The 57,671-nt window shown below is 42.0% G+C and carries 43 protein-coding genes, 1 rRNA gene and 2 pseudogenes (1 of these 46 running past the window's edge); 22 read left to right on the top strand and 24 right to left on the bottom strand.

From position 1 onward, the window contains the following. Positions 1–102, bottom strand: partial view of a 2-hydroxyacid dehydrogenase gene (locus ACW689_RS00230; protein WP_476287410.1) — the start only. Its footprint begins 819 nt before the window's first position; only the first 102 of its 921 coding nucleotides appear in the window; its start codon is at positions 100–102; its stop codon lies beyond the left edge, outside the window. A 178-nt stretch (positions 103–280) separates the two neighbouring features. On the opposite strand from ACW689_RS00230, the gene olsF reads away from it, so the two are divergent. From olsF to ppiC, 4 genes are all read left to right on the top strand, one after another. Beyond that, positions 281–1,987, top strand: coding sequence for a bifunctional ornithine lipid synthase OlsF (gene olsF / locus ACW689_RS00225; RefSeq protein ID WP_476287408.1), 1,707 nt, complete (start codon positions 281–283; stop codon positions 1,985–1,987). Between the two features lie 92 nt (positions 1,988–2,079). Next, a complete protein-coding gene (locus tag ACW689_RS00220) occupies positions 2,080–2,562 on the top strand; it encodes a TlpA family protein disulfide reductase (protein WP_476287406.1) in 483 nt (160 codons plus the stop codon). 110 nt (positions 2,563–2,672) lie between these two features. Next, entirely contained in the window at positions 2,673–4,748 is a 2,076-nt protein-coding gene (locus ACW689_RS00215; RefSeq protein ID WP_476287404.1) for a TonB-dependent receptor plug domain-containing protein, read from the top strand. 93 nt (positions 4,749–4,841) lie between these two features. After that, positions 4,842–5,120 carry a peptidylprolyl isomerase PpiC gene (gene ppiC, locus ACW689_RS00210; RefSeq protein WP_476287402.1) on the top strand — a complete coding sequence of 93 codons (279 nt, stop codon included), beginning with the start codon at positions 4,842–4,844 and terminating at the stop codon, positions 5,118–5,120. 42 nt (positions 5,121–5,162) lie between these two features. Here ppiC and ACW689_RS00205 read toward each other — a convergent pair whose 3' ends face one another. After that, positions 5,163–5,690 carry a hypothetical protein gene (locus ACW689_RS00205; RefSeq protein WP_476287400.1) on the bottom strand — a complete coding sequence of 176 codons (528 nt, stop codon included), beginning with the start codon at positions 5,688–5,690 and terminating at the stop codon, positions 5,163–5,165. 12 nt (positions 5,691–5,702) lie between these two features. Beyond that, positions 5,703–6,896 carry a S1 family peptidase gene (locus ACW689_RS00200; RefSeq protein ID WP_476287398.1) on the bottom strand — a complete coding sequence of 398 codons (1,194 nt, stop codon included), beginning with the start codon at positions 6,894–6,896 and terminating at the stop codon, positions 5,703–5,705. 267 nt (positions 6,897–7,163) lie between these two features. Between ACW689_RS00200 and ACW689_RS00195 the strand changes: the two genes are divergently transcribed. From ACW689_RS00195 to ACW689_RS00185, 3 genes are all read left to right on the top strand, one after another. Then, on the top strand, positions 7,164–7,427 hold the full coding sequence (locus ACW689_RS00195; RefSeq protein WP_476287396.1) for a GrxA family glutaredoxin: 264 nt from the start codon (positions 7,164–7,166) through the stop codon (positions 7,425–7,427). Positions 7,428–7,614: 187 nt separating this feature from the next. Further along, the gene (locus tag ACW689_RS00190) at positions 7,615–9,420 is read left to right on the top strand and encodes a DEAD/DEAH box helicase (RefSeq protein ID WP_476287394.1); all 1,806 of its coding nucleotides are present in this window, start codon (positions 7,615–7,617) and stop codon (positions 9,418–9,420) included. A gap of 124 nt (positions 9,421–9,544) precedes the next feature. Next, positions 9,545–10,747, top strand: coding sequence for an iron-containing alcohol dehydrogenase (locus tag ACW689_RS00185; RefSeq protein WP_476287393.1), 1,203 nt, complete (start codon positions 9,545–9,547; stop codon positions 10,745–10,747). On the opposite strand, the gene ACW689_RS00180 is transcribed toward ACW689_RS00185, so the two are convergent. After that, positions 10,737–12,761: a HAMP domain-containing methyl-accepting chemotaxis protein gene (locus ACW689_RS00180; RefSeq protein WP_476287391.1), complete on the bottom strand. Its 2,025-nt coding sequence runs from the start codon at positions 12,759–12,761 to the stop codon at positions 10,737–10,739. The two genes, ACW689_RS00185 and ACW689_RS00180, sit on opposite strands and share 11 nt — an antisense overlap. Before the next feature lie 702 nt (positions 12,762–13,463). Between ACW689_RS00180 and ACW689_RS00175 the strand changes: the two genes are divergently transcribed. Then, entirely contained in the window at positions 13,464–15,080 is a 1,617-nt protein-coding gene (locus ACW689_RS00175; RefSeq protein ID WP_476287389.1) for a diacylglycerol kinase family protein, read from the top strand. Positions 15,081–15,092: 12 nt separating this feature from the next. Here ACW689_RS00175 and ACW689_RS00170 read toward each other — a convergent pair whose 3' ends face one another. The 3 genes from ACW689_RS00170 to ACW689_RS00160 all read right to left on the bottom strand — a co-directional run bounded on the left by ACW689_RS00170 (position 15,093) and on the right by ACW689_RS00160 (position 18,833). Next, on the bottom strand, positions 15,093–17,399 hold the full coding sequence (locus ACW689_RS00170; RefSeq protein ID WP_476287387.1) for a TonB-dependent receptor plug domain-containing protein: 2,307 nt from the start codon (positions 17,397–17,399) through the stop codon (positions 15,093–15,095). An 83-nt stretch (positions 17,400–17,482) separates the two neighbouring features. Then, positions 17,483–18,175 (bottom strand): aspartate/glutamate racemase family protein, encoded by a 693-nt coding sequence (locus tag ACW689_RS00165; RefSeq protein ID WP_476287385.1) that lies wholly within the window; start codon positions 18,173–18,175, stop codon positions 17,483–17,485. A gap of 1 nt (position 18,176) precedes the next feature. Further along, on the bottom strand, positions 18,177–18,833 hold the full coding sequence (locus ACW689_RS00160) for a glutathione S-transferase family protein (RefSeq protein ID WP_476287382.1): 657 nt from the start codon (positions 18,831–18,833) through the stop codon (positions 18,177–18,179). Positions 18,834–18,945: 112 nt separating this feature from the next. On the opposite strand from ACW689_RS00160, the gene ACW689_RS00155 reads away from it, so the two are divergent. Next, complete coding sequence (locus ACW689_RS00155) at positions 18,946–19,809, top strand: LysR family transcriptional regulator (RefSeq protein WP_476287380.1); 864 nt, start codon at positions 18,946–18,948, stop codon at positions 19,807–19,809. A gap of 19 nt (positions 19,810–19,828) precedes the next feature. On the opposite strand, the gene ACW689_RS00150 is transcribed toward ACW689_RS00155, so the two are convergent. From ACW689_RS00150 to ACW689_RS00140, 3 genes are read right to left on the bottom strand one after another with little or no spacing between them, the layout of a single operon-like run. Beyond that, positions 19,829–20,521, bottom strand: coding sequence for a response regulator (locus ACW689_RS00150; RefSeq protein ID WP_476287378.1), 693 nt, complete (start codon positions 20,519–20,521; stop codon positions 19,829–19,831). 13 nt (positions 20,522–20,534) lie between these two features. Continuing rightward, positions 20,535–22,067, bottom strand: a complete 1,533-nt coding sequence (locus tag ACW689_RS00145) for an ATP-binding protein (protein WP_476287376.1) — start codon at positions 22,065–22,067, stop codon at positions 20,535–20,537. 9 nt (positions 22,068–22,076) lie between these two features. Then, positions 22,077–23,594 (bottom strand): cytochrome-c peroxidase, encoded by a 1,518-nt coding sequence (locus tag ACW689_RS00140; protein ID WP_476287374.1) that lies wholly within the window; start codon positions 23,592–23,594, stop codon positions 22,077–22,079. A 369-nt stretch (positions 23,595–23,963) separates the two neighbouring features. Between ACW689_RS00140 and ACW689_RS00135 the strand changes: the two genes are divergently transcribed. Then, on the top strand, positions 23,964–24,848 hold the full coding sequence (locus ACW689_RS00135; RefSeq protein ID WP_476287372.1) for a LysR substrate-binding domain-containing protein: 885 nt from the start codon (positions 23,964–23,966) through the stop codon (positions 24,846–24,848). A 9-nt stretch (positions 24,849–24,857) separates the two neighbouring features. Here ACW689_RS00135 and ACW689_RS00130 read toward each other — a convergent pair whose 3' ends face one another. Continuing rightward, positions 24,858–25,697 carry an SDR family NAD(P)-dependent oxidoreductase gene (locus tag ACW689_RS00130; RefSeq protein ID WP_476287370.1) on the bottom strand — a complete coding sequence of 280 codons (840 nt, stop codon included), beginning with the start codon at positions 25,695–25,697 and terminating at the stop codon, positions 24,858–24,860. 82 nt (positions 25,698–25,779) lie between these two features. Here ACW689_RS00130 and ACW689_RS00125 point away from each other — a divergent pair, with 82 nt between their 5' ends. Beyond that, positions 25,780–26,223 (top strand): hypothetical protein, encoded by a 444-nt coding sequence (locus ACW689_RS00125; protein ID WP_476287368.1) that lies wholly within the window; start codon positions 25,780–25,782, stop codon positions 26,221–26,223. A gap of 57 nt (positions 26,224–26,280) precedes the next feature. Here ACW689_RS00125 and ACW689_RS00120 read toward each other — a convergent pair. From ACW689_RS00120 to ACW689_RS00095, 6 genes and pseudogenes are all read right to left on the bottom strand, one after another. Then, a pseudogene (locus tag ACW689_RS00120) lies at positions 26,281–26,783 on the bottom strand (peptidase C39 family protein). Between the two features lie 118 nt (positions 26,784–26,901). Continuing rightward, on the bottom strand, positions 26,902–27,327 hold the full coding sequence (locus ACW689_RS00115; RefSeq protein WP_476287366.1) for an N-acetyltransferase family protein: 426 nt from the start codon (positions 27,325–27,327) through the stop codon (positions 26,902–26,904). Next, a pseudogene (locus ACW689_RS00110) lies at positions 27,314–28,749 on the bottom strand (RimK family protein). Before ACW689_RS00110 ends, ACW689_RS00115 begins: the two are co-directional and overlap by 14 nt. Before the next feature lie 201 nt (positions 28,750–28,950). Further along, positions 28,951–29,361: a GNAT family N-acetyltransferase gene (locus ACW689_RS00105; protein ID WP_476287364.1), complete on the bottom strand. Its 411-nt coding sequence runs from the start codon at positions 29,359–29,361 to the stop codon at positions 28,951–28,953. Positions 29,362–29,460: 99 nt separating this feature from the next. Further along, positions 29,461–30,699, bottom strand: a complete 1,239-nt coding sequence (locus ACW689_RS00100) for a hybrid sensor histidine kinase/response regulator (RefSeq protein WP_476287362.1) — start codon at positions 30,697–30,699, stop codon at positions 29,461–29,463. After that, the gene (locus ACW689_RS00095; RefSeq protein ID WP_476287360.1) at positions 30,689–33,091 is read right to left on the bottom strand and encodes a response regulator; all 2,403 of its coding nucleotides are present in this window, start codon (positions 33,089–33,091) and stop codon (positions 30,689–30,691) included. The genes ACW689_RS00100 and ACW689_RS00095 overlap by 11 nt, the downstream gene beginning before the upstream one ends. A gap of 232 nt (positions 33,092–33,323) precedes the next feature. Here ACW689_RS00095 and ACW689_RS00090 point away from each other — a divergent pair, with 232 nt between their 5' ends. Beyond that, the gene (locus tag ACW689_RS00090) at positions 33,324–34,019 is read left to right on the top strand and encodes a hypothetical protein (RefSeq protein ID WP_476287358.1); all 696 of its coding nucleotides are present in this window, start codon (positions 33,324–33,326) and stop codon (positions 34,017–34,019) included. 97 nt (positions 34,020–34,116) lie between these two features. Here the strand turns inward: ACW689_RS00090 and ACW689_RS00085 are convergent, their stop codons facing one another. Together ACW689_RS00085 and ACW689_RS00080 are read right to left on the bottom strand one after the other, a co-directional pair. After that, positions 34,117–34,830: an SIR2 family NAD-dependent protein deacylase gene (locus ACW689_RS00085; protein ID WP_476287356.1), complete on the bottom strand. Its 714-nt coding sequence runs from the start codon at positions 34,828–34,830 to the stop codon at positions 34,117–34,119. Then, complete coding sequence (locus tag ACW689_RS00080) at positions 34,830–35,738, bottom strand: DMT family transporter (RefSeq protein ID WP_476287354.1); 909 nt, start codon at positions 35,736–35,738, stop codon at positions 34,830–34,832. Before ACW689_RS00080 ends, ACW689_RS00085 begins: the two co-directional genes overlap by 1 nt. A gap of 478 nt (positions 35,739–36,216) precedes the next feature. Here ACW689_RS00080 and ACW689_RS00075 point away from each other — a divergent pair, with 478 nt between their 5' ends. After that, positions 36,217–36,810, top strand: a complete 594-nt coding sequence (locus tag ACW689_RS00075) for an outer membrane beta-barrel protein (protein WP_476287352.1) — start codon at positions 36,217–36,219, stop codon at positions 36,808–36,810. An 81-nt stretch (positions 36,811–36,891) separates the two neighbouring features. Here the strand turns inward: ACW689_RS00075 and ACW689_RS00070 are convergent, their stop codons facing one another. The 3 genes from ACW689_RS00070 to ACW689_RS00060 all read right to left on the bottom strand — a co-directional run bounded on the left by ACW689_RS00070 (position 36,892) and on the right by ACW689_RS00060 (position 45,518). Beyond that, a complete protein-coding gene (locus tag ACW689_RS00070; protein WP_476287350.1) occupies positions 36,892–39,732 on the bottom strand; it encodes a TonB-dependent receptor domain-containing protein in 2,841 nt (946 codons plus the stop codon). A 400-nt stretch (positions 39,733–40,132) separates the two neighbouring features. Continuing rightward, positions 40,133–42,994, bottom strand: a complete 2,862-nt coding sequence (locus ACW689_RS00065) for a TonB-dependent receptor domain-containing protein (RefSeq protein ID WP_476287348.1) — start codon at positions 42,992–42,994, stop codon at positions 40,133–40,135. Positions 42,995–43,193: 199 nt separating this feature from the next. After that, positions 43,194–45,518 carry a DNA polymerase II gene (locus ACW689_RS00060; protein ID WP_476287346.1) on the bottom strand — a complete coding sequence of 775 codons (2,325 nt, stop codon included), beginning with the start codon at positions 45,516–45,518 and terminating at the stop codon, positions 43,194–43,196. 71 nt (positions 45,519–45,589) lie between these two features. On the opposite strand from ACW689_RS00060, the gene dinG reads away from it, so the two are divergent. The 9 genes from dinG to ACW689_RS00015 all read left to right on the top strand — a co-directional run bounded on the left by dinG (position 45,590) and on the right by ACW689_RS00015 (position 55,777). After that, a complete protein-coding gene (gene dinG, locus ACW689_RS00055; protein WP_476287344.1) occupies positions 45,590–47,662 on the top strand; it encodes an ATP-dependent DNA helicase DinG in 2,073 nt (690 codons plus the stop codon). Continuing rightward, positions 47,663–48,442: a TSUP family transporter gene (locus ACW689_RS00050; protein WP_476287342.1), complete on the top strand. Its 780-nt coding sequence runs from the start codon at positions 47,663–47,665 to the stop codon at positions 48,440–48,442. Further along, a complete protein-coding gene (locus tag ACW689_RS00045; protein ID WP_476287340.1) occupies positions 48,439–49,038 on the top strand; it encodes a primosomal replication protein in 600 nt (199 codons plus the stop codon). The genes ACW689_RS00050 and ACW689_RS00045 overlap by 4 nt, the downstream gene beginning before the upstream one ends. Beyond that, positions 49,038–49,940 (top strand): histone deacetylase family protein, encoded by a 903-nt coding sequence (locus ACW689_RS00040; protein WP_476287339.1) that lies wholly within the window; start codon positions 49,038–49,040, stop codon positions 49,938–49,940. The genes ACW689_RS00045 and ACW689_RS00040 overlap by 1 nt, the downstream gene beginning before the upstream one ends. A gap of 33 nt (positions 49,941–49,973) precedes the next feature. After that, positions 49,974–50,246, top strand: coding sequence for a late competence development ComFB family protein (locus ACW689_RS00035; RefSeq protein ID WP_476287337.1), 273 nt, complete (start codon positions 49,974–49,976; stop codon positions 50,244–50,246). Beyond that, the gene (locus ACW689_RS00030; protein ID WP_476287335.1) at positions 50,243–50,416 is read left to right on the top strand and encodes a YbaM family protein; all 174 of its coding nucleotides are present in this window, start codon (positions 50,243–50,245) and stop codon (positions 50,414–50,416) included. Before ACW689_RS00035 ends, ACW689_RS00030 begins: the two co-directional genes overlap by 4 nt. Before the next feature lie 74 nt (positions 50,417–50,490). Further along, the gene (locus ACW689_RS00025; RefSeq protein WP_476287333.1) at positions 50,491–51,276 is read left to right on the top strand and encodes an NPP1 family protein; all 786 of its coding nucleotides are present in this window, start codon (positions 50,491–50,493) and stop codon (positions 51,274–51,276) included. A 261-nt stretch (positions 51,277–51,537) separates the two neighbouring features. Beyond that, a complete protein-coding gene (locus ACW689_RS00020) occupies positions 51,538–54,660 on the top strand; it encodes an efflux RND transporter permease subunit (protein ID WP_476287331.1) in 3,123 nt (1,040 codons plus the stop codon). Positions 54,661–54,670: 10 nt separating this feature from the next. Then, positions 54,671–55,777 carry an efflux RND transporter periplasmic adaptor subunit gene (locus ACW689_RS00015; RefSeq protein WP_476287329.1) on the top strand — a complete coding sequence of 369 codons (1,107 nt, stop codon included), beginning with the start codon at positions 54,671–54,673 and terminating at the stop codon, positions 55,775–55,777. A 725-nt stretch (positions 55,778–56,502) separates the two neighbouring features. On the opposite strand, the gene ACW689_RS00010 is transcribed toward ACW689_RS00015, so the two are convergent. After that, positions 56,503–56,631 carry a hypothetical protein gene (locus ACW689_RS00010; RefSeq protein ID WP_476287327.1) on the bottom strand — a complete coding sequence of 43 codons (129 nt, stop codon included), beginning with the start codon at positions 56,629–56,631 and terminating at the stop codon, positions 56,503–56,505. Positions 56,632–57,370: 739 nt separating this feature from the next. Further along, positions 57,371–57,485 (bottom strand): 5S ribosomal RNA (rrf, locus tag ACW689_RS00005). Between the last annotated feature and the right edge of the window lie 186 nt (positions 57,486–57,671).

Genomic DNA, 57,671 nt, shown 5'->3' with positions numbered 1-57,671 from the left:
ACAATTTGGCCACTCGTATACTTCTTCGTCGCCCAAGCGACTTTTTAGTTCTGAGAGTAACTTCGTATTATCTCTTCCGGTAACACAAACGAGAAAGGACATGGTGATGTCTCCATAACTATTTAATATTACTATATTAAACTAATCAGAAAACAAAATCCTATATAAAACTCCGAGACTTCTAATTACAGAGAATGTCATACAAATGACCACCAACTGCAACATTCTTGTCACGGGATATTTTTAGTCTAATGTTAATCATATCCAATAGGACAGTTTTATGATCAGTGTCGATAAAGTGATCGAAGCGAACTTACCTCAATTAGAAAATTCTCCAAAGGTCAAAGGGTTAGTTAAAAAAGGTTTAGGCTACTTATTGCATGAACAAGAGTTTGTCGCATTCGCCGATGCCTACCCTCACTTGCAGGGCATTGAATTTGTAGAGCAAGTTTTAGATGAACTAGACTTCGACGCGCGTTACAAACCAAAACAAATTGAACATATACCAAGTGAAGGGAGTGTTGTCATTGTTGCCAATCATCCGATTGGTTCCTTAGATGCGCTTGCTCTTATTCGGGTGATCAACAAAGTTCGCCCCGACCTCAAAGTGGTTGCTAATCGCATGCTGATGTCTTTAACACCCATGCACTCTTTATTGCTTCCAGTAGATAATTTGTCTGGCACTAGCCGCAAGCAAGAGCTTGCCAATATCCAAACGCACTTAAAAAATGAAGGTGCACTGCTTATTTTTCCCGCAGGAGAAGTGTCGCGATTAAGTCCTACTGGCATCAAAGATTGCAAATGGAATTCAGGCTTTTTGCGCATGGCTAAAAAGGCCAATAGTCCTATTTTGCCTATTTATATTAAAGCCAAAAATAGTCCATTGTTTTATGGCACATCTATGATCTACAAACCACTAGCCAGCCTGTTGTTGGTCAAAGAAATGTTTAAACAAAGACAAAAGTCACTTGAGTTTGAGATTGGTGCCAGCATTCCACCTGAGTCTTACTTAATCGAAAACTTAAAAGATAAAGAAATTGTCGGCTTGATCCGTAAGCAACTCTATAGATTAAGCACGAAAAAAACGCTGCCTCTAAAAACACAAACGCCTATCGCCGTGCCTGAATGTAAAAAAGAGCTAAAAAGAGCGCTGGAGGAGTGTGAATTATTAGGGGAGACCCAAGATGGCATGCAAATTTATTTATATCAGTATCAAGGCAGTTCAGTTATTTTTAGAGAACTAGGTCGGTTGCGTGAAATTGCTTTTCGCGCGGTCGGTGAAGGCAGTGGTAAACGTCGCGACATTGACAAATACGACATGCATTATCATCACCTCGTACTTTGGGACCCGCGTCAGCTAGAGTTGGTTGGCGCATATCGTATGGCCAGTGCCAAACGAGTTATTGAAGACTATGGACAACAAGGACTTTATACCGATAGCCTGTTTAACTATAGCGACAAAATGCAGCCCTATTTCGAACAAGGACTGGAGTTAGGTAGAAGCTTTGTTCAACCGAAGTACTGGGGTAGAAAGAGCTTAGATTATCTTTGGTATGGCATTGGTGCTTTCGTTAAACGCTATCCTGAACACCGATATTTATTTGGCGCGGTAAGTCTATCTAACAGCTTACCTGATGAAGCAAAGGCCATGTTGGTCTACCATTATCAACACTACTTTTCTCGTTTGCCTGAACATGCCGAGCCAAAGAACGAGTTTAAGCTAACAAATCAACAACTTGAACAATATAAAGCACTGTTTCATGGTAACGACATAAAAGAAGATTTTGCCGAGCTAAAACATGTACTGGCCAACCTTGGTGCACAAGTACCCACTCTATTTAAACAATATACAGAAATTTGTGAAGATGATGGCGCTAACTTCCTATGTTTTAGCATCGATCCAGACTTTAATAATTGTATCGATGGCTTAGTGTTAGTTGATCTCACCAAAATTAAGCCGCAAAAAGCTAAGCGTTATTTGGGCTAACTTACTTTTTAGATGTGTGCGTCGCACACATCTTTCTCTCACAGACTGTTCATTGTAAACTCACCACAACCTCGTTCAATTACGTAAGGCAGATGATAAAAGCGTTTATACAAGTCGCCATCGTCGTCGTTGTATTTTTGCTCGTAAGCAACTACCAGCAAAGAGAGATGCTAGATACCACTGGAAACCATCCAGCCCCCTACTTTTCGCTGCAGCAATTAAACAGTGGTGAGCGTATAAGCTTATCTTCATTTAGAGGACAAAAAGTCATTGTCTATTTTTTTGCACCGTGGTGTACAGTTTGTCGTTACAGCATGCCCAACCTCAATAAGCTGTACGAACAAGAACAAATAAATGCCGTCGCCATCGCACTAGATTATGAAGGTGAGGCACAAATACAAAATTTTGTAGCAGATCTGAACTTATCTATGCCCATTTTACTCGGTAATCATAACATTGGCGCAAACTACCGTGTGAGTGCCTACCCTAGCTATTATATTATTGACGAAAATAGCAATATTATTGCGCGTGATATGGGTTACTCCAGCGAAATTGGTTTGCGTCTGCGAATGTAATTATTTGTAGGTTTTACCGCACACTTTATTACCCAAACCTAAAACACTTCTACAAGTAAGCAAAGTAAACTTCTTGCTGTCATCAATGAACTCATTGCAGGAAACAAACAATGCTCTCTCGTACTCAAAAACGTGCTTTTTCGCTATCGCCCATTATGATGTGTATTGCATTAGCGGCACACGCTGAAGATAAGCCAAAAAATATGGAACATATCGAAGTTCACTACAAGCGTAGCAGTATCACCAGCTCAATTACCGAAGACACTGAAAAGCTCATTGAAATGCCTGGTGCAATGGGCGACCCTTTACGTGCCGTTTATGCCCTACCCGGTGTTGTAGCCGCAGGAGGTTCAATGAGCGAACCGGCCGTGCGAGGGTCTTCACCTAGTGATAATATTTTTGAAGTTGACTTTATGCCTGCTGGCTATATTTTCCATGACTTTGGCAGTTCAATATTTAACCGCCATATCATACAAGACTTTCAACTTTACTCGGCTGGTTACGGTGCCGCCTACAGCAACGCCACGGGAGCTGTGTTCGATGTCACTCTACGTAATCCTAAATATCAGCCAATTGCTACAACATTAGACTTTACGATGTTTAATGCAGGGGTGTTTGTTGAAGGGCAAGCAACCGAAAACACCGCTTTCTATTTTTCGGCGCGCAAAAGCACCCTACCGTTATTTTTCTCTGAAGGTGAAGAGTTAGAAGATGATGATGGTGAGAAGAACGGCATCGTCGTCAATGACGCACCTGATGACCATGACTACCAAGGTAAATGGTTGTGGGACATAGACAACAATAATACGCTCACCTTTAACTTTACCGGCGCTGAAGATTCAGCCGCGGCAGGATTTAATGAACGTGCTGAACTTGCGAAAAAGACACCTGAGTTTCAAGGTGATGCTCGATTTATTCGCGAATTTAACAGCCAAAGTATACTGTGGGACCACTACAGCAAAGACTACCACTTGAGAGTCGGCGTGGGTGCACTGGATCACTCTGGGCGACTTGAATATGGCAAAAAAGCAACCTTGACTTCTGGTTACTTTGAACAAGAAGAAGAAAAGCAATACAGCTATAAAGCACAACTGAATTATCGCATTAACCAAACGCATCGACTCATTACCGATTTTGCTTATTTTGATAATGAAACCACCTTCAAATACGACACCTTCCAGTACTTGTGTACTGAACTTGATCCTGACTGTGATTTGAAAAAAGGTGAACGCATTAATGGTAAGCAACAAATTGCCATTGATTCAGGCTTTGTCGGCTTAACGCATGTTTGGCAAATCACTGACAAATTACAATCAGAGTTCGGTGTACAACTACAGCATAATGACTATACCGACGAAAATTTTACGTCACCGCGTTTAGCCTTCAATTATTATCTGAGCGACGACAGTACGATTACCGCTAAATATGGTCAGTACAATCGTATGCAGGACGTAGACTACATAATTCCTAAAGTGGGTAACCCAAAGTTAAAGTCTCAAACCTCCGATCACTTTACACTTGGATTTGAACAACAACTTGAAAATGAGTGGTCATGGTCAATTGAGGGTTACTATAAAACTATGGATGACCTACCATTAGCGATCGACTCTAATGCAGCAGACGCGCACCTGCTATACAGCAACCAAGTTGAAGGTAAAGCTTACGGGGTTGATTTATTACTCAGCAAAAATAAAACCGACAACTGGTATGGTTGGGTTGCGCTAAGTTATGCCAAAAGTGAACGAACAGACAATAGAGCTAATGTAACTCGTGACTATTATGCCGATACGCCTTTGGTTTTTAATGCCGTATTCCACTATGAGATTAATGAACGGTGGGAAGGTGGCTTTAACTTTACAGCACGCAGTGGTCAAGCATATACACCTATCGTTGGCGTTAAGGAAAATCCTGACTATGTGAATCACTTTTTACCTGTGTACGGCGACCCATTCTCAAAACGTCATGACATGTATCATAGACTCGATATTCGCTTTGAGCGTAAAACTCAGCTATTTGGGTTGGATGGTAAGTTAATACTTGAACTTATGAACGCGTATGGACAAAAAAATGTTAGCTACATTGATTTGGACTACAAAAAGGTTAAATCCGTTGATGATTTATACATTAAAGAAGAAGAGGACGATTTTGAAATGCGCCCATCTATCGGCTTTAGTGTGACCTTTTAAGCATAAAATTTATTAGCAACTTCCCCTAAGGGCTTGTGTTTTGTAACCAAGCCCTTCATGATCCCGCCATTCAAATCAATTTCAGGAGCCATCATGCCTAAAGCGTGTGCATACCATATATTGGTTAAAACCGAAAAAGAGTGTTTAGACATCAAAGCAAAATTAGCAAAAGGCGGTGACTTTAATAAACTCGCCAAGCAACATTCTATTTGTCCATCTAAAAAGCGAGGTGGGGATTTAGGCGAGTTTAACAAAGGCGATATGGTTAAGGCATTTGATGATGTGGTATTTAAAAAACCTTTGTTTGAAGTACATGGTCCAGTAAAAACCAAGTTCGGCTATCATTTAATTAAAACGGTTTACAGAACGTAAGTTGGGGCACTAAGACCCCATTTTACTTTCTATATAACAAGGTTAATCAAAATAGAAGTTATATTCGTCTAATAAAGCTTTAATTTTATCGTCATTATTAAACTGACTGATCACCTCAGGGATCGTAGACTTAACCCACTCGACTATGTCTTTGTCTAGCTTTCTATTATGCTGCGCTAACCAGATATTATCTGAGTCTGTCACATTTTTAATGAATCGATATTCCGTAAGAAGCGTTCCATTAACAAGTATTCTATAAGATAGCTTTAAGTCTTTATTACTCACTACAGGCAAGATGCCTAACGTGCTCGCTGACAAAATAATAGAGGTTGCTTCCGCCGCCGCACCGCCTGAAGTTGTGTCTTGTTCTAAATAAGCAACCACTTTTATCGGACTACCAGGCAGCTCATCTGAAATATCAGCAAACATAGCGTGTGTTTTAAGTTCGTCTGTCAGAAAATCATCTACGATGTTGATGAACTGTGCCGGTGGTAATACCAGAGAAGCTTTCGCTTGCAGACTAGTCAGCATTAGAAACGCCATAATTGACAAAATAAGTACTTTTTTCACAATTAAGTTCCTTTATTGGTAACATGCAATTGATGTTGTTGATTCTAAAGCAAGCTTTGTGGCTGCAATATCGTTTCTTTTTCCTTGCTTAAACGGAATGTTGTGCTTTGTCAGAAATTTTTTAATCATTTCTGGTTTTGTCGCAAAATTCACATTTTGCGGTATCACGCCTTTTTCAATTAAGCTTTTAGTATTGAGTGAACTCGTTGTTACTCCCAAAAGTTCATTATGGTCTGACACCAGAGGGCCACCACTCGAACCTGGTTGCACAGGCGCACTAAACTGATAAGTAGACTTAGAGCCTGTTAGCCCTTTGACCGATGTGATATTGCCAAATGTCATATTTGGTGAAGATTCTAGTAACCCTTCTAATGGATAGCTAACTGACGTGAGCTTCTCACCTAACTCTAATGCATTCTTTGTTGGTAACTGCAAATAGCTCGAGCTTTCCTTTCCTGATTTAATCACTGCTAAGTCTAATAAGGTGCTGCTTGCATCCGCTTTAACCGCCTTATATTCTCCACCAACTTTTATCTTGGTAACTAAGCAGCTTCTCAAAACATGGGCAGCCGTAAGCAAATCCCCCTCATTGTTGATATAAAAACCTGTCCCTGTACTAATCGGTTTTTCACCAATGAGCTTGTTTAAATCAAAGTTAATTAAAGACGCAAAGGGCATGTTCGGCACTTCGCTCGCATGTTTATTAGCAAAGCGTGATAGAACCGCAAGCATTGATTTATATGCTGAATTATAAAAACCAGCGTCACTATTTAGATAGTTATACCCACTCGTCTCTACAATTTCACCTTTGAACAAAGACTTTCCATCTGATGAAAACACCTCGTAATTCAAAGTTACTTTTAGGTCACCGGCTTCAAAATCCCAATTTGGATCAAGTTTAAATATGTACTGAGCGTCTTGTTCACTTGCAAACCAATTAAATTCACTAAAGTAGTTTTTGAAAATAGACTGAGTCGCTTCCGTCAGTGCCTTACCTGGCTTATGAATACGACCAACCGCAAAAAACTCACTCTTGAGCTTACCTGTAGGGACATATACCGCAACCTTAGTTTGCAAAGGCAAAACAACGTCTTTATTTACCTTGTACTTTTTATTTGAAACCATGTTAGGCTTTACTCGAGTTGTGCTGTTACACCCCGCAAGTAAACTAACACAAACTGTAATTAGTATTAATAATCTGAGCATTGCTATGCCTTTCAAAATTTTAAAAAGCAGTACGATACGCGTTTACTCATAAAATATAAAGTTGAACGAATAAACTACTGTAAAAGTTTGTGACTAAAAAAAACTCGCCACAACATTCTCTTAGGAGGTATTTTAGCTGTGTAGTATGAAACACTTAAATATCGTTTTAGGCAATCCAAATTTCCGATTGAGACAATCGTTTTTAATCACTTTTTTTTAAGCTTATTTCTTCTACACTATACACAGTTCAATTTAAGAGGTGTTTTTATGTTTACAGTTATATTCGGTCGTGAGGGTTGCCCCTACTGTGTTCGTGCTAAAGAAGTCGCTGAGCGTTTAACTAACCAGCGTGATGATTTTAACTACCGTTACGTTGACATTATTAAGGAAGGTGTTAGTAAGGCCGATCTAGAAAAGTCGGCTGGAAAACCTTGTCCAACTGTACCGCAAGTGTTCATTGATCAAAACCATATTGGTGGCTTTACCGAATTTGAAGCTTACGCAAAAGAAAATTTAGAGTTGTATAGTTAGCAAACTCGTGACGCTTAAAATACGTGCAATGATAGCAACTGAGTAAATATGTTGTTAAATACCCATTTTAGGGCTGGTTAAAAAACACACAACTTCAACCACATATAAATTAGTTCTAATTAGTACAAGCATTTGATCCGCTTTTCCTATACAATGCGCGCCTCTTTAAATTCGTTGAGGCGCATTAATGTCAGAACCAGTCACGTTTGAATCTTTAGATCTTTCTCCTGCAATTTTAAAAGCAGTCGAAGAGCAAGGATACAAGACACCATCTGAGATCCAAGCTCAATGTATACCGTTATTGCTAGAAAGAAAGGACGTACTGGGACTAGCGCAGACGGGTACAGGTAAAACAGCAGCATTTGCTTTACCATTATTGAACAATATTGACCCGGCTACTAAGCAGCCACAAATTTTGGTGTTAACACCAACTCGTGAACTTGCCATCCAGGTGGCAGAAGCATTTGAACAATATGCTAAATACACCAAAGGTGTAGAAGTACTTGCCCTTTATGGCGGACAAAGCTATGGCATCCAGTTAAGCGCATTGCGCCGTGGAGCACAGATCATTGTTGCGACACCGGGCCGTTTAATTGACCATATCAATCGTAAAACTATTGATTTGTCTAACCTAAGCGCACTTGTGCTAGATGAAGCAGATGAAATGCTACGTATGGGCTTTATCGATGATGTTGAAAGCATCATGGAAAAAACCCCTGAAGATAAACAAACATGTTTATTCTCAGCAACTATGCCTAAGCAGATCCAGTCTATTTGTGCGAAGTACTTAGACAATGCTGAACAAGTGCATATTTCAGCACGCAACTCGACTGTTTCAACAGTTGAACAAGTGTTCTGGCGTGCGAATGTTCACAAAAACAAAGCAATTGTTCGCTTTTTAGAAGCCGAAGATTACGATGGCGCTATCGTATTCGTTCGTACTCGTAACGATACTGTACAACTTGCTGAGCTACTAGAGCATGAAGGTTTTTCTGCGGCTCCGCTTAATGGTGATATGAACCAGCAAGCACGTGAGCGCACAGTAGAGCGTTTGAAAAACGGCTTACTAGACATCGTTATTGCAACTGACGTTGCTGCACGTGGTCTAGACGTTGATCGTTTAAGCTTAGTTATCAACTACGACATTCCACAAGACTGTGAAGCGTATGTTCACCGTATCGGCCGTACAGGTCGTGCTGGTCGTTCAGGTAAAGCTATCTTGTTCGTAAAGCACAATGAGCGCTATTTACTGCGCAACATCATGCGTCATACTAAATCTGAAATTGCAGAAGTAGAGTTACCGTCTGCAAAAACAGTTGAAGCAAAGCGTATTAGCGCATTACAGGCTAAATTAGCAACATCGCTTGAACACAAAGATATTGCGTTCTTTAATGAAGTTGCCAAAGACTTAGCACAAAAGCTTGAGCTAACGACTGAGGATTTAGCGGGTGCATTGCTTTGTTTAGCTCAGCAACAGTCTCCGTTAAAGGTTGAAGAGATCAAGTTCCAACGTGAACGTCGTGAACGTGATGACCGCCGTGACGGCCGTGGTCGTTCAGAGCGTGGCGAACGTCGCGGCAAAGAGCGCTCAGAACGTGGTCCTCGCAACAGTTCACAAGGCCCAATGGATACTTATCGTATCGAAGTGGGTCGTGATCACGGTGTTCAAGTTAAAAACATCGTAGGTGCGATTGCTAACGAAGCTGATATCTCAAGCAAGTTCATTGGTGACATCCGTTTGTTCAATGAACACAGTACGGTTCAGCTACCACAGAATATGCCTGCTGAAGTATTATCACACTTCCAGAACGTATTTATCTGTAAGCGTCCTATGAAGCTAACTAAGAGTGCACACCCAGCTGATCAAGCGGGCAACTCCGAAGGACGTGGTGAAAGAAAGCGCAGCTTTAAAGACCCACGTAATGAAGGTAAGCGTCCACCTCGCCGTGATGGTGAGCGTAAAGAAAGACGCCCTGTTAGCTTTACAGCCTAATAGCTAGTCTCAACAAAGCCGCTTTTTAGCGGCTTTGTTATTTTTTACCTTCTCTCTTTTACAACTAGGTGATAAATCGCCTCTATGCTACAGTTTTTGTTACGTGCAAAAAACGAGCATAAACATGACCCTACTTTATCGCTGCTATCACTTTATTTTAAAATGTATTGTTGTACTGGTTGATGTGCCTAAACCAACACTATACCGTGGTGAGCAAGCACTCAATCAAGCTATTCAAGCTTTAAAACTGCCTAACAACAGTAAAGTACTCGTAGTAACGGATAAAACCATACATGGCTTGGCTGACTTTCCCTCGCTATTAGAGCATATGACTCAATCACATATACAGCCTGTTATTTATGATCAAGTTCACGCCAACCCAAGCATAGAAAACGTTGAAATGGGTTTTGATGCTTACACACAAAATCAGTGCCAAGCGCTCATTGCTATTGGAGGCGGATCAGTAATGGATTGTGCCAAACTGATTGGTGCTAAAGTTGTCAGGCCTAATAAAGCGGTATCATCGTTTAAGGGATTATTTAAAGTATTAAGGCGCTTGCCACCCAATATTGCCATACCAACAACCGCAGGCACAGGTGCAGAAACAACCGTCGCAGCAGTGGTCAATGACCCAAAAGCACAACTTAAGTACGCTGCAACTGATTTTGCGCTTGTCCCGCAGCATGCTGTACTGCTACCAGCCCTTACGGTGACTTTACCACCACACTTAACCGCCACAACAGCAATTGACGCGCTAACACACGCGATTGAAGCCTTGCTCAGTATTAATTGCATGAAATTTAGTAAAGAACGCGCACTCAATGCCTGTGATTTGATATTTACATATCTGCCCAAGGCGTATAAAGGTGGCAACGATTTAGAAGCCAGAGAGCAGCTATTACTCGCTTCATTCTATGCTGGACAAGCGTTTACTCGCACTTCAGTCGGTTACATTCATGCTATCTCACATCAGCTCAGTGCCAGTTATGGCACTGCACATGGCCTTTCTAATGCGGTATTGCTTATGCCCGTATTGCGTTGGTATGGTGATAGGATCAACAAAACCTTAGCGCTCATCGCACAAGAGTGCCGTTTAACTTCGCTAGACTATCCTATTGAGAGGCAAGCACAAGATTTGTTGGAGCATATCGAACAGCTGCTAAATAGTATGAATATACAAACCAAGTTTAATGAATTAAAACCGGAAGATATAGACAGCTTAGCGCAGTCTGCGCTCAAAGAAGCGCATCCTGACTACCCAGTACCCCACTTTATGAAGCTAAGCGAGTGTAGGCAAATACTTTCATCCGTTGCCGCTATAGCTTGAAGCGTTTAACCAATTCAGTGAGCGAGTTTGCAAATCGACTAAGCGACTCGCTTGCTTGCGCCATGTGTTGCATTTCATTGGCGTTGTCTTGGGCGGTTTGTTGCGCCTGAGACATCACACTTTCAATCTGTTGACAATGCTCAACCTGTTCATGTGCTGCACCACTCGCTCGCGTGCTCAAACTACTCACCTGTACCAACACTTGTTCTATTTGCGCGATAGCTTCTGAGAGTGATTCACTTCTTTGCGCGCAAGTGTGCGTGCCGCTTTGCCCTTCCAAAATCGCGCTATTGGCCAGTTTAGTATCTTGCTGTAAAGCATCGATCATGGCACTTATCTCATTGGTAGATGCTTGCGTTCGCGCAGCGAGCGTTCTAACTTCATCAGCAACCACAGCAAACCCTCTCCCTTGCTCTCCAGCTCTCGCGGCTTCAATCGCAGCATTGAGCGCCAACAAATTGGTTTGCTCTGCAATAGATAAAATGGTGTCCAATATCGTTTCTATGCTTTCACTATGTCCTGTGAGCTTATCCATAATCGCCACCGCATCTGCCATTTTACTATTAAGCGACAACATGCTTTGCCTATTACTGTTGGCGATTTGGTTGGCGTTCAACCCTTGCAGCTCTGCTTCTTTGATGCTTTCAAGTGTGGTCGCAGACTCTTCACTCACTTGCTGAGCACTAATTGCTATTTCCGATGCTAGCCCCGCCGCGCTGTCAATACGCTGTAATTGGCGCTGAGCATTTTGCGCAAGCAACTGGCTACGTTGCTGAGTAGAATCGGACATATTTTCTAACTCATGCACCTTGTGATTAATGTCTTCCAGTAAAACCTTTAGACTATCCCTTACTTGGTTAATATTATCAATCAGCATGCCAAACTCATCGTTGCTACGCTTTTTCATATCACGGGAAAAATCACCCTTTGCTAAATACCCAAGCATTTTGTTTACCGCCGCCAAAGGACCTAGCATCGCTCGACTGGTTGATATCGCGATAAAGACTGCCAAACTAATGAAGAACAGTGCAAGAATAAGCGTGGTTCGCTTCGCTTGTAAAATTTTTTGCTCTGCAATATCTTGATAATAGCTAAATTGCTCATCTGACGCTTGTTGCAACTCTCGCAGCGCATTCTGCACTTGTTCAGTGGCTTTCTCTGCACGTTGATAAGCTGATTTAGATGCATCCATTGAACTCAGCTTCAACTGTGCACTTTGATATAAGGTGCCTGGTTGATCTAGCAACTTGCTCATTTTCTCTACTTGAGTTGTGAATTCACTCAATAACTCACTGGCATCCAAGCCCTGTGACTGGCGTTTTAAAAATTGAAAGTTGTCTTGAATGTTGGCGAGTAAAAAACGTACATCTTCATGCTGTGCTTTGAGCTCTTGTGCATTTAACTGATTTACCACTTTGACATTGTCACTGAGAGTATACATCATATCGTCAATACGCACGCCAGTGCCGGCCACTTCTGCAAGCTGTCGCTGATTGGTCGTCTCGATCAACTCCAAATTAAGCATCGCGTCACTGGCTAAAACCCTTATTTTCTCAAACTGTTCAACCGATTGCTTCGTTTTTTCCACCTGTTCCGTCACGCTTAACTTGGCAGCCAAAAGCGTTCGAGCATGTTGCTCAATGTCTTTACTAACAGCAATGATGTTGTCTAAGGGCCCTATAAATTGTTGTTTGCTTGTTGTAAGCGTTGTCAGTTCTGCTAATTGTTTTTGATAAGCTTGCTGCTGTGTATTAAACCGTTGTTCGATTTTACGTAATTGCGCGGGATCATTTTCACTGAATACTTTAGAGATTAATTTGCTCAACGCACTTTGCTTTAACTGCAACCCATTGGCAGTTTTCAAGATAGGCACTGCCACACTTTTTACTTCTGTGTTAGCAAGGTTAATTTGTGTCAGGGATGTATAAGCCAATCCACTAGCCAGTAAGAGCAATATTCCTAGGCTAGAAAACCCCAAAATAATTTTTTGTTTGATAGACAGCTTTTTGAACATTCAACTTTCAGTGCGATCTGCACACTCCCAATAGCAAATTCATAAGGTTAATATTTCACACAAGTCCAATAATTAGAATAAAAACTTTAAAAGTAATTTAAATATCAAATAACTGAACAATGAAAAACTGCAAAACCACCTTAAACATGGCACAACAGCGCAGACTCAACAACTTTCTGTGCTAACTTTTAGCTAAAGGACTTTGTAGGCGCCTCATAAATCATGCGAGAACAAACCCTATTTGACGCCGAACAGCTTTTGCACAACTGTAAAACAGCTTTTTTATCAACGTATTGGGCCTCAATGCTCGACTCCTCTTTTGGCTCGTCAGTGCATTTTTATTGCACTGAACAAAATGCCCTAACTCTCTTTATCAGTATTCTGGCCCAGCACACGAAGAATCTCACACAGCACCCAAAATGCGCGCTCACGCAGCTAGATTTAAGCAACCTAATGATCCTGATAGTGCGCGAATCACTATCCTCGCCATTGAATACATAGACTTGAGCGACTTCCATACTTGAATTTTGGGGTCCATATGTGTCAGTCCATCAGTGGGTTTGGCAAGATATTTTGGTTTGAGTCACAGTAATGGTGCTTATAGATACAAAAATAGGCAAGCCCATCGAATTTTGTTAACGTATTAAAGAGAAAAGATATATACATCAATAAAGGCAAAAAAACTAAAGAGGCGGTAAGCCAATGAAAATGACTAAATATTACTTTTTTGCACTCACATGTAGCTTTGCACTGGTTTGGCTCAGCATCAGCACCTGGTACTTAATTCCTTCTATCTGGCTCAGCATATCCCTGTTGTGCGTTTTTATTGCGTATGCTTCAAATTCTCCGAGTTTATTTCGAAAATCCACCACAGGTGCCATTCCACTTTGGATCAAGTTATTGCTCCTCCCGTATTTACTCGGAGCGCAAGTCTATAACGCAATAGTTCGCCACAACGATAAAGTGCCCGCGATTCAGCAGATCACACCCAACTTATTTCTTGCTTGTCGGCTTTTTCCATCCGATGTTGAGGCACTTGAAGCACAAGGGGTAACTGCAATTTTGGATGTAACGGCTGAGTTTGATGGATTAAATTGGTCGGCGGAACAAGAGCACCTACATTATTTAAATATTCCCGTTTTAGACCACTACTCCCCAAACGAAACACAGCTTCAACATGCAATTAATTGGATCAAAGTTCAGCACCAGTTAAATAATAAAGTCGTCATACACTGTGCACTCGGTCGGGGTCGCTCATTTTTCATGTTGTGCGCATACCTTTTGGCCAGTGAACCCTGTAAGAGTGAGCGAGAAATTATAGAAAAGGTACAGTCCATTCGTACCACTGCACGGTTGAACAAAAAGCAACTAAAACGCCTCCTCTCTTTAAGCAAATACATCAAAGAACATCGCCCACAAACATTAAGCCTAATTATTAACCCCGTTTCTGGTGGCGGAAAATGGGCTTACTACGGTAATCATGTGCTCGGAATACTTACGCAGCACTATGCACTCAACTGCTACTTTACCGAAGAAAATACTAATGCATGTGATTTAGTCCAATCCATCGCCCCAGATAGCCCACACACCTTTGTTGCTTGCGGAGGAGATGGGACTGTTGCTCAGGTCGCTGCTGCTATTAAAAATACCCAACATACGCTCGCCATTTTGCCGATGGGGACAGCGAACGCTATGGCACACGTATTATTTGGCCTTACCAGCAAAGTTGACCCTTTCAACTGCGCATGCAATGCATTGATCGAACATAACGCAGCTCCCATGGACACACTTGAATGCAATGGTAAAACAGCATTACTTGTTGTTGCTTTGGGCATTGAAGAGAAAATGATCAGTCACGCAGATCGCAATCTAAAGAATCAACACGGACAATTAGCTTATATTCAAGGGTTTATGGAAGCACTGCTAGATAGCAACCCATTAGACATACAAATGTGTGTAGATAATCAAGAAGTACAACACATCTCTAGTTCGAGTTTAGCGATTGCTAACGCTGCACCTGTGACGACAATATTAGCACAAGGAGGAGGGGCACCTAATTGGCAAGATGGGCTATTCGATATTACCATGCTGAAATATCACAATGATACCAGTAAAAAACTGCTCAGCCTCGCTGAGCTACTGAGCTCTACTTTATCGCACCAACCTGAGCAATTTAACATCAACCACGTACAAGGTAAGTCTGTTGAAATAATCGCTTCTGAACCGTTTCACTACTGTATTGATGGTGAAATAGACCAAGCAAACAAGCTCAATATTGAAATTAGATCACAAAGCTTGTCTGTGATTGTGCCAAATTAACCCACCTCCCTTTTAAAAAGAGGCCGTTATTCCCAATTCCCAATTTCGGCCTACCTGAGGTAATATCGAATTATAAAACCCTTTTGAGCGTAACAAATTGCCATCAGAGTCAGTAAAACTACTACCAGAATTTGCAGGGCCAACTCCGGGATGATAAATCTGATTATCAAACAAGTTTTTTACTTTGAAATGAACTCGTAATTTTTCCGATTGCCACACAACACTCAAATTTGTGGTGAGAGAATCACCTAATTTAATACCTTCATCTCTTAATGGATTACGTAAATAGAAATGTTTTGACGATACATAGTTCAACCTTGTATTGATGCTCCATTGCTCACTAAGTGGTAAATTCACCCCTAAATTCAGCTTATGAGGTGAGATATCTCCCAGCGGCACGCGGTAGTCGTCACACAAACTTTCATCCTGTTCACATGCGGCGCTGCCCTTACCTATCCAGCGCGCACTTTGGTGGTCATAATAAATATAACTAGTGACGTCCGTGTAGCTATAATTGAGGTAACTGCTAATTTGTGGCGCATCAAACCAATGATTATCCATCTCATGCTTTAGGCGCCACTCTAGGCCTTTGACGTCTCGCTCTCCGGCGTTATCAGCTTCTTCTTTAATTACGTTTTTATATTTACTGTAATAAACAGATAAATCACTGAACCAAGCACCACTTTGATACATCCAAATAAGCGACAAGTCTTGCACCTCTTCAGGCAACAAGTCAGGGTTTGCATTACGCCCATTCCAACCGCCATATAGCTGTATTGGAGGTGGTTCCTGAAATGCAGTCGCATATATGGCTTTAAGCGTATTGCTTTCATTGTAATCATAGGTAGCCGCAAACCTTGGCTTAACAAAAGTGCCGTAGATAGAATTATTGTCCCAACGTATTGCACCACTGACAGACCAGCTTTCTTTTTTTAATGTTCCTCGAATATAAGCCCCTCGGTCCGTCGTATCTATCAGATTGGAATCTGGCATATCACCTAGTTGCCCCAATATCACAGGCATATTTTCATCTGTTGAATAGTAAACACCTTTACCCAGACCATATGGGCCAAGCTTATCATCCCTCTCCAAAGAACAAAATGCAGATGCCCAATAGCCACAAATTTCATAAGCCTTAGTCAACTCTTTTCGTTCATACTTTAAACCAACAGAAAAAAGCACAGAGTCTGAGTAATGATATTCATAGTCTTGACGGGCTTTCCATGATGAACTTTCTGAATTCCAATCAGAAATTGTCACATAAGACAAGCTAGAACGCTCACTTTGAGGATCGGGGCTCGCTTCTGCCCAATCTCCATAACGTTTCTCTTTACGGAAGCTTAAAAAGCTCTTAACTTGCAAGTTGTCTTGCCATTGATGGTCATGCTCAAGATAAAACATAGTTGTTTTACGACTCCAGGTAGCATTTGGTTGACCTCTGTCAAAACTAAACTGCACTCCGTAACCATTATGTGTGATCCAATGATTAAGCCCCAAGGTTAAGCTGTCATAACTCACTTCACCAAATACCGAGCTCTCTCTGTCTTTTGAGATATACTCACCATAAGACACGCCATTTTGCCCATGCTTTAACACAGGTCCCCAAAACCGCTCATCCGATAGATATTGTTCGTTGACAAACCCCCATGTGGCCATATCCTCAATCTCTGGACCATCACTCTCAAATGCTTTGGCCGATATCCAATAACTCCAAAGACCTCGCTTCCCAAGCAAGCTAAAATCAAGCCCTTTCGAATCAAAATCTGCCAGCTGCGCTTGTAAAACTAATTCATGGTCATCCTTATCTAAAGACTTGCCTTTCTTGGTAATGATATTGACGATACCCAAAAAAGCATTCGGCCCATAGACTGCTCCAGCTGGCCCTGATAACACTTCAATTCGCTCTACCCCTGTTAGTGGGATCTGTCGATTAGCCGGAAAATCATGGCTCCACAAATGATTATTAATAATGCCATTGACCATGATAAGCGAACGCTGAACACTCGGGGTACGGTATCCTCTTTGATAGAAAGTAACGTGATCAGGACTATTAGCGACGTATACATCAAAGCCCGACATATCAGCGAGCACTTCATTGATATTGGTGTAGCCACGCTGTTGAATTTGCGCTTGGGTGATCACTTGAATTGAAGCAGGTGTATCTTTGAGTTTTTCAGCTCTATCAGATCCCGAGGTTACTGAGAGGTTTAGTAGGTCATCCAACGTTAAGTCAAATAATTCATCTGGTGATTGGGCATAAGATGGGATGCTGGCTGCAAAGCAGCAAAGCATACAGCCAAAACCAAAGTTAACCTTCATTGTAAGCGTAGCCTGCAAGTAAATCTGCTAGTTATAGGTATAGTGTAAACTCGCAGAATCGCAATAATTCAGACCGAGGCTCATCACAAACATAAAGCATATTTTACAGCCGCTTGCGCATGAAGATAGGTTGTATCATATAAGGCCAAGTCACTATCCTGCTCACCGATGAGCAGCCCAATTTCAGTGCACCCCAAAATAACCCCCTGTGCACCTCGGCTCTGCAATCCCTTAATTACATGCAAATAAGTTTTCTTTGATTCAATATTAATGACACCCAAACATAGTTCTTGGTAAATCACCTCATCTATCTGCACCTGCTCCTCTTGTGGTGGCACAATGATATTGACACCATGACTTTGTAGGCGGTCTATGTAAAACGACTCTTGCATGGTAAAGCGTGTGCCGAGCAATGCCGCACAAGATACGCCTTGTGCCTTTAAGGCCAATGCAACCACATCTGCAACATGTAAAATAGGCAAAGTAGTGAACTGTGCTATTGCATCAACCACCTTGTGCATGGTGTTAGTACAGATCACTATACAGTCTGCACCCGCTACTTCTAACCCTTTCGCAGCCTCCCCTAATACTTTGCCACACGTTTCCCAATTTGCGCTGCGTTGCAATGCTTCAATCTGTGCAAAATTAACACTATGCAGAAGTATATTAGCTGAGTTCAAGCCACCTAAGTGCGCTTTAACTCCCTCATTAATCAATCGGTAGTATGTGGCTGTCGACTCCCAGCTCATACCACCAAGCAAACCAATTGTTTTCATCTTATGCTATCTCTTCACCCGCTTCATCAATTGCGACTATTTCAGTTTCAAGTAACGCCTCATTTATCCATTTTGCAAGTACGGGGCAACCTAAAACTTTGTTCATATATACCTGTGCTTGGTCATTTAACTCAATACCATAGGTTTTAAATCGCAATACCACTGGCGCAAACATGGCATCCGCGATGGACCACTGACCGAATAACCAACCACCTTCATCCGTAAATTGACTCATTTGCTCTGTCCAAATTTGCTCAATGCGCGCAATATCTTTTTGGCATGCTTCAGAGATAGTTAAACGACGTTTGGCACGAATGTTCATCGGCATTTCGCTACGTAATGCTGAAAATCCAGAATGCATCTCACACGCCACTGCTCGCGCCTTGGCTTTCATTGCCGAGTTTTGTGGCCATGCACCACCTGACAAATAAGCATCGTTGATGTATTCACAAATAGCCAGCGAATCCCATACATGGGTATTTTCATCGACTAAAGTGGGTACCTTTAGACTAGGAGTTACACCTTTCAACCCCTCATAAAACGCTTCTGTATCAAGAGGTAGTTTGATTTCATCAAAGTAAATGCCATTTTTTTCAAGCATTAACCAAGCTCTTAGCGACCATGTAGAATAATTCTTATTACCTATATATAGCTGCATTTTATAACCCTTCAATGTTTTTTTTTGTTTATTAGAGCGCATTAAATCAATCATGACTAACGGATAATTTTGATATAACCTATCAGCATTATTGATAGGTTTAGGTGGAAAAATGGACATAGACGCACTAAGAAGTTTTTTAGCATTTGTTGAAACAGGCAGCTTTACACGCGCCGCAAAACAGGTAAGTCGTACGCAGTCTGCCATCAGCATGCAAATGAAAAAACTAGAGCAAGACTTGGGCAAGTCGTTGTTTAAAAAACAAGGTAGAACACTGAGTTTATCTTTAGATGGACAAATTTTTGCACGCTATGCCAAGCAGCTCGTGCAACTGCATGATGACACGTTGCAACAGATGAATGCCGCCAAACCAAGCACCCTAGTGCGGCTTGGCTGCCCAGACGACTATGCCGAATCGGTGCTACCCATTTTAATCGACCTCCTCCACCAGCAATGGAAAAATCTCGATTTGCAAATTACTTGCACACCGAGCAACCGCGTAAAAATCATGTTAGATAGTGGTCACTTAGATTTGGCGGTGATCACCCGTTCGTCCGACTCTGAAGAGGGCTATTTACTGGAATCAACCCCCGGTGTATGGGTACACAACCCCAGTGCGTCATTAGTCGCTAACTCACCGCTACCTATTGGGATTTTTCAACGAGATTGTCGTTTTCATCAAGCTGCTATTGAAGGGTTACATAAGCAAAGCCGTGCTTATAAAATAGTCGCTTGTAGTGGCAGTGCCAGTGCACTTAGGGGCATAGTCAGAAGTGGCTTAGCAATTGGTGCAATGGGCAAATTAAGCATCGGTGACTTATCTATTTTGGACGACCAATCACTACCCAGTTTACCCATAACAGATGTGGTTTTAGTTAGAGCGAACAATCAACAAAACCCAATATCGGACAATTTATGCTCAGACATTGCTCAACAATACATAGCTCAAAAACAACAGTTACAAGGAGCCGCTTAACTCATAGGCTCCTTGAGCACTAGCCATTTTGCGCTTCAAATTTATAACCTGCACCATAAATGGAATGGATAAATTCATGCTCAGGCGCAATGCCATGAAGCTTTTTGCGAATCTTTTTAATGTGACTGTCGATGGTTCTATCACTCACAATATGATTATCTTCATAGATGTGGTCCATCAGAGAATCGCGGCTATAGATACGTCCTGGGTGCCCATACATCGCTTTTAACAGCATAAACTCAACATGAGTTAACGATACCCGTTCACTCAAAAATGAAGCAAACAAGGTTTCTTCGTCTAGTTTTAGCTTGCTTTCCGCTTCGGTCGTTTGCCCTTGTTCATTCAAGGCAACACGTCTTAAAATTGCTTTGACGCGTGCGACCACTTCTTTAGGGCTATATGGCTTGCAAATATAATCATCCGCACCAATTTCAAGGCCAAGTAGTCTATCAACCTCTTCCACTTTAGCGGTGATCATCACAATGGGCACATTTGAATAAGCACGGATGCGCTTGCATATTTCAATGCCATCTACATTCGGCAGCATCAAATCTAATAAAATAAGTGCGGGTTGTTGGCTTTTAAAAGCCGGCTCTGCGTCGGCACCATCGTGCACAATATGCGATGTGTATTCGGCTTGAGCCAAGTACTTACTCAAAATATCAGCAAGTTTTGGCTCGTCTTCTACGATCAAAATATGTTTGTTTGACACACAAGCTGTCCATTTAATGTCTCAGTTCAATCATAATAGCGACACCGCCGAGTTCACTCAAGCGCGCTTTTATTTCTCCGTTATGTGCCTGTACGATACTTTGGCATATTGCCAAGCCTAATCCTGAACCACCAGAGAGTCGACTCCGTGCGCCTTCTACGCGATACAACCTATCAAATAATTTATCTAGTTGATCCGGTGGCACCCCAGGAGCGCTGTCTTGCCAGCAAATCGTTGTTTTTCCATTGTATTGAAATACCTTAACGTCCAATGTGCCGGGCAATTGCTCTGTTGAGTCAGTGTATCGCAGCGTATTTTGTAAGAGATTATCAAACAACTGCCCTAGCCTTTGTTCGTCACATTCGATTTCTAATGCTTCGTTACACTGCAGTGAAAATGCTAAGTGCTTTGCATCTATCACATGACGACTTTTGGCAAACGTTCTAGAAAGCAAATCGTATAGATTATGTTTGTCCATATTGTAGGTTAGCGCACCTTTGTCAGATAATGACAATTGATGTAAATCATCAACCAATCGCGTTAAACGTTGGATCTCTTCATGCAATGACAACAATTGTTCAGGCTCCGTCGCAATCACACCATCTATCATGCCTTCAATTTCGGCTCTGATGACTGCAATTGGCGTGCGTAATTCATGCGAAATATCGGCAATCCATTGCTGTCTCGCACTTTGGTTATGTGCCAACGTATCAGCCAAACGGTTCATATCACGTGCCAGTAAGCCCAGTTCATCCTTGCTGTGAATTTCAACATGGGCATCATAGTTACCTTGTGCTAATACCTTCGCATTGCGCCGCAGTAGTACGATGGGGCTAACTAAATACTTACTAAAAGGAACAGCCAATATCACTGTGACTAACAATGCAATTAATGCAATCAATATAAATTGCTGCTGTTGCTGTTTAGCAAAAAGCGTATCAAATTCATTTCGGATCAAGCCACTACCTTCTACACCCAAATAAGCAATCACTTGCTCAAGTTTAGGTTCAGCTAGGTGGTCCGTTTTATACACCGGAAACCAAAATGTATTTTTGGTATTTTGTGCATTGCCCATTACTAACTTGCCATTGGCATCTTTGAGCAAAAGCCGTTTGTTTTCATTTCGTCTCGGTGGCGGCGGACGCCGATTTGGCCGCTCAGCACGTGTGCCATTGTCCATTCGACGTTCAGGTGGTCGATGCATTGGTCGCGCTCCATCTCGACCTGGCTCATGCCGACGTCTTGGCGGAGGCCTTGATTCTGGACGCCTACGCGGCAGCTCTTGCCCTGATAAGCCATAGTAGAAACGAACCACACTATCCCAATCTTCTGAACCTTTATACACCCAATCAAAAGACTGGTGCTTATCGTAAGCTTGGGCTACCTTTGCGATCACCTCTTGCAATTGCACGCGTGAAGTATTTTCTATGTACTGTGAGAAACTTTTTTCAAAGGCAAGTTTATTCGCAAGGTATATAGCCAACACCAAAGCAGTATTGGCTATTAAAATAATCAGCAAAAGTTTGACGCGAATGGTCATTTTCATAATATTTGGCTATCCACCTATTGGTCTTGGTGTGCGTAAACGCAAGTTATCCGGATCGGGTGTTCTACGATTTGGCACCCACCTTCTAATGCATTGTTGGTCTTTAGCACATTTGTCTGTTAGCGCGTGTAAAAAGGCCACTAAATCTTGCTGCTGCTGTACATCTAAATTGGCAGCCACAAAAGGAGACTGTCGCAATAAATTCAAAGCTGCTTCGCTGTTTTGACGCGCATTGATGTTGAGTGTCTCACACTCAGCGCTTGCGGCAAACTGCTTTAAGCCGCATGCCCCGCCTTGCTCAAAAAACGCTTCAACCGTTTGCTCTGGATTTGTATAGTGGCTCACCACCTGCTCCAAACTTTCGTAAGCACCCGAATGGCTATATGGCGCGGTCAAAGCAATATTGAGTAAACTTGGAACTCGAAATGCAAATTGGTTACGTGCTTGAGGGTCAATTGCTGCACGGCCTATGTCTGCGTGTGTCTCATCCTTACCAACCCCATATTGAGGAAAGGCGAGATTAAAAAAGCCGTCATTGGTAAAAAGGTCACCACTGTGACAGTTTACACATCCTGCTCCGCCATCAGCAATTTGCGTAAAAAACAACTTAGCGCCCTGCTTTTGCGGCTCACTCAAAGCATTTAAGTCTCCGCGCACATAGCGATGCCAATCCGTGTTGACCATCACAAATGAGGCTTGGTATTGCCCTAAGGCGAATGCAATGTTATCAAACGTGATCAGTGATGGGGCATCCGCTTGAGAGTTAAAGGCGTCGCGAAACGCTTGTAACCAGTCATTGGTTGCAAGGCTACCAGCTTCAACGCCGTAATCTCCTATGCGCTGTGCAAGGTGTGTTCTAACTTGCTCATTGGTCGTTGCATCTGGAAAAGCTTCTCCACGCATCTCTTCTTTTGAAGTCACAGGGAAACGTGACAGCGTGCTGACTAAACTATCACCAGCTAACTCATCTGGTACACCAAAGCCTGAATCAGGTGTGCTGATAAAGCTCGTTTCGTTACCTTGATCATCGGTCAGTGTCACTCGCTCCACTCTGCCATCCCAAAACAACGCGTTATTTGCAAAGCCCGTATTAAAAATGGTGGGGGAGTTGCGCGGAATATTAATCTCATCATTCACTGCACGTCGGTTTGGACCAACAACATTCTCATCCACTGCATTCGTGCCAACGGGAAAAGATAACCCATCAGCGCCACCCAATCGAGGGTCGTGGCAACTTGCACAGGCAACGGACTTTTCTCCACCGAGTGCTTTACTAAAGAATAGTTGCATTCCTAATCGGGCAATAGGATCCGATATTTTAGGTAGCTCTCTGGCCCCATCTACTCGCCCACTCAAATTGTTTAACTCAATCAGTGCCGATAATTCATCATCTAACGGCGTGCGCTGCTGTGCTGGTGGTTGATGTGGCGGTGGCTGCATTCTTGGTTTTGCATAAGGTGCTGACACATATAGCGCACCCATTATCGCAGCTAATGCTGTTGTATATTTTAACATCGCTTTGTTCATGGTGACTCCAAACCTGACTTTGATCCGAAACTAAACAGTGACAAGCAAAAGTGCAACAAATGTGAAAGCAAACGATTATTTTAGTTTGAACAGCTATCAGCAAACCTCAATGACACAAAACAAACATAATCTTATCTTTATTTAGTCCTCACAGCATCTGCAAGGTTGAGCTTTTTAGACAGTAATATTTGTAACCTAAACCAACGGCTTTGCCTCACACTTTTATTTTTATCTACATAATTTTTATTACTTTTCACACCTACACACATGCTATCACTCACTTTTAAATAATATAGAAGCATGTCATTATTGGAGAATAAGCGGACAAATTCGAACGATAAAATCTAACAAGTTCTATAAGTTTAAATTATGTATAAAGAACTCTCTCATTTTACAGCCTTGCGTTATGTTGAAGCGGCAGCCAGACATAATAGCTATAGCCAAGCGGCAAAAGAGCTATGTGTGACACAAGCTGCGGTAAGCCAACAAATTCGCATTCTAGAAGACTATCTTGGTTGCAAATTATTCTATCGACATGGTCGAAGCATGCTACCGACACAACAAGGTAAGTTATTGTCAAAGTCATTGTCTGACAATTTCGAGCGCATTGCACAGAGTATCCGCAAGGTAAGCTGCGAGCCTGTCGAGGGACCCCTTACGGTGACAACCACACAATCTTTTGCTTCTATGGTTTTGATCCCTAATATGTGGAAGTTTGCACAATTGCACCCGGAAATATCTGTGCGCGTGCTTGTCTCTCCCAATTTAGAGGATGTAAAACATGGCAGTGTGGATATCGCCATTCGCTATGGAGAGTCATCATTTGATGGCGTGGAACAACAAGTCATTTTAGAAGACAAACTAGTGCCGCTTTGTTCCCCCGTATTTGCTCAGCAAGCAGGGCTTGAGAACATGGCCAATATGGCCAATTGTCCGTTGATCTATTATGCACAAAATGATTATTGGCATTTGTGGTTTGAACAAGCTGCTATCAAGCGCGATGTCGACAAAGGTCAGTGGCTCGAAGTTAGCAATATGGATTTTGCGTTGGGTGCCGTACTCACGGGCCATGGTGTTTTTCTTGGTTCTGCCAAGCAAGCAAAACATTACTTACAACAAGGGTTACTGGTTCAACCCTACGACATTAGCTGTCAACAAGGCGTTCGTTACAGCTTTTTGCATAACGCCAGTTCACCTAGATTGTCGCGAATTAAACTATTCCAAACATGGCTTACAGCGCTTATGGAAGAATGACCGTGACATTTAACTTGATGAGTTGCGCTTACGATACTTTGCTTTGTTTTTAGCACCAATGCGATATAAAAGCCCGCGCACCGAACGCCTAAAACGAGGGAATAAATAGCTCAGAGTTGCCAATTTTCCACTCATGCTCGGCATGGTAATTTCAGCTTGGGTTGATTGGCTTAATTTAAGCACAGCATCGGCAACTTGCTGCGCACTGCTCATAGGTTGTGAATAGACAATATCTTCCACTTGATCAATTTCATCCATGATGAACCCTGTATCGATAGGACCAGGGGAGACCACCGCAACATTAATGCTATGCGTTTTCAACTCATCATGCAGCGCATAAGTAAAGGCACGCAATCCCGACTTCGAACCGCTGTAAGTCGCAGCCCCCTGTAACGGCGTCAACCCAGCCAAAGAGCCAACCATCACCACGGCATTTTGTTCTGATCTTGGCATATGATTATGTGCCAATGACGTCAACAAAATGGGCGCGCGCATGTTCACATCAATCATAGCAGCAACCTGATTGGCATCGAGCTTACTAAACTGCCCACGATGATGAAGACCTGCATTATTCACCAATACATTGATTTGCCCAAACCGTTCAACTGTCTGTGCAATTATCCTCTGACAATCGTCAGTTCTTGCAACATCGGCTTCTATTAGCAGTATTTCACAGTATGAATATTGTGATAGTTGTGTTTGCATGTCTTGCAATGGCGCTAAATTTCTTGCCACCAGCACCAAATTAACGCCTTTGGGATAAGCTATGGCGAAAGTATGCGCACATGCAGCGCCCACGCCTTTTGAGGCGCCAGTGATAATAATGGTTGGACTATGTTGTGATGTCATTGTTTTAGTTATTCTTTATCAATATGATAAGCAATATAAACAGATGTCAGCCATTACACAATATGAAAAGGAAGTTCCGTCTATGAGCACAGCTCAAACCGTCTCTCGATTTAGTTTGCTGTTTTGCGCGGCAATGGCCGTGTTCACGGCCATTGCACATTTAAGCTGTATAGGGTTAGGCGAGCAGTGTTTTAGAGCACAGCTTGCACCGGAGTTTATTGTAAAGTCGGCGATTGCTGGCACTTGGCAAGCACCCGTTGCCACTATTTTTATTTCTTCATTATTTGTGTTGTGCGCATGCTATGCGCTTGCAGGCGCTAAACTGATCCGCCGTTTACCACTTCAGAGCCTAGCTTTACTCACTCTAGCTCTACTTTGTTTACTACGCGGGCTGGCTGCTATTCCGTTAAGTATCATGTTTTGGCATCAAACAACCACCTTTTCTCTTGTCGCAAGCATACTTTGGTTTTTGGTGGGGTGCGGTTATGCAACAGGTTGGTATACAACCCGTTGCACAAAAGTATGAATATTAATTGCTGATGGCAATCGCAGCGCGTAACCTGCTTGTGCCAAATGTCGCCATTTAAGCGAATTCTTCTTTACCGATGGGGACATGCTGACAATCAATTGACTGCTGAGCATCATCTAAATCAGGGTCATGCACGTACACACAGTTGGCATCCATGGCTGTCACACACACCCAATGCGGTGCTTTTTTACCATCAAGGCGATAGGTGCTGATCAAAATTAGTACGCGATAATTGCCCTGTAACAGTGCATGAAGCTGATCTATTTCCAGCGCCCTGTCGTTAAGTAAACACCCTAAATCACGGGCTTGTGAAACAAACTCATCATGCACTGTGTGCATTACTTGTTTTTTGTTTTTACTACGCACTCCTTCCAAAAAAGAGGTGTTAGCTGAGTTAAGAAAACTTGCGCCATAAAACCACGGTTAATCGCACATAATGCGAGACCAATTGGGTGGCAGCCACCGTGACCACTAGTCATAAAAATAGTCGTTGCTGCGCGCCAAAGCGCCAACTCATGAGCTTGGCCTAACTCTATACGTTCATCCAAGCTGTGCATCGCCATAAGCAGTGCCGCCGGACCGCATGTAAAATCCGTTGTTTGTTTATACCAAGGCACAGGCAAAACAACGCCTTTACCATCAAAGTGCGCTACACGCTTTTGCATACGCAATGCTTCACTGCCGTCCCCGTAATAGTCGCTGTAAGCACCAAAGACCTGATAACCCATGTTTATATAGATTGATCGCCGCTTGATTGACCGCTGACACTTCTAAACGTAAATAGGCTCGACCCTTTTGTTGCGTACGGTTTTCAAGTTCACCGAGTATTAACTGCGCTAACCCTTGACCGCGAAAAGCGGGAAGTACGGCCAAAGAATAAAGCCGCGCTAAGCGGGTGCCTTTGAGACACCATACTAAGCCATAGCCGCAGATCACATCATCATTTAGGGCAACAACAAACAGCGCATGTTTGGCTTGTAACCAGTGCTTCATACTGCGTGCGCTCAATCTGTCACTACTAAAGCAGCTTTGCTCTAGCTTTAACAGCTGGTTCAAATCGGCCAAAGCGGCACTGCGAAGCGTGATGTCACTGAGACTCATCTTTGCCTCTGGCTTCTAGGCGTCTTACAAACTCAGCCATGATCAACATGTACAATTCATTACCTAAATAAGCATCTTCCACTTTGTGATCTATGCTCGGGTTGTCGTTCACTTCAATAACATATGCCTTGCCATTTACTTCTTTGATATCGACGCCATACAAGCCATTACCCACAACTTTGCAAGCTTTTAACGCCGCAGCGAGTACCGCTCTTGGCACTTCAAAGGTAGGCAACGTTTCAAAGCCTCCCGAGCTAAAGCGTTTAGAATCATGGTTGTAAATTTGCCAGTGATTTCTTGCCATATGATAACGGCACGCATAAATTGCTCGTCCATTCAAAACACCAACACGCCAATCAAAGTCAGTGTATAAATACTCTTGCACGAGCACCAGCGCACTTTCGGCAAGCAGCTCTTCTAATCGCTCTGTTAGTTGGCCTTTATCTTTCACCTTATAAACGCCACGGGAGAATGAGCCTTCAGGCATTTTCAGCACCATAGGATAACTAAACAACTGTTCCAACTGCTCTAATGTGGTTTCTGCGCTGTCACTCACCACCTGTGTTTTAAGTGTCGGCACTTTGGAATAACTAAATGCATCATGTAAATATACTTTATTGCAGCAGCGCAAAATGGATGTCGCATCATCCATCACCACCACACCGGCGCTTTCAGCTTTGCTAGCGAGCCGGTATGTCACATGATCAATCGCTGTCGTTTGACGAATAAACAAAGCATCATATTGATTAATGTCATCCAGTGTTTCAATCGTTTTAACTTGCGCATGAATACCATTTTTTCGTGCTGCTTTAACAAACTTAGCGATAGCTTCGTCATCGCTTGGTGGCGATGGCTCTTGTGAGTCAACCAAAATAGCCATTTCCCAACGTGCGTGTTGTTGCTTACTCGAACGCTTCCATGCTGACTCGCTCAGCGCCTGAACCGTGTTGACCAGTGTTTGCTTTTGCCCCTCGTCTAACGCAGTAATTGACCCCTGCTCGACCAGCAAACGATTGTCTGTTAGTAGCTTTAAACGCAGCAATGGTGCTGCAAAGCGCTTATATATCGTAGTTGCTAATGACGCTAGTTGTGGCTGAGTTGACTGACCAAAGAATAACCATTGGCTTTCTTGCTCAAGCAGTTTTTCTGAGTGAGCGTTAATGGCAATTCTACGTGCTCGGTACGTAATGCATTAATCGTTTTCACCGTTGGCAATACAACATGTTTTCTGGCTTCTGCAAGCAATGAGCAATAGTAACCTTTGCTCAAATATTGGCCTGCATCACATAAATTGATGACGCGTGTCTTTGGCTCATCACGCTTGGGGTAGTCTTGTAAATATTGTTCAAAACTTAACACATTGGCTAAGGCAAACTCAGCTGCGGTCTGCTCTGATTCAACCACAATCAAAGTTTTTAACATGACAATTCCTGATTCTTAAAACAAATCGACAGTGACAAAAAGCATCACTCACATAACAAACAACTTCTGTTGTATAGCGCGATTTATATGATTAAATAGGGATGCTGACCAGCAAGTTATTTTTATCTAGAGGATAAACAAAACTGAGCCAAAAAAGCGGGAGGGTTAAGAGAAAGTCGCGAGCCAAAAGCCCATTACCCTCTACAAAAACTTGCACATACCCAATCCAAGAGGCTTCCCCGAGCGCACTAAATAACCATAGCGTGCGTAAAAAGGCTCTTTCCCTTGTGCAGATAAAAGCGCTACGGTAGACCCAGCTCGTGCGTTGCATGCAATATAGCGTTCAATCTCAGTCATTAGCATATGACCAACCCCTTTTCCTTGATGTGCAGGAGACACCACAATATCTTGAATATAAAAAAATAAGCCGCCATCACCAATCACTCGGCCCATGCCTGCTAATTTACCATTATTCCTGACAGTTACATGAAACAAGCTATGCGCTAGGCTTTGACCTGCCATGCTTAAGTCAGTTTCACCCCAACCGACTAACGATCTCAACGAGATAAATTCTTCCGCCGTTGGCGGTGCTAAATTAACGAAATAACACATATTTGATCAGATTAGTTTTAAGGTCCAAGAACATAATGCCCGAGCAACATAATCTGACAACAGGCAAAGTGTGACAAATTATTTAACTAGCTCAACGATTTATTTAGAACTTGATATATGCTGTGCAAATGAAATATCAAATCGAGTGCCTTTACCCATTTGGCTCGTTACTTTTATGCTGCCTTGTAAAGTATTTTCGACTAAGTTCTTTACAATATACAAACCTAGCCCACTGCCTCCACTACCAATACGGGTTGAAAAGTATTTATCAAAAATTTTACTGAGCTTATCCGCATCAACACCTTTGCCGTTGTCTTTTATTGTGAGTAGTACAGTATCATCATTTAACTGTGCATCAATATCGATACTGCCATCGCTATCCTCGTCAAACGCGTGAACTAAAGCGTTATTGATTAGATTAATAAGTATTTGCGACATCGCACCGGCATCCGTCGTTACGTTTAAAAGTTCGGGGCAAGTGATGTTTACTTTGTGGCGAGAACGCTTAAGTTTTGGTTGTAATACCTTCTTAATATCATGTAAATAATCAGACAAGTTACACTCGGTTACCGCACCACTAAACTCTCCGACAACAATGTGTTTGAAACTGTTTATTAAGTGAATCGCGTTATTGAGGTTGGAAAGCACAATATCATAGCTTTGTGCCGCATTATCAATAAAGTTCTGCAGTTCTGCTTTTGCCAGAGTCTGGTCTTGGACCAGTTTATTAATCTGTTTTTGCTTATCATCTAAATGGGTGATCGCGGTGCTGATCACACTCAATGGCGTACCGAGCTCATGAGTCAACTCACCGACCATTTCACCAATGTGATTAAATTGCTGAGATTTCTCGAGCTGTTGCTCTTTGAGTTTTGAGAGCTTTTCAAGTTCAAGGGTTTTGTCACGTAAGGTTGAGATAAGCTCATCTCTTAAGTTGATTAACGCTTGTAATTGAAGGTGTGTTGAAACACGCGCCAGCAATTCCTCTTGTCTAATTGGCTTAGTCACGTAATCCACTGCGCCAACACTAAACGCTTCAACGATGTCGCTTAGTTCGGCTTTACCAGTAACAAAAATAACGGGCACATCTTTTACTTTGTCCAAAGATTTTAAACGTCGACACGTTTCAAAACCGTCAATACCGGGCATCATCACGTCTAATAAAATAAGGTGAGGTAGAAAGATGGTTGCAATGTTGATAGCTTCTTTACCCGAAGTCGCAAACGCAACTTCATATCCTTCAGCTTCCAAAAAGCTGGTTAATAACTCTAAATTTTCAGCTTTGTCATCAACAATGAGTATCTTGCGATTTTTTAAAGAGACTAAATCAGTGTTCATCTTGCACCTCATCAAGTGCGGCTTTAAACCCCGCCATATCGAACCTACTTATAAAGTTAGTCAAATATTGTGTAAGTTGCTGACTATTTGGCCTTTGCTCTTCTATTTGTGCAAGAATTTGCTTAATCTTTGAAGTGCTGTTTATCTGCGCAGCTAATTTCAGCTGTTCTAGCTGTTCACTCGGTAAAGAAAACTCACTCAAATCGAACTCAGTGCTGTCATTATCCTGCCGCTCCCCATCATCTAGCTCTGTTTCTTTCTCAAAGTGATTAGGGAAATATGAAACTAGAGACTCAAAAATTTGCGCAATGGTATAGGGCTTTCCGATAAACTGATCAAAACCAATACTCAAATAGTGCTGCACTTCATGATGTAAACTAAATGCAGAAATAGCGACACATTTTAGATCTTTTAGCGCCAAGTCATTACGGATGATCTCAACAGCCTCATCACCTCGCATTACTGGCATTAGCAAGTCTAAGAAGACAATATCGAACTGATTTTCTTTTATTTTATCAATGGCTTGCTGACCGTCCTCAGCATAGTCTACATCAATACCACAAGACGAGAGTGTTTGTCCTAAAATTTCGCGATTATACGCCACATCATCAACGCATAACGCACGTAACTTCTTACCTTGAACTAACGATAACTGAGTAGGCTGAGCCTGCTTAAACTCTTCAATATCGACATTGGCTTGAGGTAACTCCAAACAAAATTTAAAGCAACTTCCTGCACCGAGTTTAGAAGTGACTGTCAGTTCCCCTCCCATCAGCTCCACTTGTTTACTTGAAATACATAAGCCTAGGCCCGTGCCGCCTTTTTCTGCCCCCGCACTGCCCTGCGTAAAGCTGGTAAATAGAGTAGCCAGTTCCTGCTCAGAGATACCAGGACCCGTATCATGGACTTCAAAACAAAAGCATGTATCACTCGTTTGTTCAAGTACCAGTTTAATTTCCCCTTGGTCCGTAAACTTCACCGCATTACCGAGCAAATTGATCAACACTTGCCTGAGTTTACCTTGGTCACCATTCACCCCCACTTTACCATGCACATTATTTTCTAAACACCAATTCAGCTTTTTTTGCTCACATTTGAGCTTGAACATGCACCCTAAATCATCCAGTAAAGATGTCAGTTCATAATCGACCAAATTGAGCTTGCTCGAACCCGCTTCGATTTTAGAAATATCGAGCACATCATTAATAATATCGAGTAAGTGATTACCCGCTCGTATAATTTTATCCATGGTCTGCTTATGATTTTGCGATAAATCTTTAGCACGCTCCATCAATTGCGCAAAGCCTAAAATAGCATTGAGGGGCGTACGAATTTCATGGCTCATGTTTGACAAAAACATACTCTTCGCTAAATTAGCCTGTTCTGCGCGTTCTCGGGCACTGTTAAGCTCTTCGGTCCGCTCTGCTACTTGGTTTTCAAGGTCAATATTACTATCACTTAGCCGTGCTTGTAGCTGTGCGTTATGCCATGCTATCTCAATATTTTGACCCAAGTTCAGCAGCAATAACTCTTCTTGTTCCTCAACTCTGTTTAAGTATTTCATCACAGCAAAAAGAGGAACTCCATTTTGTTTTTCTCCAATAAATAAAAAGACAAAATTCTCTAGTATTGCGCTGTGGAAAAACGTTGGTTCGTACTTGGCTGTAAAGGTCTTTAAAATATTCTCAGGGATATCTAGCTCTTGATTCTCAGGTAATTGCACATTGAACTTGTCTTCATGCACATCCAACTCGGCGATAAAAATGCTGACTGGGCTTGGTTCAAATTGCTGGCTCAAAGGAAGGGTTTCAGCTAATGATTGAAAAGTCTTAATTTCAAACTCAACCAGCTCAGACTCACTTAATAACGAATTTGTGCAATGTATGATTTTATCTAAGCCTATTTGCACGCACTCTGTTTTTTCTAAATGCTGATAAGTTCTTAGCGCCACAATCACGGCCGCCTTCAACTTACTGCTAGTCAACTCTGTTTTTGTTTTGTAGTCATTCACATCATAGTCACGGGTGATCTCTGATTCAGGCGCCATCCCAGGCTGACCTGTTCGTAAAATAATACGAACCTTTGCATTTCTTGCCGTTTCTCTCACATATTTGGCAAACTCTAACCCTGCGTGTGTGGTTTCCATCACGACATCCAGTAGAATAAGCGCAATGTCCTCATGCTCCACGATAATTTCTTCAGCCTCTTTACCACTATAAGCATGTAAAAAAGTCACGCCTCTGCCATCATATTGCATTTGAGAAAGTACTAAGGTTGAGATCTGGTGAATATCTTCTTCATCATCAACAATCAGAATTTTCCATGGTGGACGTGAAATGACTTCTTCTTGTTCATCTTCGGAGCTAAATAGAATGGAATCGTCGTCAAACATGCGCACTTCTCTTTCACTTCTAGAACTTAAAGTGTAGTGAAAGAATCTGCAAATTTGATAATTTAAAACAAAATATCTTAGCGCTGCTAATGTCGCTCAATGGTTCAAATTACTTGAAGGGTGTGGCTTTGTTATTTGCACTGACGCGCGAACCCACTAATCAGGGATAAGTTTCCCTTTTTTAACCAATTTATTCTAAACTTAACCCAGCATATTTCGCTGATGGAATAAAATGGATAATCAAAAATCACTGACTCAATTTGTCGAGCTTTTACGTCACAAAGATATGGGCGCTTTGAGTAACTTTTACTTAAAGTGCAGCACCAATGAAAACATAGGCCAACTAAAATACTTATATCAACAAGCCTGTGCCAATGAGCAAAGCTATCAAGTATTGCAAGACTTAACCTGCGCATTATTAGAAAAAAAACCGATGCCAGAGCCACTTATTGCAGCGATCAACACGATTGAAAAGCTCACTTTTTTTACGCCAGCATTAACTGCCAGCGAAGGGTTTTGTTTGCAAAATGCGCAAGGAAACACATTATTACATGGCTTATTCAAGCAACAACATAATGTGCAACCGCCATTCAATTATATACGTTCGCTACTGCTGTTTGAACGCAATGATTCTTTAGCCAAAGCGTTAGCATGCAAAAATGAGCAAAAGCTCCTTCCTATGGAATGCTACCTCGCCTTTAACACTTGCGAAAAGCCTTTACCAGACCATGAATTAACCGCAGCACTGGCACTATTAGAAGCACAACTTAAGCAAGTGAGTGCCCAAGCAGATACCTTAATGCTCATTTGCAATCACTTGAAGAGCAACCCAAGTTTTGAGCACTTTGACATAAATAGTCATCGAATTTTACTCATCAGCGCGGCGTTTCAATGCTCGCGCCAAGATGTTTTGGCATTACTTGGCTAGGGCATATTGATCTTTGGGGGGCTGATCTTTGTTCAAAGCAAAGGCTTTCAATATCCCAAATCGGCTGCTGCAAAAACACAAAAAGATGCAATAAGCCCTACGCTCGAATGTAATCTAGCGCCGTCATCGCATGATAGCGCACTTTATCATAAAGAATATGCGTCGGCTTCGGGTCAACCACCTCAATGTCAATCTGATTATATTGCGCAATTTCAAGTGCCATTTGGGTAATATTCACACTGAATGATGTGCCCATAAATACTATTTTTTCGGCTTGTATCATCATGTTCTGCGCTCGGCTTATTTGATACAACTCAGTATAAAATTCGTCAAAAAGCAATACATAGGGTTTTAGTGACCGATTTAACTGAGGGCCCGAACGCGGTATTTTAAAAGCGTCCAATAGTGATTCTGCTAAATGACTTTCATCGATTTTATCCCAAGGCGCATTAACTCGATCAACACTTTGACCTTGCTCATGAAATAGAGTCACTTGGTCTATTCTGCCATGAATAGAAATGTAATCACGATTGCCTGCTTTGCCATCCAAACCATCAATGTTTTGGGTAATAAGCGATTTGTCAGCTAACCAGTAATGGACTTCATTCGGGCCATGGTTTCTGTATGTCACAAAACGGTGATAGTACCAGCAAAGAAACTCTGCTGGATTGTCTTGATACATCGCTCTGGTTGCCATTTGTTGCGGTGTATAATTACGACTACCTATGGTCCAGTAACCATCTTCTCCACGAAATGTCGGAATGCCACTTTGTGCACTTACACCCGCTCCCGTTATATAAAGTGTGTTCATCAGTCATTGCTTCCTAGAGGCTTACTTTTGGATTTTACCCATTTTACATTATCGCCAAATTGGAATAGGCCAAGGCTCAATATAATAATCATCGCACCTAATAGTAAGGTATGTGTTAATACCTCACCGTTAAGGAAAACACCAAGGGCAACGGCAAACCCTGGCGTTATCAATGTAGTCAGTGCTACAGTGCTTGCTGGCAACTTTTGTAATACATGAAAATAGGCCAAGAAACCAAGTAACGAGCCGACAACGCCCAAATATACTGTCGCCCATAAGGATTTCGCTTGCCATTTTTCTATGGCAAATGTACCGTCAAAAGCCCACCAAACGAGCGCAAACATTGGGGTAACAAAGAGCAGCGCCCCAAAAGTCGTTGCCATGGGGTGAATCGCTATTTTTACACGTTTGATCATCACACCACTCAAGCTAAAACTGCATACAGCTAAAAAAACATACACTAAGCCAATTGGAGCGAGTTGTAACTGCTGTATTTGCGACGCACAAATCAAATACAGACCAACCAATGCTGCACAAAGTGATATGACTTTAATGACTGAAAATTTTGCTTCTCCTAGCAGCTTCTGCGCGAGTAACCCAGACAAAATGGGAGCTAAACCAAAGATCAGCGAAATAACCCCGGAAGGCACCGTTCTTGCCGCCAAATAACTCATTAACATGCCACCTAATATTCCCAGCGCTGAATATAGGTATAATGTGCAAGCACGGCGATGCCACGGGACTCTGATATTTGTCACAGCAACAACTAACCCTGCCAGTAAAAGCGCAATTGTCATCCGCAACAATACGCTCACGGTAGGCGACATAGTCGCGCTACTCCACACGATCCCAAGCGGCGTCGTAGACCAAACCAAAATTACAAACAAGTACGATACTTGTACAGGCATACCCTTTATCCTTGCAAAATAGACGATAAAAGTGGGAATTTGGAGAGGCTAACCGCTTTTATCATCGCGGTTAGATAAGTAATTAACCGCAGCGCATGCAACAACGCAGGACAACCGAAAGTTGCCATGTGTTATTATTGACGTTGCGATTTAGCGTGTTCATTAAAAACAGAATACTCAATAGATGAATTACTTTTATTTGTACCAAATATAGCCAGCAAGTCAACGCAATTGTGCGCAATATTTAGTTTATTTTTTACCTTGTCTTAGTGCTTGTAAATCAATCCACTTTGATATGCTCAAACTGCTATTGAGTCATAATTAACAAACGGCATCACCACACCTTTTGCCTCATACATACCAACAGCTACTTACATTTTCTGACATTCTCATTACAGCCCCTCACAAACGCCACACAGACTCTCACATTGAAGCGCCCTAAACTTGTCGTCAAGTTAATCAAATAGGAATTGTTATTATGAAAACGCGCTCACTTATATCAATGGTACTCATGACTGTAGCCAGTTTTGCAAGCAACGCTGAATCTTTTGATACACATAGAGTTGGTGCTCAATTACAGGGTGGCAGTGCTTCTTACAAAAGCTCTAGTCAAGATGGAGATGGTGTTGGCTCCCTTTATCTCTACTACAACTATCAGTTTGACCCAACTTGGGCGTTAGAAGTAGGCATAAACGGTGGAGAGGAAGTTGATGACTGGGATTGTAAAGATATCAATAAAAACAAATTTGTATGTGATCGCAATGACGCGTTACTTTTCAATTTAAATGCGAACAAAGTCGAATATAGCAACTTCGTTGTTGCAGCTAAAGGGTACTATCCAGTCACAGAAAATAGTCACTTTTATGGCAAGCTAGGCGGGCAGTTTTATGAATACGAAATATCTCGTCACAGTAATGTATTGGTCGACAAAGACGGTATAGGACTATTTGCCGAAGCAGGTTGGCAATATGATTGGGATAATGGCATGGCATTTAATGCCGGTTTCCAATATATGGATATGGGTGACTTAGATGTGACAGCTTTAGCCGTTGGTTTGAGTTATAGGTTCTAGCCAACTAACTTTAGCAAGGAACGTATAATAAAAAGGCTACTCACAAGAGTAGCCTTTTTTTCAAACTTGAGCTTTAGTCAATTAAAACTTTGTTTCAAAGTTCAAATAATAAGCGCGACCTTGTACATCATATGCACGCGTATTGGTATTGATACCTGTTGAACCGTATACAGAGTTCTGAGGTAGAATTGGTGGCTTCTTATCAAATGCGTTATTCACACCAAATACAACTTTGGTATTGTTACCAAAACTATAACCAGCTGAAATATCGTGATAAGTTACTGAACCAATTGAGTTAAATGATAATGGCAGAGATGGCTCTTCAGAGTTATCATCAACAACCGAATCCCAATGACGAAGCTTCCAACGAACGTTCAAATCATCTAGTTCATAAGTTAAGTTGATGTTTGCTTTGTTCTTTGGCGTTTCAATTTCACCCAAAGAATCAGTCACATTGCCGTTTAACTGGCTAGTAGAAGTGAATTCTTTAGTGTAAGTGTAAATAAGCTGAGCGCCGAAAATACCGTAGCCAGTTTCAACTTTGTAGTTAATATCAGCGTCGAAACCAGATGTTTTGATACGGTCTTCATTAGATGTACCCGTATTAGCTTCAACAAGCGCACCTTTACCATCACGTAGATAACGGCCATTACAACCTGCAACCATATTAGCATCGTCATAACAACGCTCTAGTACGGTTGTACGCGAGATCATAGAGATAGCATCTTCGATTTCAATATCGAAATAATCCACAGTCAACGAAAGTTCATCCGTTGCTTGCCATACAAAGCCTAAGCTCATCGTCTCAGCTGTTTCTTCTTTAACTTCAGGGTTACCGCCTTGGAAACCGCCTGTTGTCTGACGCTCAAGTAAAGTCAGTACAAACTCACCTTGCTCTTGAAGACGAGCCGCTACCGCAGGGTCTTTCAAACAATTTGCTCGTACAGTGGCTGATTTACCATCAGAACCATCAAGTTTTAGGTTATTACAAGGGTCAGTAACACCAGCAAACGTTTCACCTCGACCACCATAAAGGTCTGCAATGTTTGGTGTACGTACCGCTGTTGCATATGACGCTCGAACCATTAGTGTTTCAAATGGGCGATACTCGGCACCAACGTTGTAAGTAAATGCGTTACCTGTTACAGAGTGGTCACTTTGACGCGCAGCCAAATCTACACGTAGGTTATCTAATACAGGTAGACTCGCTTCAACGTAAACATCAGCTGTCGAGAAACTACCGTTTGTAGCTTCTGCTTTGTTTGTTGATGATGCACCAGTTTGAGCTAGGTCACCCGGTTGAGCGACACCGCTTTCATAGCGGTATTCAACACCACCTGCAAAGCCAATGTTACCACCGCTAAGTTCGAGTGGTAATTCACCAGCTAAAGTACTAGAAATAACTGACTGCTCTACTTTACCGTATACTTTTGCTGGAGAACGAATGTAATCAACTGCAGCATCAGTGATTGTACCCGCGCCAAATAGATTTAACGGTACACAGCCTCTAATGCGTGATAATTCATCAACACAACGTAATTGACCGTCTTCGCCATACTCAACATTTAGAGCTTGAGCAGCACGATCTACGTTAATTTGGCCACCATTTTGTTGTGTTTGAGTCGTTTGACCGTATGTTCCATAGGTGCTTAATACCCAATTGCCATCGATATCCCAGTCAAAACCAACTGCGACACGAGTGGTATCACGCTCAAGACTAGTATCACGCGGACCAAATTCAACCATACGACGTACAAACTCTGTCTGATTTAAATCAGTTACGCCTAATGCCTGAAGATTATTACGTAGTTTCTCAGGGATAAGTGGAGAGTCAATGCTCATTCCTGATGTACTTCCTAGGTCATTAGCCCAGATTGCGTCATTCACTTTAAGTGCATACGGCTCGATTGTCGAACCTTGCGTGCTCGCATTGTTCCACTGGAATTCAGAGAACATAGTTACGCTATCAGAAATTTCTAAATTCAAGCTACCTGAAACATATTTACGCTCAAGTGGAGTGATCAACTGTCTGTATGCAGCACGGTTAAAGCGGTTGTTGTTTAAATCATCTAAACCACCAACAAAGTCTGAACCGTCACCATTGAAAGCATTCGTTACTTTGTTACCTTCGTCGTCTTTACCTTCGTGAGTAATACGAGCACCTGGTGGGTAACTTGAGCCTAGGTAGATAATGCCGTCATCGGTCGCCCACGCATCGATCGCTGAAAATTCGCGATCAGTCGACTTGATACCATTATCTTTGTCAAAACCAACAGAAATCCAAGCGTTACCGCCATTCCAAGATTTACCGCCAGTTAAGTTAATACTATGCTTCTCACGGTCACTTTCGTCACTAATACCTGTTTGACCTGATACTTCTAGACCTTCAATATCGTTACGAAGAATGATGTTTACAACACCAGCTACTGCGTCAGAACCATAGATAGCCGATGAAGCGCTTTTAAGAATATCAATTCTTTCGATTAATTTTGCAGGGATTGCGTTAAGGTCAACACCATAACCAGCTGAAGGAATTGTACCCGAAACAAAACGGCGACCGTTAACAAGTACAAGTGTACGCTCTTCACCCAAACCACGAAGTTCAGTCGTATTCAAGCCTACTGTTGTTGTTGTAAATGCACTCGTAGACTGGTCTGAACCTGTCAATGCAACTGGAGATTTTGAAAGAATATCTTGAATATTTAGTACACCAGTTTCACCAATTTCAGCTTTGCCAATAGTCGTAATTGGTACAGCTGTCTCTAGGTCAGTTCTTTTGATACGTGAACCTGTAACTGAGATTCTTTCTACCTTATCAGCACCTTCTTCAGCCGCTGAAACATTTGCAGTGAAAGCTGCCGTAGATGCTGCTCCAAATGCGATGGCTAGGCGCACCGCTTTAGAAACTTTTGAATTTAACATGTGGTTTATCTCCCTGAATCAAAAACAGCGTTTTGATTTTTATAATTTTATTGTTTGTATCTAACCGACTTCTATGAGTTCCTATATAGATACAGCGAAGTATACTAAGCTTCGATTTAACAGCAGGTCAATACCACCGAAACATCAAAAAGATAAAATCGACACCAAACAATCCCGATTATCACAACAATAAAAACACTAGAAAAAGCAAGGAAAGTCAATCAAAACAACGTAGAGGGAAATTTATTTGAAAAAGAAAGATGAAGAAAAAAGAAATGATCCGTAAACAGGAACAAAACACCAAACAAAAAAGGCAACAATAAAAAAATTAAAATTTTTAACAGAAAAGGCTCTACCTTACGATAGAGCCTTACAATATTGACTCGTTCTTAACTTTAAATTAGAACTTCGTTGTTAAGCTTAACTGGAAGTAACGGCCTGTTACGTCAAATGCTTCTGATACAGTGTTAATACCAGTACCACCATTTGCCGAACTCTGGTTAGCAACTGGAGGCTGCTTGTCCATTAGGTTACGAACAGTGAAGCTTACTTGTGTATCATCAGAAACGTTATAGTTAGCTGATAGATCGTGGTAAACCACTGAAGGGAAACGGTTGAATGTTGTTAACGCTTCACCAGTAGTAAAGTTGAAGTTTTCTTCATTCAAGCTGTCGTAAGAGCTTTCCCAGTAGCGCATACGCCATGACACATTCAAATCGTCTAGGCCGTAAGTAAGGTTTAAGTTAGCACGATTGTCAGGTGTAAATACTTCACCTTTTTTCTCTACAACGTCACCGCTTAGGATACCAGTTTCGTTAAACTCTTTGATGTGGTTCCATACTAACTGAGCACCGAACTCACCGTAGCTTGTTTCAGTTTTGTAGTTAATTTCGATATCGTAACCGCTTGTATCAAGGTTGTTTTCGTTACTGGTACCTGAATCAACACCTGTTAATGCACCATTTTGGTCACGACGAGCTGCGCCACCACATGTTGCATCAAATGAACCTGGTGCTACGTCGAAACAACGATTTAGAACGGTAGTACGGCTCGTTGTTGTAATTGCATCTTCAACACTGATGTCATAGTAGTCAATTGTGAAAGAAAGTTCTTCAGTTGCCTGCCAGATAACACCTAAGCTTAACGTATCAGCCGTCTCTTCTTTAACGTCCGCGTTACCACCGATGAAACCACCTGTGCTTTGCTTTTCAATTTGAGTTAGGTTGAATGCACCTTGATCTTGAACACGAGCACTAATTTCAGCGATTGATAGACAGTTTGCAGCTACGTTACCTGTAGAAGTCGCTGTAATGCCATCACAAGGATCCGCTACACCGCTAAATGTTTCACCACGACCACCGAACAAGTCAGCGATGTTAGGTGTACGAATAGCTGTTGCAGCAGATGCACGTAGTTTTAAGCTGTCAAGTGGTGAATACTGAATACCAGCATTCCATGTTGTTTGGCCACCTACGATTTCGTGATCGCTGTAACGCACTGCTAAATCAAGCTCTAGGTTATCTAGGACTGGTAAAATTGCTTCCGCGTATACGTCGTCAGAAGTGAAGCTACCGTCAGTAGGTAGTGAACGGTTAGTACTTGAAGCACCAGTTTGTGCTAAGTCACCAGGTAAGTACATACCTTTTTCTAAACGGTGTTCAACACCGAATGCCACGCCAATGTTACCACCAGGTAGTTCAATTGGTAATTGACCTACTAATGATGCAGAAGTGATTAACTGCTCAACTTGACCTAGTACCTTAGCTGGCACTTTTACGTAATCTACCGCTTCAGCTGAAATAGAACCCGCACCAAATAGGTTTAATGGTACACAACCACGTAAACGAGCAAGGTCGTCACGACACTGAAGTGCACCTGTTTCAGGGTTAATTACTACGTCAAAAGCTTGTGCTGCACGCTCAACGTTCACTTGACCACCGTTTTGTTGGCGCTGGTCAGTTTTACCCCAAGAAACATAAGCATTTAGAGCCCAAGTATCATTGATTTCCCAGTCGATACCAGATGCGATACGTACTGTGTCACGCTCTAAGTCTGTAGAACGCGCACCGAACTCAACCATACGACGAACCATCGTAGGAATATTGTCCTCTAAAGTAAGGTCCGGGTTTTGAGCTAAAAGCGCATCACGTAAGCCCTGTGGTACCATTGGGTTACCAAGTTTAATACCACCTAAACCACCACGTTCTGGAAGGAACACGTCATCAGTCGTGAATGGAGTTGGTTCAATCGTTGAATTGTTAGTTTTTGATGAGTTCCAGTTCGCTTCTGTAAAAAACTGAACGTCTTCAGCTACATATTGCTTGAAGTTAAACGCCATGTACTTACGCTCAATTGGCGTAACTAGCTGACGGTAAGACGCACGGTTGAAGCGGTCAGTTGTATCTGAGCTGAAAGGTGTACCATCTGAGTTAAAACCACCGATACGGCCTTGAGGTGGGTAAGAAGAGAAGATCTCACCAACGTATTCGATGTTGTTGCCATTCTCGTCTTTTAATAAATTACCATCTGCATCTTGTCTAAGCAAAATAGCTTGGTCAAGCTTAGAGAATTCACGGTCAGATGATTTCAAACCTTTATCATCATCGAAGCCTAAAGCAACAGTTACGCTACCATCGTTCCAAGACTTACCACCAGTGATGTTTAGTGAGTACTTCTCACGGTCAGACTCACCTGAGATACCAGTTTGCGCATTTACTTCAACACCTTCAAAACCTTCACGTAAGATGATGTTTACTACACCTGCAACCGCATCAGAACCGTAGATCGCTGATGAAGCGCTTTTAAGGATATCGATACGCTCGATCATCGCTGTTGGGATTGAGTTCAAGTCAACCGCATAACCTGAAGAAGGCGCACGACCAGAAACGAAACGACGACCGTTTACAAGTACAAGTGTACGAGATTCACCTAAGTTACGCAGTGAAGTCGTGTTTAGACCAACACCTGAGTTTGAGAAAGAGCTGTTTGATTGGTCAGCGCCCGCGATTGATACTGGGCTCTGGTTTAGTACGTCAGCTACGTTTAGTGCGCCGATAGCTTCGATGTCAGCACGACCGATTGTCGTGATTGGAACCGTTGTTTCAAGGTCTGTACGTTTGATGCGTGAGCCAGTAACCTGAACGCGTTCGATTTCTTCAGCACCTTCTTCTGCTGCGAATGTATTAGCTGAGAAAGCAGCAGTCGATGCTGCTCCAAAAGCGATAGCTAAGCGTACCGCTTTCGAAACTTTATTATTTAACATTTGTATCTCCCTGGACTACTTGTTAGTAGCTTGTAATTTTTATGGGTTAAACCCTTATGAAAAGTTGCTAGCGCGCAACAATTACCGTGAATATTAAACAAGCATTGACGTAAGCGTCAACCGCAAATTGTTTTATTTATGTCAATTACCCCAACAAGGTACAACTTTTTATATACAAATAATAAACGATATTATGATCTTAGAACAAAAAACCTCTTTGTTTTTTTAACTTAAAAAGCACAGATTCGTAATTAGGCATCATCATTAGGATCGGATATATTTGCTTGTCAACATAATGTTCATAATCTATTTCCTCACCACCTAACGATGTACGCGGGCCTGATTTGGTTATGTAGTACCTAATTTTACTACCTTTACGATACTTTTTACCGTCATTATTCTTCGACGCATGCTTGGCAGCTTTGACGTGAGGCGGGATATTTTTTGTATAATTTTCTATGTCCTTACCCAGTCGTTTCGAATACAGCAACAAACCATCCACTTCTCCTGAATAAACTCTATCGATATACCTTTTAGTAAGGCTGTATAATTCTTGCCCAGCAAACATCGCTTTAATAACATCTTGTTGATATTCTTTAGCGATATCAGTCCAGTCGCTGCGCACACTTTCCATCCCTTTAAACACCAGCTGAGCTGCCCCGTTAACAAATGTTTCGCCCACATAGCGTTTTTTTGAACCTACACTTTGACCTCGAATCGTTGGCATAAAAAAACGGTGATAGAGTGTTTCAAATTCAAGCTCCAAATAACTACTGATGTCATATTTTTCGCCGCACCACACTTGCCAAAATTCATTAACTTTATTCACTAGTTCATTTGCTGTTCGCGTACATTGTTTCTCATCCCAATCATCGGGAAGTTTTACAAAGGTAGAGTCCGTATCTCCGTAAATAACTTCATGCCCTAACGACTCAATAAGCTGTTTTGATTGCTGCATGATTTGATGTCCACGTAAGGTGATAGAACTAGAAAGTCTAGGGTCATAAAAGCGACATCCTTTTGAGCCTAGGACGCCATACAAACTATTCATAATGATTTTGATCGCTTGTGATAACATCTGATCTCCCAAAACCTTGGCCTGCTGCCGTGCTTGCGCCAATTCACCAACTAACTCGGGTAGGTGGTGTTCATCACGAGAGAAAAAACCTTTATTAAAGCCTTTGATTGCTTCATCGGGTGATACAAGCCCTTTAATTAAGCCTAATGGGTCAATGCGAAACGTTCGAATAATAGATGGATAAAGGCTTTTAAAATCAAGTACGACCACATTTCTATATAGGCCCGGTTTTGAATCCATGACATAACCACCAGGGCTGTCAAAATCAAACCCATGCTCTGCCAAGTTTGGCGCCACATAACCGCTACGATGCAACAGCGGAAGATATAAATTTGTAAACGCTGCTACTGAGCCGCCCATTTTCTCAAGCTCCAAGCCAGTTAAGCGACTGCGGGCAATCGCAAAATCAATCAGCTTTAATTTATTAAAAATGGCGAGTACCAACTCACAATCTTTTAGGTTATAAGCAGCTAAGGTCAGTTTATCTTCATGAAACTGCCGGACTATTTCCGTTAGCCGGTCATCTTGTTCAATGAGCTTGGTTTCACCCAGTACCAGCTCTGAAACACGCGCTAGACTGAAACTATCAAAATGGTAAGTTGCATTTTTTAACGTATCGATACCATCGATAACCACACGGCCACTTATCAAGATATGAACATAATTGCCTTTGTACATATGAAGCGGTTGCTGATCTTTGCCTAAGACAAGTTCAATGCCCAAAGCTTCAGCACGTTCAGCTAAAATGACAAAGTCGAACTCAATGATGTTCCAACCAATAATCGCATCGGGGTTAAATTGCTGAACCTTTTCCATCAAAGTTCGTAATAATGCACTCTCATCCTCAACCCAAACAATATAGTTTGGCGCATCAGTAACAGGCTCACCTATCATAATAACGTGCGACTGCTGCTCACTCACAAGCCCAACGGAAAACAAGACCCCACTTGCATCACACTCGATGTCCAAAGACAGTACTGTCAAATGCGGCGTGTAATGACGATTTGCTTTCAGTTGGGCATTGCTTAACTCGATGTAACCATCGCGACGAACTTCATCACCTTTTACCCACGTAGCTCCACGAACAAAGCGCTCCATTAGGAAACGGTCACAATGACGAATATCGTCTTCATACACTCGAATTTGATGTTGCAAAGCCAATTTTGCTTGATGATATGCTTGCCCATTTTTAAAGTAGCAAGCCGTCATTGGGCTATTATCAAAGTGTTTCATTTCAAGTGTCTTATACTCACAGGGTGCGCCAGCCAAAAGTACCTGTACTTTTTCCAACTCACTCGTGCGAACAAAAAACACCGGTCGCTCCCCTTCAACGAGCGCTTTTACTGCTCCTTTGTTGGTACTTAGCCAATAACATAATTGCATACGTCCTTGGACGTTGGTTTGTTGTCGGGATAAGATAAAGCCCTCATACACAGCTTGTGCCAAAATGCTTACCCATCTAAAATAGCCATCGGTACTGTAATTATATACATATAAGAATCTATTAGGCGAACCGCATGCTTTCAGACGCGCTCAAAAAAACAATTCGGCAAACCCATCAAAATATCGCTGAAAGCCTAGACGGCTATCGCCATCGCAGCAGTCAAAACTATCTCGTTGCCGAAATAGCAAAAACCCTTGCAGGGGAATATCACAAAACGCAGAAAATATGCGTTATTGAAGCTGGTACTGGAACAGGTAAATCTTTAGCGTACTGCCTAAGTGCGTTACCTACCGCGCTTGCTAAAAAGAAAAAGCTAGTAATTTCAACTGCTACAGTCGCGCTGCAAGAACAGTTAATTAATAAAGAATTGCCATTTTTTAAAACCCATTGCGGCTTTGATTTTAAATTTGATTTAGTCAAAGGGCGCCAACGTTATGTATGTGTGCAAAAGCTCAATGCAGCACTGAATGAAGACAGTCTGCAGCTTTCTATAACACCAACCTTGTCCTCACCATTGTCTGATATGGAGCAAAAGTGTTTACGAGAATTGCATAGCGCATATCAAGACAAACGCTGGCAAGGTGATCGAGATAGCTGGGCAGATACTATCCCCGACAAAGTATGGAATTTGATAGCATGCGATAAGCATGCTTGTCAGCGGCAGATGAAATCGCACCATTTATGTCCGTTTCACTTAGCGCGGCAAAAAATGGCGCAAATGGATGTTTTAGTGATAAATCATGCGCTATTACTCGCAGATTTAGAATTGGGTGGCGGTAAGATCTTACCTGAACCCAGCGATACATTTTACGTCATTGACGAAGCTCACCATCTACCTCATATCACTAGAGACTTTTCATCCGCTGCTGCAACAATAAAAGGCACCATTGAGTGGTTAGAAAAGCTTATGAAATTCAGTGGCAAAATGGCAGCAACCATGGTGTCGCAAAAGGCGATTGGTCAAAATTTTAAGCTCAATGATGCGGCTAATGATGCAGCTAAAGATTTAAAAGCAGTCCGTGACATACTAGATAAAGCTGACTTTGCCTATAACCAAGAAGACACATTTCGCTTTGAGCATGGAGTTGTGCCTGAATCACTTACTTCAAAGGCAAAAGACATTAGCGACGCCACTCAAGACGTCTTACGTGCACTCAATAAAATGCATGACGCGCTTACATTGGATGTCAGTGACGGTGATGTAAAATCGTTTTTAGCCGATCCCCTCTTGGCAGAAAGCGGACAATATATCAATCGCTTGGAACAGCTACATAAGCTCTGGTATAGCTACGCAAACAAAGGTGAACACACACCACACGCAAGATGGATCAAGCGCCTTGAATATAAACATCACCATGATCATTTATTGTGTGACTGCCCGATTGAGGTTGGTTACTACCTAAAAGACAAACTTTGGCAAGAGTGTGATGGTGCAGTATTGTGCTCAGCAACTTTAAGTGCGCTAGGCACCTTTGATCATTTTGCCAGAGAAAGTGGGCTGGCTAACGAACCTGGGGTTAAATTCATCAAAGCAAATTCGCCATTTGATTACCCTAAGCAAGCCACTTTACACTTACCAGTGTCTGATATCGACCCAACCGATAAGGCATTTAGTGATCATCTAGCGCAAATTTTGCCAGCCTATTTGGAGAAAACAAAGGCAAACTTGGTGTTATTTGCGTCTTATTGGCAAATGGACCATGTCGTAAAACAACTGAGAAAAAAACAGTGGCAGATACTCGTACAAGGGGAGCAATCCCGCGATAGCCTGCTTACCCAACATAAGAAAAACATCGATAATGGTAAAGGTAGCATCTTGTTTGGTACGCAAAGCTTATCTGAAGGATTAGATTTACCTGGTGTATACCTTGAAAATTTAATCATTACAAAAATTCCTTTCGCCGTACCCACCTCCCCTATTGAAGAAGCACAGGCTGAATTTGTGCAAAGTAAGGGAGGTAATCCGTTTTTATCAATCACGGTCCCCGATGCAGCGAAGAAATTAGTACAAAGCTGTGGTAGACTGCTGCGTAAAGAATCAGATCTCGGCCGTATAACTATATTAGACAGGCGCTTAGTAACGAAACGTTACGGCAAAGCCATGCTTGATACACTGCCACCTTTTAAACGACAAATAGATTATTAAATGTTTGAACTTGCGCTTGATCCAATGACATGGGGGCTACTTTGTCTAGTTGCCCTTGCTGCTGGCTTTATTGATGCCATTGCCGGTGGCGGTGGCATGCTCACCGTCCCTGCTTTACTTACCGCGGGCTTACCACCTCATGTAACGCTGGCTACCAATAAGCTAGCAGCGAGCTTTGGCTCTTTAACGGCAAGCATCACCTACTATAGAAAGCGCCTTTTTGATCCTGCGTTTTGGGCAGCTTCCATTGTTGCAACAGCCCTTGGTGCTTTGCTGGGAACTTTGATCGTTGATTATTTGAGCGTTGAATTTTTAAATAAATTACTCCCTATCATCATTATTTGTGTCGCGTGTTACAGCTTATTTGGTAAGTTAAGTCCCACCCAATCGCATTCATTACCAACAAACGAGCCGGCCTTAAAAACGAAACAATGGCTACAAGGCTTATCGCTCGGCTTTTTTGATGGCATGGCAGGACCAGGTGCAGGTACCTTTTGGACTGCATCAAATAGCCTGCTATATAAAATGAGCTTATTGCTTAACTGCGGCTTAGCCCGGTCAATGAACTTTGTCTCTAACTTTATCTCACTCATTACCTTTGTAGCCCTAGGTCATGTGAACTTTTTGCTTGGTATATCAATGGGCGCATTTTTGATGATTGGCGCTTGGATTGGTGCTCACTCAGCAATTAAATTTGGCAACAAGTTAATCAAACCGTTTTTTAATACAGTGGTCATTGTGTTGGCGATTAAGCTAATTGTAGAGGCTTATTTTTCATGAGTCAGGCGCTTGAACGTTTGCATCAACAGGTCGCAAAGCTAAGCGAACAAGCGAAGCAATTCGACGATGCGAAATGGTTTGATAAAAATCGCTATATTCAAGCCCAACCGAGCCTTTTTGACCGCTCTGTTTTTGCGACAAAAAGTCTTGTGCTTAGCGATTATATTGAAGAAATTAAGCAACAGATAAAACACTTACCCCCATCAGACAAACGCCATGCGTATAGTTTTGCTGTACAAAAGATTGGTGCCCAAATTGAAGCTATCATCAAAGTTTTAAAATCCACCCCTGTGTGGGCTAAAGAAAACAAAGTTCAGTTTAATAAAAAGCACAAGGTATACAAAAAAGCAGTGCAAAAAATCATGCAAAGCTCACACGAGTTATATCAAGAGCTGTCTCAAAATCATGAATTTGAGCGACGCTTGATGGAAATGATTGAGATCCGAAAACAACAATTGGATAAAGCAAATGCTGAGCAAGCCGCTCAAATTAATCAAGAAATATTGGCGTTACACGCTCGCCTCGGTAGATGCAGAAAAGCCATTTCCGCTACGGAAACAAAAATCCAGCAAGTTGAAAAACAACAAAACCGCTAATGATTTTTTATCACCCTTTGTATTCACAACTCGAATTACCACAACACCATAGATTCCCTATCGGTAAATACCAATTGCTTTACAATAGAGTCCAGGAAAAGTCGGTATTCCCACCAACTATATGTCCAAATAAAGCGCCAATAGCATCTATTTTGTTATGTCATAACGAGCGGTATGTACACGACTTTGTTCATGGCCTTATGGATAAAAAAGCCATACGAAAGATGGGCTTTCCATGGTCTGAAAACTTAGTTGACAGAACGTTATACTCAGTCGGTGCGAGCATAGAAGCAGCCAAATACGCTGTTAAACATGGTATCGCTGTCAATATCAGTGGCGGCTACCATCACGCCCATAAAGACTTTGCAGCTGGGTTTTGCATATTCAATGACTTAGCAATTGCCGCCAGTGTGCTAATCGAAATGGGCCATGCAGATAAAGTGGTGATCTTTGATTGTGATGTGCATCAAGGAGATGGCACAGCAACAATGCTGCAAGCACGAGATGATATCATTACCTGCTCAATACACTGCGAACAGAACTTTCCTCGCACGAAAGCCGTATCTGATTACGATTTCGCTCTCCCTAAGCAAACCCAAGATAAAAATTATTTAGAAACACTACAACAAGCGCTCATGCTTGTGTGTCGCCTCCACCAACCAGATATCATTCTTTACAATGCTGGCGCAGATATTGTCAAAGGTGACGAATTAGGCATGTTCGATATAACGCTTAACGGTGTTCTTGCTAGAGACCAATTAGTCATCGATTACTGTTTTAAAAATGGTATACCTCTAATGGCAGCTATGGGCGGAGGATACCAACGCAATTTAGCTCAACTTGTTGATGTACATGAACAGTTTTTTATTGCTCTGCAAAATAAGCCAGCTATTATTGTATAAGTATATATGGAACACTTGCTTTGGAAGCGCAACATGAAACTACATGATGATGTACATAACTACTACGAAAAAATCGTGCTAGAGAAAATTATTGAACATAATTTAGATAAAAAATACGATGATGACGTGATGGCCGACTTTTGTTGTACCGTACTTAACCAATTGCCAGCTCGATATATTCGCAATGATGTGGATATGGCTTTTTACTTACCGGGCCAAGAAAGAGAACAAATGGAAAAGCGCGTTGAAACAGCAATAGAAGTCGCCATGGCGCAAGTGGCAAAAAAGGGAACCGGTCAGAAGTGAGCAACTCATTAGAAAATGCACCTACTCATGTCAAACTTGCGGTAGACTTAATTCTTTTGTTAGAGCAGAACGAAGTATCTACCGAAGATGTACTTTGCGCACTAGAAATTGTTCGCCAAGATTTTGAAAGAAGACGCACCAAGCAAGAAGAGCAAAAAACCAAAAATTAACTTTTTAATTTCAATTTAGTCACAAATGATGTTTACTCTACCTCTTCTAAATTTAACTATGAAAGAACATCATCATGACAACAAAATACTCACTTATGTTTCTTATTGCTACAGCAACCCACTGTAGCGTATCTTTAGCAAACGATTTTACCGCGCTAGATGAAGCGCTACCACCTCACTTTATTATCAACGGCACAGAGCCGGTATTCGACTTCGATGGTGATGGCTGTTTGCCAAGTGCAGGGATTAGTAGGACCGGTCAGCAAAACTCTGGCCTCAAGACAACTGGCACATTAGGTGGCAGCTGCAGAGACAGCCAATTCCTAACAACCTCAAATACTGTTCACCGATTTGCCTGTCATGAAAATGAGTTAGGCCAATTTTGTGCTCATTTTTACGCGCTGTACTTCAAAAAAGACCAAGTCTTTCCTTATTTTGGCGGCGGACATCGACATGATTGGGAATACGCGGCTGTCTGGACGCATGATGGCATTGTAACCCACGGTAGTTACAGCGCTCATGGTGACTTATACACAAAAAGTGCCTCTGAATTACCATTTGAAAACGGCCACTTGAAAATTGTTTATCATAAAGATGGCATACTGACACATGCCATGCGTTTTGCTAAGACAAATGAAGTTGCAGAGAATGATTATAATCGCTTTGTCACACCTAATATTATCAGCTGGTATGAAATGCAAGGAGATGGCATTAGCAATCAAACATTGCGCGATAAGCTCAATCAATATGACTACGGTTCAGCAACACTACCTGTCAAAGACAGTCGCTTTTTAAACAACATTAATCGCTTCAAACCGTCAAATTATCCAACTTTTAACGAAGTGGATATTCAACCTTAAAAACCCTTTCGGAGGCAGCCATCATGCGGCCTCCATACACAGCACCTTGTTGCAAAGTCAAATAGGCCGTAATTATGTAAATTCTGCTTCAAAAGATATTACAAAGTATCCTAAATCGTTACAAATTGTTGCTAGGCAGCAATTTATCCCAAATATTGGGGAATTTGTCGCGTTCTGCAAAGGAGGCGTTTTTTTATGCTCTAGCGGATTATTCTGATTTGCTTAATACTAGAGCGATAAGGGTAAACATTGGATACTGTCATGAACCTAACACGAAGTTCGCTTAAGAACCCAGCGAGTGTATTAGTGATCTTAACTTTAATTATGCTGTTTGGTGCTATCAGCATTTTTAAATTGCCGATCCAGCTAACTCCTGATATTGAGCAGCCGCAAATTACTATTTTCTCAGGGTGGCGTCAGGCCGCACCAGAAGAAATAGAATCTATGATCATTGAACCTTTAGAAAATGCAGTTAAAAACACGCCAGGCGCGTTAGAGGTCAATACACAAATAAATCAGGGCAATGGGTTTATCTCGTTGACCTTTGCAGTCGATGCCGATATGCAACAAGCAATGCTAGATGTATTAACGAGTCTAAACCAAGCACCACCGTTACCATTGGACGCAACAGATCCTATTGTAACCGCGGGTGGCGGCGGAGGACCGGGCTCGGGAGGTCCTACAGCTGCAAGTTTACTCGTGGTGCCACTCAATTTCGATAGTGAAAAGTTCGATATGGCAAACTATCAAAAGCAAATTGAAGATTTTATAGAACCTCGGCTTGCCAAAATACCTGGCGTGTCTCGCGTCAATCTAAATAGTCAACGTCAAAGAGAGTTGCGCGTCACATTTGATCCTCACAAAGCAGCTGCACTAGGCATTAGCTTAGGACAAATCCGCCGCACTATTTCAACATCCACCGATATGTCTGGTGGTTTAGCCGACGTGGGGCGTCGCCAGTATACCGTGCGATTCACAGGAAAATATGATGTCGATAGCCTAACACAAATGCGGGTGGGCTATTCGGGTGAGCGTCCTATTTACTTGGGCGATGTCGCAACGGTTGCTGACACCGTCACCGATAGACGCTCTATGACGTTACGCAATGGTAAGCCTGCCTATTACATTACTATTTCGCGCAGCAACGATTCAAATACAGTAGCTGTACTAGATGGCTTAAACCAAGCAATTCATGAGTTAAACACGGGAATTTTGAAAGACGCAGGGCTTGCTATTGAATTAAGCTACGATGCCTCTGTACATATTCGCAACGCATTGCAACTAGTCAAAAGTAACCTAGGCCTTGGTGTATTAATGGCTTGTGGGATTTTATGGTTATTCTTTAGGGGTATGCGAGCAACACTCATGATCGCAGCGACGATCCCTGTTTCACTTATGGTTGCATTTTTGGCGCTTAATGTTTTCGAGCGAAGCTTGAATGTAGTGTCACTTGCGGGTCTCGCATTTGCAGTAGGGCTTGTGCTAGATGCCGCAATTATTGTGCAAGAAAACATCGCCAGATTAAAAACCGAAGGATTAGCTAATGGCAAAGCAGCATTAAAAGGCGCGACTCAGGTAGCGGGTGCTTTGTTTGCTTCAACAGCGACCAGTGTTGCTATCTTTTTACCCATTATGTTTATGGCGGGTATTGAAGGGCAATTGTTCTCTGATTTGGCACTCACACTATCCATTGCGGTTATCGCATCCTTAATTTGTGCACTGACTATTATTCCCATTGCAAACAAATATTTACCAGAAAGTGACAACACCGAAGACCCGTACAAAACCTATTGGATTAAGCTCTCTCAGTTTGTGATGTCGCTAACCGATAATCGCACTAAACAACTTACTTGGATTGCGTCTTTACTTGGCGGCTCTGTACTTGTAACGCTTACACTGCTACCTCAAACTGACTTCATGCCAAGGGCCCCCACTGACGGCTTTTTCTATAGTTTAAACACACCACCCGGTGGCAACATCAACTATATGGAAGAGGAAATTGCATTACGTGTTAAAAAACGCTTAATGCCCTATTACACTGGAGAGAAAACGCCAAAAATTAAAGATTTCAACTTTTATGTGTTTGGCGCAAATGCAGGTGGTTTTATTTACTCAGATGACCCTCAACGAGTCGAAGAATTAATGAAAGTTGCCCGTGAAGAGATCTTCCAAGATTTACCCGACACTCAGGTTTTTCTATTTCGAGGTTCAATGATCCAAGTGTCGAATGGGGGTGATGGTCGAGCTATCAACATTGATCTTACTGGACCAAACATGGATGATTTGATCGCAGGAGCAAAAACTGCGCTTAGTGCAGTAAAAGAAGCGATGCCAGATGCAACAGCACAGCCTCAACCTAGTCTCGATATGGCAGAACCAGAGCTTCGCCTACATCCAAATGATAGACGGATCACACAAGCTGGCCTAACCAGAAATGATGTAGCACAGGCTGTGCAAGCATTTACAGGTGGATTGTTTATTAACGAGTACTTTAACGGTAACGAGCGTATGAACGTTATTCTAAGAGCGAATGCTTGGCAAACCCCTGAAGAACTCAAAGCACTTCCTCTTGTTACCCCAAATGCAGGTATTCAAACACTAGGAGAGCTTGCACAGCTTGAGCGCACAGTTGGGCCAACCCAACTTCGCCGAGTCAATGGCAAGCGCACAGTGTCTGTTGTTGTTACTCCGCCACCGAAAATGAGCCTTCAAGAAGCACAGGCACTGTTGGCTCAACATGTTATGCCTAAAGTGCGTGAGAGCATTCCAGCAAACGCAAGTGTTATTTTGGGTGGCAACGCACAAAAGATGAATTCGGCAATTGAGGAAATGACAATTAACTTTGCCTTGGCTTTATTCATTTTGTTCTTGTTGATGACTGCACTATTTAAATCAGCTAAAGACAGCTTCTTGGTACTACTCGTTATGCCTCTGGCCGTTGCAGGTGGCGTATTGGCATTGTTCATACTAAACCTATTTACGTTTCAATCATTAGATTTACTGACCATGATCGGCTTTATTATTTTACTTGGCTTGGTCGTTAACAATGCAATTTTGCTTGTAGATCAGACTCGCTATTGTGAAAACCAAGGTATGACTAGAAGCGCCGCTGTACATAAAGCAGTGCTCATGCGCGCGCGTCCAGTTTATTTAAGCACACTAACCAGTCTGTTCGGTATGCTACCGCTAATGCTGATGCCTGGCGTAGGGTCAGAAATATATCGGGGACTTGCAACTGTAATTGTTGGCGGTATGGCAATCAGTGCAATATTCACCTTAGTATTGATGCCTAGCCTATTACAACTTGGAAAGCAGCGGCCACCTCGTGCAGAAAAGGTACCTCATTCAGATAAACCAGCTTTAAACTTAGTCGCCAACCAATAAGAGAATTACTATGTTGTTATCTAAAAAACTATTCAATTCATGTTCACTCGGTGTTGGTGCTTTACTACTGGCTTCGAGTATCATTATCTCACCAGTAACGCGTGCAAAATCGCCAGTGACGGTTGAAAAACTTACAAATTCGCCGTTACAAAGCGAATTCGCAGTACATGGCACCTTGTATGGAAAACAAGATGTAAAACTAACCGCTGGCGTTGGCGGGCTACTGACTTATGTAGCCGAACCAGGGAAAACCGTCGTCAAGGGTGAAGTTCTCGCTCGCTTAGACACCTTGCCTTTAGAACTTGAGCAGGCTCGACAAAAAGAAATGCTGAATCGAGCTAAGATTAATTTGCAATTTCACAAACAAGAGCTTGCTCGACTTACGCAACTTGCAAAAACGAGCAGTGCCGCGGCAAGTCAGGTGGATAAAGTAAAGCAACAACATGATTTAGCGCAATCAGACATTTCACTCGCTGAGATTGAATTGAAAGTCATCGCTGACAAACTCAATCGCTCTACCCTACGAGCACCTTTTGCTGGTGTGATCAGCGAACGCTACAGCCGCTCTGGAAAAGATGTCAATAGAGCTGACGAGTTACTCAGCCTAATTGATATCAATAACCTAGAAGCCCGCTTATACGTTCCCGTAAAATATTTAAAGTACATTAAAGCAGGCATGACTTTACCAATCTCGGCCGGCACGCTGGGAGCGTTGAACCGAGCAGATACAACGATCACTGCGGTAATACCAACCACCGACCCTCGGTCACAGTCATTTGAAGTCAGGGCGACATTACCTAATCAAAGTAGTCATAGCTGGGCTGCGGGTCAGTTAGTTGATGTGACTGTACCATTGAATAGCCATCAACCCGAACTACTCGTCAACCGTGATGCACTCATTTTACGTAAACAAGGCGTGCACGTTGTACGGATCAATGCAGACAACAAAGCAGAACAAATTCCCGTTAAGGTGGGTAAAGGTCAAGGTAAGTTTGTCGCCATCAAACCCGTCAGTGAAGGTTCATTATCTATTGGCGATACTATTGCTGTTCGAGGTGCCGAGCGTTTAATAACAGGCCAAGAAGTTGAAGTACAACAAGGCATCAATGCATCGTAACCAATTCCAACCAAGTTACTAGCCCAATGAGCAGGTTCACACGTGGGCCTCGCTCATTTTTATTTTTCACACATAAAGGTATTACTAACGCTTGAAAAGGAATGTATGTAAGTAACGATATTATTGCCTTAATTTGTCAAAGAACTTACTCATGATTAGTTGATATAGTCGCAGCGCTGGGTAAGAAATAAATATCAATGTTATTAATAGGTTAGATAACATTATCAATGGACTATGGATGCCTTTCAAGATATCTGTATCGAAAATTACGCGATCTACATATCTAAACAAAAACAACATCATTATTGTGAAAGAAATATAAAATCCATAGGTTGTCATTCGAACAAACTCGCATCGCTTAAGATTATGCCATTGAAGCACAGCGACCATAAAGAGCGCTTCATGAATACTAAAATACATGTAGTAAACTTGCCTTTTAGCCTGCACGCCCATTTCAAGAGAAAGAATGACATCACCGACGACAGTTCCTACATAATGGAATATCAATGCCATACAAATGTAGATAAAGTATGAATGTTCGAATTGTATATTTTCATCTTTACTAGGCCGCCCAAAAATAAGCGACCTGAAAGGGTCATTCGCAAGCCATATGAATAACAACAAAACGATGACCTTCGTTGAAACTAATATCCATCCAATATGGACTAAAACTTCATTCACTTAAGTTCCTTTTAAAACAACTTTACTTAAAATATCCCCTGAAGTTAACAAACGGGTGTGGTATTTTGTTCTCTTGGTGGTTCAACACCATTATTGCCACCACCACTGCCACCTCTTACATATTCCAACAATTTAGGGGAAAGTTCTTGATCAATTTCGATTACCTTACGCATCAATCTACTCCTTTTATCAATTTTTAACAACACTAAAGGCTCACGACCGATAAGTATCGGCGTTACCCACATAGCTGAGAGTGTAACCCTAGTTCCTATACAAACATTAGTCCCTAATCCATTAAACACAAACTATTTACATACTCTCAATATTTAAATTACATATCCACAGTCTGGATATGAAAATATTCATATTTAGGCTAAACCAATTACCCCACTAATTGCAACTAAAGATATATATTTTTGTAGTATTTCTTTCTCATAGCTCAATTTTTTCTTTGTTTAACTTATATATTAGTATGTTAGGTCGTAGGACACTACATCAAGTTATTATAATGAGTCAGTTGGCATAGACCTTCACATAACAGCATACGAAACATCGCTACGACAGAAGGCTCACATAACATCTAAGAATTTGAACTCATCAGCTAGCCTTTGATGCTAGAACAAAAGGTTAACGACTTGAGCGAAGCGAAACGCTCTTTTTACGCAAGGTGAAGTGAGCCAGTTTATAAAGCGCTGAGAGACTACTTATAAAACGCTCAGAGAATGAGAGAGTCTCTCGACAACAGTGAAGGTTGCTTACTTCACCTTGCGCTATAGTGCTAAGTATTAACGACTATGAGCGAAGCGAGTGCGTTTACTTTGCGCAAGGTGAAATGAGCTAGTTTATCCGCTGCTAAGGGACTTAAACGCAAAAAAGCCCGACTCTTTCGAATCGGGCTTTCTCTTAATAGGTGCCTGGCGATGTTCTACTTTCACATGGCAACTGCCACACTATCATCGACGCTGTTTCGTTTCACTTCTGAGTTCGGCATGGGGTCAGGTGGGTCCAAAACGCTATTGTCACCAAGCATATTCTGTTCGTCAATTCGTTCACCCTCTGTGAACCAATTAACTAAAATCTGGAAAAATTCTGATAATTCAAACTGTCTACTTCAGTAATACTAACTTCTGGTTCGTAAAACCACTTTGGCGTTGTATGGTTAAGCCTCACGGGTAATTAGTACTGGTTAGCTTAACGTATCACTACGCTTCCA

Source organism: Pseudoalteromonas sp. ABE4_541, from assembly GCF_056312285.1.
This window is presented reverse-complemented; position numbering and strand designations above follow the sequence as displayed.

Coding starts and splice junctions, on each gene's coding strand:
- olsF (WP_476287408.1), top strand. CDS start 281: ATGATCAGTGTCGATAAAGTGATCGAAGCGAACTTACCTCAATTAGAA.
- ACW689_RS00220 (WP_476287406.1), top strand. CDS start 2,080: ATGATAAAAGCGTTTATACAAGTCGCCATCGTCGTCGTTGTATTTTTG.
- ACW689_RS00215 (WP_476287404.1), top strand. CDS start 2,673: ATGCTCTCTCGTACTCAAAAACGTGCTTTTTCGCTATCGCCCATTATG.
- ppiC (WP_476287402.1), top strand. CDS start 4,842: ATGCCTAAAGCGTGTGCATACCATATATTGGTTAAAACCGAAAAAGAG.
- ACW689_RS00200 (WP_476287398.1), bottom strand. CDS start 6,896: ATGCTCAGATTATTAATACTAATTACAGTTTGTGTTAGTTTACTTGCG.
- ACW689_RS00195 (WP_476287396.1), top strand. CDS start 7,164: ATGTTTACAGTTATATTCGGTCGTGAGGGTTGCCCCTACTGTGTTCGT.
- ACW689_RS00190 (WP_476287394.1), top strand. CDS start 7,615: ATGTCAGAACCAGTCACGTTTGAATCTTTAGATCTTTCTCCTGCAATT.
- ACW689_RS00185 (WP_476287393.1), top strand. CDS start 9,545: ATGACCCTACTTTATCGCTGCTATCACTTTATTTTAAAATGTATTGTT.
- ACW689_RS00180 (WP_476287391.1), bottom strand. CDS start 12,761: ATGTTCAAAAAGCTGTCTATCAAACAAAAAATTATTTTGGGGTTTTCT.
- ACW689_RS00175 (WP_476287389.1), top strand. CDS start 13,464: ATGAAAATGACTAAATATTACTTTTTTGCACTCACATGTAGCTTTGCA.
- ACW689_RS00170 (WP_476287387.1), bottom strand. CDS start 17,399: ATGAAGGTTAACTTTGGTTTTGGCTGTATGCTTTGCTGCTTTGCAGCC.
- ACW689_RS00165 (WP_476287385.1), bottom strand. CDS start 18,175: ATGAAAACAATTGGTTTGCTTGGTGGTATGAGCTGGGAGTCGACAGCC.
- ACW689_RS00160 (WP_476287382.1), bottom strand. CDS start 18,833: ATGCAGCTATATATAGGTAATAAGAATTATTCTACATGGTCGCTAAGA.
- ACW689_RS00155 (WP_476287380.1), top strand. CDS start 18,946: ATGGACATAGACGCACTAAGAAGTTTTTTAGCATTTGTTGAAACAGGC.
- ACW689_RS00145 (WP_476287376.1), bottom strand. CDS start 22,067: ATGAAAATGACCATTCGCGTCAAACTTTTGCTGATTATTTTAATAGCC.
- ACW689_RS00140 (WP_476287374.1), bottom strand. CDS start 23,594: ATGAACAAAGCGATGTTAAAATATACAACAGCATTAGCTGCGATAATG.
- ACW689_RS00135 (WP_476287372.1), top strand. CDS start 23,964: ATGTATAAAGAACTCTCTCATTTTACAGCCTTGCGTTATGTTGAAGCG.
- ACW689_RS00130 (WP_476287370.1), bottom strand. CDS start 25,697: ATGACATCACAACATAGTCCAACCATTATTATCACTGGCGCCTCAAAA.
- ACW689_RS00125 (WP_476287368.1), top strand. CDS start 25,780: ATGAGCACAGCTCAAACCGTCTCTCGATTTAGTTTGCTGTTTTGCGCG.
- ACW689_RS00115 (WP_476287366.1), bottom strand. CDS start 27,327: ATGAGTCTCAGTGACATCACGCTTCGCAGTGCCGCTTTGGCCGATTTG.
- ACW689_RS00105 (WP_476287364.1), bottom strand. CDS start 29,361: ATGTGTTATTTCGTTAATTTAGCACCGCCAACGGCGGAAGAATTTATC.
- ACW689_RS00100 (WP_476287362.1), bottom strand. CDS start 30,699: ATGAACACTGATTTAGTCTCTTTAAAAAATCGCAAGATACTCATTGTT.
- ACW689_RS00095 (WP_476287360.1), bottom strand. CDS start 33,091: ATGTTTGACGACGATTCCATTCTATTTAGCTCCGAAGATGAACAAGAA.
- ACW689_RS00090 (WP_476287358.1), top strand. CDS start 33,324: ATGGATAATCAAAAATCACTGACTCAATTTGTCGAGCTTTTACGTCAC.
- ACW689_RS00085 (WP_476287356.1), bottom strand. CDS start 34,830: ATGAACACACTTTATATAACGGGAGCGGGTGTAAGTGCACAAAGTGGC.
- ACW689_RS00080 (WP_476287354.1), bottom strand. CDS start 35,738: ATGCCTGTACAAGTATCGTACTTGTTTGTAATTTTGGTTTGGTCTACG.
- ACW689_RS00075 (WP_476287352.1), top strand. CDS start 36,217: ATGAAAACGCGCTCACTTATATCAATGGTACTCATGACTGTAGCCAGT.
- ACW689_RS00070 (WP_476287350.1), bottom strand. CDS start 39,732: ATGTTAAATTCAAAAGTTTCTAAAGCGGTGCGCCTAGCCATCGCATTT.
- ACW689_RS00065 (WP_476287348.1), bottom strand. CDS start 42,994: ATGTTAAATAATAAAGTTTCGAAAGCGGTACGCTTAGCTATCGCTTTT.
- dinG (WP_476287344.1), top strand. CDS start 45,590: ATGCTTTCAGACGCGCTCAAAAAAACAATTCGGCAAACCCATCAAAAT.
- ACW689_RS00050 (WP_476287342.1), top strand. CDS start 47,663: ATGTTTGAACTTGCGCTTGATCCAATGACATGGGGGCTACTTTGTCTA.
- ACW689_RS00045 (WP_476287340.1), top strand. CDS start 48,439: ATGAGTCAGGCGCTTGAACGTTTGCATCAACAGGTCGCAAAGCTAAGC.
- ACW689_RS00040 (WP_476287339.1), top strand. CDS start 49,038: ATGATTTTTTATCACCCTTTGTATTCACAACTCGAATTACCACAACAC.
- ACW689_RS00035 (WP_476287337.1), top strand. CDS start 49,974: ATGAAACTACATGATGATGTACATAACTACTACGAAAAAATCGTGCTA.
- ACW689_RS00025 (WP_476287333.1), top strand. CDS start 50,491: ATGACAACAAAATACTCACTTATGTTTCTTATTGCTACAGCAACCCAC.
- ACW689_RS00020 (WP_476287331.1), top strand. CDS start 51,538: ATGAACCTAACACGAAGTTCGCTTAAGAACCCAGCGAGTGTATTAGTG.
- ACW689_RS00015 (WP_476287329.1), top strand. CDS start 54,671: ATGTTGTTATCTAAAAAACTATTCAATTCATGTTCACTCGGTGTTGGT.
- ACW689_RS00010 (WP_476287327.1), bottom strand. CDS start 56,631: ATGCGTAAGGTAATCGAAATTGATCAAGAACTTTCCCCTAAATTGTTG.